At 53.4% G+C, this 57,671-nt stretch carries 51 protein-coding genes, 1 pseudogene and 1 other annotated feature; of the genes and pseudogenes, 44 read left to right on the top strand and 8 right to left on the bottom strand.

The genetic code is table 11. The annotated features are described in order from the left end of the window. Window positions 1-166: 166 nt before the first annotated feature. From PRECH8_RS03040 to bioB, 3 genes are all read left to right on the top strand, one after another. The gene (locus PRECH8_RS03040) at window positions 167-904 is read left to right on the top strand and encodes an NAD-dependent protein deacylase (protein WP_200965617.1); all 738 of its coding nucleotides are present in this window, start codon (window positions 167-169) and stop codon (window positions 902-904) included. Window positions 905-1,102: 198 nt separating this feature from the next. Beyond that, complete coding sequence (locus PRECH8_RS03045) at window positions 1,103-1,519, top strand: rhs-associated protein (RefSeq protein ID WP_242457409.1); 417 nt, start codon at window positions 1,103-1,105, stop codon at window positions 1,517-1,519. A 506-nt stretch (window positions 1,520-2,025) separates the two neighbouring features. Then, window positions 2,026-3,015 carry a biotin synthase BioB gene (gene bioB, locus PRECH8_RS03050; protein WP_200965618.1) on the top strand — a complete coding sequence of 330 codons (990 nt, stop codon included), beginning with the start codon at window positions 2,026-2,028 and terminating at the stop codon, window positions 3,013-3,015. 258 nt (window positions 3,016-3,273) lie between these two features. Here bioB and PRECH8_RS03055 read toward each other — a convergent pair. Beyond that, window positions 3,274-3,627, bottom strand: a pseudogene (locus PRECH8_RS03055) (MBL fold metallo-hydrolase); the annotation flags it as partial. Between the two features lie 251 nt (window positions 3,628-3,878). On the opposite strand from PRECH8_RS03055, the gene PRECH8_RS03060 reads away from it, so the two are divergent. The 3 genes from PRECH8_RS03060 to PRECH8_RS03070 all read left to right on the top strand — a co-directional run bounded on the left by PRECH8_RS03060 (window position 3,879) and on the right by PRECH8_RS03070 (window position 7,251). Beyond that, a complete protein-coding gene (locus PRECH8_RS03060; RefSeq protein WP_200965619.1) occupies window positions 3,879-4,640 on the top strand; it encodes an AAC(3) family N-acetyltransferase in 762 nt (253 codons plus the stop codon). 98 nt (window positions 4,641-4,738) lie between these two features. After that, window positions 4,739-5,224: a free L-methionine (R)-S-oxide reductase MsrC gene (gene msrC / locus PRECH8_RS03065; RefSeq protein ID WP_276569085.1), complete on the top strand. Its 486-nt coding sequence runs from the start codon at window positions 4,739-4,741 to the stop codon at window positions 5,222-5,224. 173 nt (window positions 5,225-5,397) lie between these two features. After that, window positions 5,398-7,251: a sialate O-acetylesterase gene (locus PRECH8_RS03070; protein ID WP_200965620.1), complete on the top strand. Its 1,854-nt coding sequence runs from the start codon at window positions 5,398-5,400 to the stop codon at window positions 7,249-7,251. 120 nt (window positions 7,252-7,371) lie between these two features. Here the strand turns inward: PRECH8_RS03070 and PRECH8_RS03075 are convergent, their stop codons facing one another. Further along, a complete protein-coding gene (locus PRECH8_RS03075) occupies window positions 7,372-8,469 on the bottom strand; it encodes a glycosyltransferase (protein WP_200965849.1) in 1,098 nt (365 codons plus the stop codon). Window positions 8,470-8,711: 242 nt separating this feature from the next. On the opposite strand from PRECH8_RS03075, the gene PRECH8_RS03080 reads away from it, so the two are divergent. Beyond that, window positions 8,712-9,887, top strand: coding sequence for a phosphotransferase (locus PRECH8_RS03080; protein WP_200965621.1), 1,176 nt, complete (start codon window positions 8,712-8,714; stop codon window positions 9,885-9,887). A 452-nt stretch (window positions 9,888-10,339) separates the two neighbouring features. Here the strand turns inward: PRECH8_RS03080 and PRECH8_RS03085 are convergent, their stop codons facing one another. Continuing rightward, window positions 10,340-11,089, bottom strand: a complete 750-nt coding sequence (locus PRECH8_RS03085; protein WP_200965622.1) for a glycoside hydrolase family 16 protein — start codon at window positions 11,087-11,089, stop codon at window positions 10,340-10,342. Between the two features lie 201 nt (window positions 11,090-11,290). Between PRECH8_RS03085 and PRECH8_RS03090 the strand changes: the two genes are divergently transcribed. From PRECH8_RS03090 to PRECH8_RS03115, 7 genes are all read left to right on the top strand, one after another. Further along, window positions 11,291-12,208: an ABC transporter permease gene (locus tag PRECH8_RS03090; RefSeq protein ID WP_200965623.1), complete on the top strand. Its 918-nt coding sequence runs from the start codon at window positions 11,291-11,293 to the stop codon at window positions 12,206-12,208. 16 nt (window positions 12,209-12,224) lie between these two features. Continuing rightward, window positions 12,225-13,109 carry a carbohydrate ABC transporter permease gene (locus PRECH8_RS03095; RefSeq protein ID WP_200965624.1) on the top strand — a complete coding sequence of 295 codons (885 nt, stop codon included), beginning with the start codon at window positions 12,225-12,227 and terminating at the stop codon, window positions 13,107-13,109. 128 nt (window positions 13,110-13,237) lie between these two features. Next, the gene (locus PRECH8_RS03100) at window positions 13,238-14,902 is read left to right on the top strand and encodes an extracellular solute-binding protein (RefSeq protein WP_200965625.1); all 1,665 of its coding nucleotides are present in this window, start codon (window positions 13,238-13,240) and stop codon (window positions 14,900-14,902) included. 197 nt (window positions 14,903-15,099) lie between these two features. Continuing rightward, window positions 15,100-16,932, top strand: a complete 1,833-nt coding sequence (locus tag PRECH8_RS03105) for a sensor histidine kinase (protein WP_200965626.1) — start codon at window positions 15,100-15,102, stop codon at window positions 16,930-16,932. A 2-nt stretch (window positions 16,933-16,934) separates the two neighbouring features. Beyond that, window positions 16,935-18,506 carry a response regulator transcription factor gene (locus PRECH8_RS03110; protein ID WP_200965627.1) on the top strand — a complete coding sequence of 524 codons (1,572 nt, stop codon included), beginning with the start codon at window positions 16,935-16,937 and terminating at the stop codon, window positions 18,504-18,506. 136 nt (window positions 18,507-18,642) lie between these two features. Beyond that, window positions 18,643-18,873, top strand: coding sequence for a hypothetical protein (locus PRECH8_RS14465; RefSeq protein WP_242457410.1), 231 nt, complete (start codon window positions 18,643-18,645; stop codon window positions 18,871-18,873). Next, on the top strand, window positions 18,827-20,443 hold the full coding sequence (locus PRECH8_RS03115) for a glycoside hydrolase family 16 protein (RefSeq protein WP_242457411.1): 1,617 nt from the start codon (window positions 18,827-18,829) through the stop codon (window positions 20,441-20,443). The genes PRECH8_RS14465 and PRECH8_RS03115 overlap by 47 nt, the downstream gene beginning before the upstream one ends. An 86-nt stretch (window positions 20,444-20,529) precedes the next feature. Here PRECH8_RS03115 and PRECH8_RS03120 read toward each other — a convergent pair whose 3' ends face one another. Continuing rightward, the gene (locus PRECH8_RS03120; RefSeq protein WP_200965628.1) at window positions 20,530-21,003 is read right to left on the bottom strand and encodes a nucleoside deaminase; all 474 of its coding nucleotides are present in this window, start codon (window positions 21,001-21,003) and stop codon (window positions 20,530-20,532) included. 14 nt (window positions 21,004-21,017) lie between these two features. After that, window positions 21,018-21,785, bottom strand: coding sequence for an alpha/beta fold hydrolase (locus PRECH8_RS03125; protein ID WP_200965629.1), 768 nt, complete (start codon window positions 21,783-21,785; stop codon window positions 21,018-21,020). Window positions 21,786-21,874: 89 nt separating this feature from the next. On the opposite strand from PRECH8_RS03125, the gene sigK reads away from it, so the two are divergent. The 6 genes from sigK (at window position 21,875) to glpK (ending at window position 30,239) form a co-directional block, all read left to right on the top strand. Next, the gene (gene sigK / locus PRECH8_RS03130; RefSeq protein ID WP_200965630.1) at window positions 21,875-22,576 is read left to right on the top strand and encodes an RNA polymerase sporulation sigma factor SigK; all 702 of its coding nucleotides are present in this window, start codon (window positions 21,875-21,877) and stop codon (window positions 22,574-22,576) included. Window positions 22,577-22,666: 90 nt separating this feature from the next. Next, complete coding sequence (locus PRECH8_RS03135; protein WP_200965631.1) at window positions 22,667-23,011, top strand: hypothetical protein; 345 nt, start codon at window positions 22,667-22,669, stop codon at window positions 23,009-23,011. A gap of 142 nt (window positions 23,012-23,153) precedes the next feature. Beyond that, the gene (gene dinB, locus PRECH8_RS03140) at window positions 23,154-24,245 is read left to right on the top strand and encodes a DNA polymerase IV (RefSeq protein WP_242457412.1); all 1,092 of its coding nucleotides are present in this window, start codon (window positions 23,154-23,156) and stop codon (window positions 24,243-24,245) included. A 693-nt stretch (window positions 24,246-24,938) separates the two neighbouring features. Continuing rightward, complete coding sequence (locus tag PRECH8_RS03145) at window positions 24,939-27,251, top strand: glycoside hydrolase family 127 protein (RefSeq protein ID WP_200965632.1); 2,313 nt, start codon at window positions 24,939-24,941, stop codon at window positions 27,249-27,251. A gap of 337 nt (window positions 27,252-27,588) precedes the next feature. Further along, window positions 27,589-28,443 carry an aminoglycoside 6-adenylyltransferase gene (ant(6), locus tag PRECH8_RS03150; protein WP_200965633.1) on the top strand — a complete coding sequence of 285 codons (855 nt, stop codon included), beginning with the start codon at window positions 27,589-27,591 and terminating at the stop codon, window positions 28,441-28,443. 284 nt (window positions 28,444-28,727) lie between these two features. Next, window positions 28,728-30,239 (top strand): glycerol kinase GlpK, encoded by a 1,512-nt coding sequence (glpK, locus tag PRECH8_RS03155; RefSeq protein ID WP_200965634.1) that lies wholly within the window; start codon window positions 28,728-28,730, stop codon window positions 30,237-30,239. A gap of 129 nt (window positions 30,240-30,368) precedes the next feature. On the opposite strand, the gene PRECH8_RS03160 is transcribed toward glpK, so the two are convergent. Continuing rightward, window positions 30,369-30,575 (bottom strand): DUF1657 domain-containing protein, encoded by a 207-nt coding sequence (locus PRECH8_RS03160; protein ID WP_200965635.1) that lies wholly within the window; start codon window positions 30,573-30,575, stop codon window positions 30,369-30,371. Window positions 30,576-30,824: 249 nt separating this feature from the next. On the opposite strand from PRECH8_RS03160, the gene PRECH8_RS03165 reads away from it, so the two are divergent. The 17 genes from PRECH8_RS03165 (at window position 30,825) to leuS (ending at window position 48,180) form a co-directional block, all read left to right on the top strand. Next, window positions 30,825-31,688 carry a DUF421 domain-containing protein gene (locus tag PRECH8_RS03165; protein ID WP_200965636.1) on the top strand — a complete coding sequence of 288 codons (864 nt, stop codon included), beginning with the start codon at window positions 30,825-30,827 and terminating at the stop codon, window positions 31,686-31,688. An 85-nt stretch (window positions 31,689-31,773) separates the two neighbouring features. Next, on the top strand, window positions 31,774-32,247 hold the full coding sequence (gene spoVAC / locus PRECH8_RS03170; RefSeq protein WP_200965637.1) for a stage V sporulation protein AC: 474 nt from the start codon (window positions 31,774-31,776) through the stop codon (window positions 32,245-32,247). 7 nt (window positions 32,248-32,254) lie between these two features. Next, on the top strand, window positions 32,255-33,292 hold the full coding sequence (gene spoVAD / locus PRECH8_RS03175) for a stage V sporulation protein AD (protein ID WP_200965638.1): 1,038 nt from the start codon (window positions 32,255-32,257) through the stop codon (window positions 33,290-33,292). After that, a complete protein-coding gene (gene spoVAE, locus PRECH8_RS03180; protein ID WP_200965639.1) occupies window positions 33,289-33,639 on the top strand; it encodes a stage V sporulation protein AE in 351 nt (116 codons plus the stop codon). Before spoVAD ends, spoVAE begins: the two co-directional genes overlap by 4 nt. Window positions 33,640-33,939: 300 nt before the next feature. Beyond that, window positions 33,940-34,896 (top strand): AAA family ATPase, encoded by a 957-nt coding sequence (locus PRECH8_RS03185; RefSeq protein ID WP_200965640.1) that lies wholly within the window; start codon window positions 33,940-33,942, stop codon window positions 34,894-34,896. Between the two features lie 36 nt (window positions 34,897-34,932). Continuing rightward, window positions 34,933-36,114 carry a DUF58 domain-containing protein gene (locus tag PRECH8_RS03190; RefSeq protein ID WP_200965641.1) on the top strand — a complete coding sequence of 394 codons (1,182 nt, stop codon included), beginning with the start codon at window positions 34,933-34,935 and terminating at the stop codon, window positions 36,112-36,114. Further along, window positions 36,111-38,360, top strand: coding sequence for a transglutaminase domain-containing protein (locus PRECH8_RS03195; RefSeq protein ID WP_200965642.1), 2,250 nt, complete (start codon window positions 36,111-36,113; stop codon window positions 38,358-38,360). The genes PRECH8_RS03190 and PRECH8_RS03195 overlap by 4 nt, the downstream gene beginning before the upstream one ends. A gap of 161 nt (window positions 38,361-38,521) precedes the next feature. Further along, complete coding sequence (locus tag PRECH8_RS03200; RefSeq protein ID WP_200965643.1) at window positions 38,522-38,986, top strand: Fur family transcriptional regulator; 465 nt, start codon at window positions 38,522-38,524, stop codon at window positions 38,984-38,986. Window positions 38,987-39,098: 112 nt separating this feature from the next. Beyond that, window positions 39,099-39,593, top strand: coding sequence for a YqeG family HAD IIIA-type phosphatase (locus PRECH8_RS03205; RefSeq protein WP_200965644.1), 495 nt, complete (start codon window positions 39,099-39,101; stop codon window positions 39,591-39,593). 246 nt (window positions 39,594-39,839) lie between these two features. Beyond that, window positions 39,840-40,952, top strand: coding sequence for a ribosome biogenesis GTPase YqeH (yqeH, locus tag PRECH8_RS03210; protein WP_242457414.1), 1,113 nt, complete (start codon window positions 39,840-39,842; stop codon window positions 40,950-40,952). A 93-nt stretch (window positions 40,953-41,045) separates the two neighbouring features. Further along, window positions 41,046-41,897 (top strand): shikimate dehydrogenase, encoded by an 852-nt coding sequence (gene aroE, locus PRECH8_RS03215; protein ID WP_242457415.1) that lies wholly within the window; start codon window positions 41,046-41,048, stop codon window positions 41,895-41,897. A 132-nt stretch (window positions 41,898-42,029) separates the two neighbouring features. After that, window positions 42,030-42,617 (top strand): nicotinate-nucleotide adenylyltransferase, encoded by a 588-nt coding sequence (gene nadD / locus PRECH8_RS03220; protein WP_200965647.1) that lies wholly within the window; start codon window positions 42,030-42,032, stop codon window positions 42,615-42,617. Then, window positions 42,607-43,176: a bis(5'-nucleosyl)-tetraphosphatase (symmetrical) YqeK gene (gene yqeK, locus PRECH8_RS03225; protein ID WP_200965648.1), complete on the top strand. Its 570-nt coding sequence runs from the start codon at window positions 42,607-42,609 to the stop codon at window positions 43,174-43,176. Before nadD ends, yqeK begins: the two co-directional genes overlap by 11 nt. Window positions 43,177-43,181: 5 nt before the next feature. Further along, window positions 43,182-43,529 (top strand): ribosome silencing factor, encoded by a 348-nt coding sequence (rsfS, locus tag PRECH8_RS03230; RefSeq protein ID WP_200965649.1) that lies wholly within the window; start codon window positions 43,182-43,184, stop codon window positions 43,527-43,529. Beyond that, window positions 43,526-44,452, top strand: a complete 927-nt coding sequence (locus PRECH8_RS03235; protein ID WP_200965650.1) for a CvfB family protein — start codon at window positions 43,526-43,528, stop codon at window positions 44,450-44,452. The genes rsfS and PRECH8_RS03235 overlap by 4 nt, the downstream gene beginning before the upstream one ends. Further along, window positions 44,430-45,227 carry a class I SAM-dependent DNA methyltransferase gene (locus PRECH8_RS03240; RefSeq protein ID WP_242457416.1) on the top strand — a complete coding sequence of 266 codons (798 nt, stop codon included), beginning with the start codon at window positions 44,430-44,432 and terminating at the stop codon, window positions 45,225-45,227. The genes PRECH8_RS03235 and PRECH8_RS03240 overlap by 23 nt, the downstream gene beginning before the upstream one ends. Before the next feature lie 95 nt (window positions 45,228-45,322). Continuing rightward, window positions 45,323-45,617: a binding site (T-box leader), on the top strand. Between the two features lie 121 nt (window positions 45,618-45,738). Beyond that, window positions 45,739-48,180 (top strand): leucine--tRNA ligase, encoded by a 2,442-nt coding sequence (leuS, locus tag PRECH8_RS03245; protein WP_200965651.1) that lies wholly within the window; start codon window positions 45,739-45,741, stop codon window positions 48,178-48,180. A gap of 41 nt (window positions 48,181-48,221) precedes the next feature. Here leuS and comER read toward each other — a convergent pair whose 3' ends face one another. Next, window positions 48,222-49,052, bottom strand: a complete 831-nt coding sequence (comER, locus tag PRECH8_RS03250; protein ID WP_200965652.1) for a late competence protein ComER — start codon at window positions 49,050-49,052, stop codon at window positions 48,222-48,224. A 120-nt stretch (window positions 49,053-49,172) separates the two neighbouring features. On the opposite strand from comER, the gene PRECH8_RS03255 reads away from it, so the two are divergent. The 7 genes from PRECH8_RS03255 (at window position 49,173) to holA (ending at window position 57,157) form a co-directional block, all read left to right on the top strand. After that, window positions 49,173-49,724: a ComEA family DNA-binding protein gene (locus PRECH8_RS03255; RefSeq protein WP_200965653.1), complete on the top strand. Its 552-nt coding sequence runs from the start codon at window positions 49,173-49,175 to the stop codon at window positions 49,722-49,724. A 96-nt stretch (window positions 49,725-49,820) separates the two neighbouring features. Continuing rightward, complete coding sequence (locus PRECH8_RS03260; protein ID WP_200965654.1) at window positions 49,821-51,113, top strand: homocysteine synthase; 1,293 nt, start codon at window positions 49,821-49,823, stop codon at window positions 51,111-51,113. Window positions 51,114-51,131: 18 nt separating this feature from the next. Then, window positions 51,132-51,635, top strand: coding sequence for a deoxycytidylate deaminase (locus PRECH8_RS03265; protein ID WP_200965655.1), 504 nt, complete (start codon window positions 51,132-51,134; stop codon window positions 51,633-51,635). Between the two features lie 120 nt (window positions 51,636-51,755). Then, the gene (locus tag PRECH8_RS03270; protein WP_200965656.1) at window positions 51,756-54,314 is read left to right on the top strand and encodes a DNA internalization-related competence protein ComEC/Rec2; all 2,559 of its coding nucleotides are present in this window, start codon (window positions 51,756-51,758) and stop codon (window positions 54,312-54,314) included. Between the two features lie 265 nt (window positions 54,315-54,579). Continuing rightward, entirely contained in the window at window positions 54,580-55,128 is a 549-nt protein-coding gene (locus PRECH8_RS03275) for an RNA polymerase sigma factor (protein ID WP_200965657.1), read from the top strand. Further along, a complete protein-coding gene (locus PRECH8_RS03280; protein ID WP_200965658.1) occupies window positions 55,125-56,126 on the top strand; it encodes an anti-sigma factor in 1,002 nt (333 codons plus the stop codon). The genes PRECH8_RS03275 and PRECH8_RS03280 overlap by 4 nt, the downstream gene beginning before the upstream one ends. Continuing rightward, window positions 56,123-57,157, top strand: coding sequence for a DNA polymerase III subunit delta (gene holA / locus PRECH8_RS03285; RefSeq protein WP_200965659.1), 1,035 nt, complete (start codon window positions 56,123-56,125; stop codon window positions 57,155-57,157). The genes PRECH8_RS03280 and holA overlap by 4 nt, the downstream gene beginning before the upstream one ends. 94 nt (window positions 57,158-57,251) lie before the next feature. Here the strand turns inward: holA and rpsT are convergent, their stop codons facing one another. Continuing rightward, window positions 57,252-57,524 carry a 30S ribosomal protein S20 gene (gene rpsT, locus PRECH8_RS03290; RefSeq protein ID WP_200965660.1) on the bottom strand — a complete coding sequence of 91 codons (273 nt, stop codon included), beginning with the start codon at window positions 57,522-57,524 and terminating at the stop codon, window positions 57,252-57,254. Between the last annotated feature and the right edge of the window lie 147 nt (window positions 57,525-57,671).

The following is a 57,671-nucleotide window of genomic DNA, read 5'->3' on the forward strand; positions in this document are numbered from 1 at the left end:
TGGACTTTCGAAATCTAGGTTAAAATAATGTAAGTTTGGCTTCCGTTATTTTGGGGAATGATGATCACTTACCCTGCTTGGCAACTTGCTTTAAGCCATGCCGCGGTTCGGCGGAGGATGATCTGATATAATAGGAAGCATCAATGCCCGAGATTGGAGGAGTGCGATGATGGATTATCAAGCATTGGGCGAGTTGATCAGAAACAGTGACAATATCGTGTTCTTCGGCGGAGCGGGGACATCAACGGAAAGCGGGATTCCAGACTTCCGTTCTGCTGATGGATTGTACAATGCCGATACCGGCGTGAATGTTCCGCCGGAGGAGATTTTGTCGCGGGACTTTTTCTTTGCGCATACGGAGGACTTCTATAAGTTCTACAAGGAACACCTAATCCATCCACATGCGAAGCCGCATCCAGGTCATGAGGCGCTGGTGCATCTCGAACGTCAAGGTAAATTGAAGGCGATCATCACTCAAAATATCGACGGCTTGCATCAGATGGCCGGCAGCACGAATGTCCTGGAACTGCACGGGTCGGTGCACCGCAACTACTGCTTGGATTGCCGGCGTTTCCACAGCTTGGATGAGGTGATGGCTTCTGAAGGCTTGGTTCCGCGCTGCGAGTGCGGCGGAATGGTGAAGCCCGACGTCGTCTTGTATCAGGAAGGATTGGACATGCAGCTGTTGGATCGCGCGGTGAATTACATCCGTGAGGCCGATGTGCTCATCGTCGCCGGTACATCCCTGACGGTACAGCCTGCGGCCAGCTTGGTTCGTTACTATCTGGGCGGCCGTTTCTTCCTGATCAACAAGAGTTCTACGCCATATGACAGCTTCGCTGATTATGTGATTACCGACAGCTTTGCCAAGGTCATGCCGATCCTCGCCGGTGTTTCTGACTGAGCGGCTTGATGTAGAGTTGGGTGCTGGATGGAGTGCGGAAATGAATACGGAAAAGTTTCTACATTAATATAGAAGAGACAGATCGGGAAATTTAACATAGGATGCTGGGAACGACCTGACTGGAAGTTGGGTCGTTTTTTTATTTTTAATATGAATTATTTTATTTGATATGACGAGGAACTAATTGAATATATAATAATGAGAAATCTATATGAATCAGTAAAAGTATTAAAAGATATAGATAAATTAATAAAATTGATCGAACACCATTTTCCTTTTAATGGATCAAGAATTAACTGGTGTCAAACAGAAATGCACTATCACAAGAAATCAAATAAAGAGTCTTTATTTGCAGATACAAAGGAATTCATTGTTGAATTAAGAGAGAAATATTTAAAAGATAACGTAAACGTGATTTACCTGGGAGACAATCTCACCGAGTATGGATATCAATTTGACTTAGGAGACATAGATCAGCATATTGATTATTTATTAGGAATTCCACAACACCACTATTTTGTTCTGAAAGACGTTAATTGGTGCATATGCATTTCTTTTGAGTCATATCTAGATTTTGGATTTAGTGTATTAAGTGAACCTAAAATAGGAGGATAATTTAATAAAGAATTGCAGAGATATCTTGCAATTAGTCAAGTCTTCTTTATAATGATTGGCTCCCCTTGTATTTGGATCAAGGAGGAGCTTTATTTTCTGGTGTGCCCAGCTAAGCAAGCATCTTCTAGCGAGTCCAATCGTGGGAGGAGCAAAGTCCCTATGTAGCTAGGATACTTGCGTATAGAGAAATCGGTGCGTTATCCGACGAAAGTATTTGTCAGAGACAGGGCGAGCAACATACCAGGCCGTATTAAGTGAATTCTGGCGCTAAGTTAATAGAACATGTTTGAGAGACATTCTATAATCTTATGGGCAAATGCTATTAACGAAAATCTTCAAGAAAGTCTTAACCTCTATTAAGCTAACAAAAATCACACAAAAGGATTGAATAACGTGGGAAGATCCGGTATGCTGATGCATAAATAAATGCAGATATTCTCTTGATACAGAAAGTGGAAGAAAGTCTGCAGAACTTCATCGTGCTTAGAGCTAGGCGGGAGGGAAACATGGAACGAACGATCACTAATTATTGGGAGCAGTTGGCGGATCAAGTATTGCAAGGACATAAGCTGACCAAAGAGGAAGGCTTGCGCGTATTACAGGCAGATCAGGATGAGTTGCTGCCTTTGATGCAAGCCGTTTATCGGATACGCAAACATTACTACGGCAACAAGGTAAAGCTCAACTTAATCGTTAATGCAAAGAGCGGCCTGTGCCCGGAGGACTGCGGTTATTGCTCGCAATCGATCATCTCGAAGGCACCGATTCAAAAATATCCCTTGCTGGATAAGGACACACTCGTTGACGGGGCGAGAAAAGCGATGGAATTACAAGCGGGCACGTATTGCATCGTCGCAAGCGGGAGAGGTCCTACAGATCGGGAATTGGATCAAGTGATCAGTGCGGTGAAAGAGATTAAGGAGACGATGCCGCTTAAGATTTGTGCATGTCTAGGCATTCTGAGAGATGATCAAGCGAAGCGCTTGAAGGAAGCAGGCGTGGACCGTTACAACCATAATCTAAATACGAGCCAGTCCCATTATGCCAATATTACGACGACTCATACATACGAGGATCGGGTGGATACGGTGAACCAAGTTAAGGCGTCGGGGATGTCTCCTTGTTCCGGGGTCATCGTGGGCATGGGCGAAACCGATGAGGAAATCGTCGAGATGGCCTATGCGCTCCGCGAACTTGATGCGGATTCGATTCCGGTCAACTTCCTTAACCCGATCCCAGGAACCCCGTTGGAAGATAAGCGAGAACTGACACCGCAGAAATGTTTGAAAGTGCTGGCTTTGATGCGATATATTAATCCGTCAAAGGAAATCCGAATCTCAGGCGGCCGCGAGGTCAACTTGCGTTCACTGCAGGCACTGGGTCTCTATGCGGCGAATTCGATCTTCATCGGGGACTATCTGACAACCGATGGTCAGGAAGCATCGGTGGATCATCAGATGATCGAAGATCTTGGATTCGAGGTGGAACGAGTTTAGCTGGCCGACTGAAAAAGACTAAGAACAAATATCAACAAATATCAACAAATATCAACAAATATCACTTCATCCTCGCCTTGATTGGTTTTATGCCAACCAAGGTTTTTCTTATAGGAGCGTAATGTTGTCCTTTCCTACCCTTGTATCCTTGTATACAAGGATACAAGGATGCAAGGATGCAAGGGGGGACAAGAGAGGAATAAGCGTCACCGTCGGTATATAAGTTTATCCATGAACATATTGCTGGTGTGGCTCTTTTTAATGCTTCACATATCTCCCATAGTCTGGAATGGCGATGCGGTCGAACTCCCTGACTAAGCGGATGAGGCCGCTCTCTAATTCTTCTCCTTACATAGGCGGGCCGTGACCCATGACCGCATAAGCCGGCTTCAAGGCGGCCAGGCGCTTCACAGATTCCTTGGCGGCCTGCCAGTCCGTCGTCAGGTACCGCGGCGGCCCGTTGATCTCCTTCTGCTGCGTCAGCACCTTGTATAGCGAGTCTTGTCTGACGGTGACGAAGGCATCGCCGGCGATGAGAGTGCGGTCCGATTCCCGGAAGAGGGACACATGCCCCGGAGAATGCCCCGGCGTGTGCATCCAGCGATAACTCGGCAGACTGGGGATATATTTGTAATCCCTTCCGTATTCCATCTCATTCTTCTGATCCATTATCTTGCAGATCCCTCCATATCAGGATTAATCGTAACGAACCATTCAATAAACAGATTAGGAATAGTTTGCCGCAAAATCTGGAAAAGTATCGCCTTACTTTCCATTCACTATCTATCCATGGACGTTCGTTGTGAAGACAGGCTATAATGGATTTGGCTAATCACTCATCATCACAATAGTGGAGGGGAAAAATGTATACCAAAGAAGATCTCATCAAGCATCTTGAAGAAGCGAAGATCAATCCCAAGGGAACGATCAAGGTGCATTCCTCTATGAAAAGTATCGGACCAGTGGAGGGGGGAGCAGATACGGTGCTCGATGCGCTGTCCGAATACATGAAGGATGGTCTGCTCGTACTGCCTACCCATACCTGGTCTTATATTAATGCCAAGAATCCGAAATTCTACGTTGAAACTTCGGAAGTCTGTGTCGGCATCCTGCCGGAACTGTTCCGCAAGCGTCCGGGCGTTATCCGTTCCTGGCATCCGACGCACTCGGTTGCCGCGCTGGGTAAGGATGCTGCCGAGTTCACGGCCGGTGCTGAGCTATGGGATACGCCTTGCCATCGCAACTCCGCCTACGGCAAGCTGCTGGATCGCAAGGCGCAGATTCTCCTGATCGGCGTCGATCTGCGGCGCAATACCTTCATCCACGGCATCGAGGAATGGGTTGATATCCCTGGACGTCTCACCGATGACCACGAGATGCTGTATACTGTACTGCCTGATGGTACGGAGATACCGGTTCCTTCGCGCAGACATACGGCAACGCCTTGGTCCGAGCACTTCTGGAAGGTTGAAGGTGTGCTGGAAGAAGGAGGCGCCCTGTATCGCGCTCGTTTCGGGGATGCGAAGATGCTCGTCTGTGATGCGGTTAAGACAACGGAGATTCTGACGGAGATGCTGAAGGAAGATCCGGACCTCTTCTCGGATAACGAGCCGTTGAAGAGATAATGACGGATTGATATAAGATGAAGAGATTCTAACTTTCCTATAGATCCTATCAGATCAGAAGATCCTATGAGAAGATCCTATCAGAGGAGTGAGCGGGAGTGACCGCCTTCGAGAGAGTTGAATACAACCGAACAAGAGAGGAAAACTACGAGCTGCTGTTTCGTCAGCTGGAAGCTCTTCTGGAGGGGGAGACGAATCGGATCGCCAATCTGGCGAATGCTTCCGCCCTCCTCTATCAATTTCTGGATGAGGTGAACTGGGCAGGGTTTTACCTGATGGAAGGAGAGGAACTCGTCCTCGGTCCCTTCCAAGGGCTGCCTGCCTGTGTTCGTATTCCACTGGGCAAAGGCGTCTGCGGAACTTCTGCAGAGCGCAAGGAGACCATCCTCGTCGATGATGTAGACCAGTTCCCCGGGCATATCGCTTGCGATGCGGCTTCCCGCTCCGAGATTGTCGTGCCGATGATCCATCAGGGTGAGGTCGTTGGGGTGCTGGATATTGACAGTCCGGTATTATCGCGTTTTGACCAGGTAGATCGCGTCCATCTGGAACGTTATGTTGAGATCCTTATGAAGCATTGGTAAACAAAAAACTATACAACCACGGGTAGCTCCGCTGCAGCATTCGCGATACGATGAAGATATGACGGTTGAGGTAACGATGACGCGAAAGCGATAAACTGTGATGAACTGATTCGAAGATTCTTACTCGATGAGCGAAGAAGCAGACGGAGAACAGGTACCAGGGGGAATCGAACATGATCTTATCGAGTTTACTCAGCGACGGGATGGTCCTGCAGCGCCATGCTGAGGTGCCGATATGGGGACGGACGGAAGCGAATCGCGAAGTCCGAGTGAGTTTCATGGGAGAGGAATACCGCACGCAGGCGGATGAACACGGCTGGTGGCGGATCACCCTGAAGGATCTGCCCGCCGGCGGACCGCATGAGATGGTCATCACGGCAGATGAAGAGCGCGTGATACGAGATATTCTCATAGGCGACGTGTGGGTCTTGGGCGGTCAATCGAATATGGAACTGCCGGTTAATCGCACGCTGGATCTTCTGGCCGATGATGTGCGTACGATTGATCTGCCGCAAGTGCGACATTTTACGGTGCCGATGGTGTATAACTTCCATGGGCCTCAAGAGGAAGTTACCGACGGCAAGTGGTATGCAGCCACGCCGGATCAGCTGTTGGACTTCAGCGCAGTCGGCATGTTCTTCGCCCGCGCGTTGTATCAGCAGTATCAGGTGCCGATCGGTCTGATCCGCACAGCCATCGGAGGGACGCCGATCGAAGCGTGGATGAGCGAGCAGTCGCTGCTGGCGCATGATCTTAGATATGCATCGGAAATTCAGAAATGTCGGGATGACAATTATATCGCTTCCGTACAGAAGCGTGATCAAGAACGAAATCATGAATGGTATATGGCTTTGAATCAAGGCGATATAGGGCGAGCCGAAGGCTGGCACGAAGCTGAACTCGATACGAGCGAATGGCAGCGCTTCATCGTTCCGAATCGCTGGGAAGGCGAGCTGGAGCACGTGCGCGGCGCGGTATGGTTCCGCAAGGAATTTGAACTGCCTGCCTCGATGGCGGGTTCTGAGGCGAAGCTCAAGCTGGGTACCATCGTGGATGCCGATGATACCTATGTGAACGGAGTACATGTTGGCAGCACGGCTTACCAATACCCGCCGCGGCGTTATACGATCCCTGAAGGGGTGTTGAAAGAGGGCAAGAACACGATTGCCGTTCGCGTGATCAGCACCCACAACAGGGGCGAGTTTATCAAGGATATGCCGTACAAGATCATCGCCAATGGACAGGAGCTGGAGCTGACGGGAGAATGGCGCTGGCGCATCGGCAAGGTGATGCCGCAGCTTGAGCCGCAAACCTTCTTCCAATACAAACCGACAGGCTTGTTTAACGGCATGATCGCGCCGCTGCGTCATTATCGCATCAGAGGCGTTCTGTGGTATCAAGGTGAATCCAATACCCATACACCCGAAGGGTATCGCGATCTGTTCGCGGCGATGGTGCAGGATTGGCGGGGCAATTGGCAGATCGAGGATCTGCCTGTGATCTATGCACAGCTCCCGAACTTCGGGTATTCCGCAGTCATCCAGCCGGACAGCCTGTGGGCTCGTTTTAGACAAGAACAGCTAAAATGCTTGTCCGTACCGCACACAGCGATGGCGATCACGATCGATGCCGGCGAATACAATGATATCCACCCGCAGGATAAACGAACCGTCGGCGAGCGCATGGCCCTGTGCGCGCGGAAGCTCGTGTACGGCGAAGATCTCGTCTACAGCGGGCCGATCTATGCCGGCATGGTGCGGGAAGGTTCAGCCCTGCGCATCAAGTTCGATCACGTCGGCAGCGGCCTGACAGCGCGCGGCGGCAAGCTGGGGGGCTTTGCGGTCTGCGGAACGGACGGCGTTTTCCATCCTGCTGAAGCAGTAATCGATGGGGATACCGTTGTCGTGACTCATGACGAGATCAAGGAGCCGGTTCACGTGAGATACGCATGGGCGGACAATCCGCTGAAGGCCAATCTGTATAACCGGGAAGGTCTTCCGGCTTCCCCATTTACAACGGAAGAGTAAGTGAAGATTGAACCCTGTACGCTTAGCGGTGCCGCCCCTGAAGGGGCTTCCGCTGCAGGTACAGGGTCTTTTTGTTGATGTTGCGCTTGGATTTTGATTCGCTCTGTTGTGTTGTACTTGTTAGGGCTGCTGCTCTGAGTCGCTCTTCAGCTGCAGTTTTTCCTCTAAGAGGGATTTGTTTTGCAGGATATGGCGGTCGTTGGGGCGGTATTTTCTCGCTTCTTCATTGTGGTAATAAGCTTTTTTGTAATCTCCGAGTCGGTAGTAACAGATGCACATATGCAGATGGGGATACCATGTCCAATAGGCGGGGAAGCTGAAGCTCCATTGCTCGCTCTCTGCCGGCAAGCGGGTCGCCAGATCATACCAGAAAATCGCCGTTCGATAATCCTGTTTCCGGAAATAGCAGTAACCGATGCGGCTGACTGCCTCTGCTCTGGGTTTGCCGTACTCGAAGGAGCGATATAAGGAGGTGAGTTCTTTCTGCATATTGCCCAAATGCCTGTAGCAATCCGCCATGTAGATGCAGGCATAGATCTTATCTTCGATCCAGCCTTCGGTGAGTTTTAAATTGTTCTCGTAGGCTTCGATCGCTTCTTGGTAGCGGCCGTTTTCCCTCAGCTCATTGCCGTAATAAAAATAATCCCTGGGTGTGAAGACATCGCCGCGGGCGATTTTTTTCTCGTAGATCTGCAGGTTCCGTCCGACTTTGTGCCGGGTTTTCATATGGCTGATCGCGACGTCGGAATTGATGATGTAGCCGCTGACTTCCAGATAATTGTGCACGTCGCCGCGCCATTGGAAGCGCCGGGATGTCTTAACAAGACGGTTTCGCCGGTAGCGAAGGGTGACATTGCCGTGATCGTCCAGGCCGGCATTGTAATACATCGAGACAGAATCTACGGCGGGGTCTAAGGTTTTTTTGAGTTCCAGAAACTTCTTCCGATCTTCCTCCAAGATCACATCATCGGCATCTAGATACAGCGTGTACTGCATCGTGGCATAAGAAAAAGCATGGTTTCGCGCTTCAGAGAAACTACCCGTCCACGGGAAATGATAGATACGGTCCGTGTAACGCTTAGCGATCTCCACGGTGCGGTCCGTTGACCCCGTATCGACGATGATGATCTCGTCGACGATATCTTTCACACTGTCCAAGCAGCGGGCAAGCACTTCTTCTTCATCTTTGACGATCATGCACAGGCTGATCGTGATCATAGCAGCGGTCATCCTCTCTGGAGTGGTTTCGTTCAGGATGGTTCCTGCGGTGCGGAACCTGGTTTATTCCTATGCTGCTGATCAGCGCGATGACTCGGCAAGCGGGACAACTTTACCGCACATTTCGCCGCAGGATGACTTGTAGTATAATCGCACATAAGGTTCAAGCAGCGTAAGGATATCGAAGGCAGCAGAATGTTTTGGTTTAGAGTAAAGAAGGATCTATTAAAGGAGAGTCCAAGGTGAGTCAGATCGAACAAGAAAACGATAAGTCAGCATTCAGCGAACAAGAGAAACGAGCATATACGGAGCGAGAACATGATCAGAGAAATAGCATAGCAGATGAAACATATATCGAAGGAGAAAAGGATCAGGAGGAAAGAAGAGACGACAAAACCATTGAGCATGAAATGTTAAGTGTTGTCGAAGCTTTTTTTCCGGAAGGAGATTGGCGAGAACTTCATCTGCGGGGCAGCGGCGTGAATAATACAACGAGGTTTATCGAACGAGCAGGGAGACGATATGTCCTGCGAATCTATGAAACCCACCGTGAGATCTCAAAAGTCACGTATGAACATCAAGTGCTGCTGGCTTTGGCGAAGCAGGATCTGTCCTTTCGCGTGCCGCTGCCGTTGACGGCTGCAAATGGGGAAACGGTGGTACGCACTTCAGAAGGAAAATTGGCAGCGATGTTCCATTACATGGAAGGACGGCCGCCTCAGCTGCAAGATGCTGCTCAGATCACGCAGTTCGGCGAGACGACGGCGCTGTTATCGCAGGCACTCAGCAAGGTGAACCCGGACCAGCCGCCGGTGTATCCGCCTTATTACGAGATCGAGCAGGCCCATCCGAAGTGTGATCTTCAGACATTCATCAAGTTCTGTCATCAACCTTCGGAATCATTTGCTGCGCCGGATCTTAGACAAGCTCTCGCCTCGATCGTGAAGGTGGTTGAGCCTTTGCAACGCCGGCTGGAGCTGATGAAACAGCTGCCGCATCAGTTGATCCACGGTGATCTCAATGCTTCCAACGCATTGGCAGATGATACCGGTTCGATTACCGCTGTCCTGGATTTTGAATTCGTTACGGTCGATTTAAGGGTTATGGAGCCGGCGGTTTTCATCTCCGATCTGATCCGCCGCGGTCAGGACGTCAGTCGGGAGGGAAGAAGTCTGCAACAGATCGAAGCCTATCTCGCGGGATATCGCCGTTATATCGAACTGACTCCTGAAGAGATTGCCTGCATTCCAGATCTGCTGCTGCTTCGCCGTTTGGATGTGGTCATGCATTTTCTGGGGCGTTATTGGGAAGGCATCGACGATGAACAGATTGTCATTGATCAGATCCATTATCTCTATGCGATGACGATGTGGCTGGATCTGTATGCGGATCGATTAGTACGGCTTCTGCGGGGATAGAATTGAGACTTGGCACGGCGCTGGAAGAAGCAGATTTGGGCTTGAGTCGGCCGTGAGATGATAGAAGGTCGGCTCAACTTAGTACGACTCAGGATGTGGAGAGGCTAATTCGGCATCTGAGACGATATAAAGTGTTGATTCGGCAGGCGTAAGGGTGGAATGGCGCGTGAGTCGATATAAAGTGTTGATTCGGCATGCGAAGAAGGGAAGTCGCATGTGAGCCGACAAAAAGTGTCGTTTCAGCCCGCGAAGCAGTGAAATCGCACGTGAATCAACAAATAGTGTCGTCTCAGCGAATGAAGGAGGCGGATCGGCCGGTAAGTCGACAAAAAATATCGTCTCAGTTTGTAAAGAGGCCGATCCACATGTGAGCCGACAAATAATATCGTCTCAGCACAAAGAAGCGAATTCAGCCCGTGTGTCGGCGCCGTATGCCGTCCTCACGGGACCGATTACTGGTACAGCCAGATTCCGCTGACGGTCATGACCGCGGGCAGGGCGGTATCATCCACGGGAACGGGATCAAGCCAACCGCCAACAGCCAGATTGAGCACGAGATAGAAGGGCTTGTCAAAGGGCATCCCGGGTTCGAGAGGGCGTTCAGCATAGCAGTGACCATCGACGAGCCAGCGGATGGACTTCTCATCCCATTCCAGCGCATAATCGTGGAAGGTCTCAATCGTTCCTTCGGAAAACTCATAGGCATGCTCATCAACGACTTTGTGCTCCCAGTCCTTCCCGTAATGCAGTGTGCCTAATACGACCTTGGGCAGGCGGCCGCGCGCCTCCATGATATCGATCTCGCCGGAAGCCGGCCAAGGGCCGTAGGCTTGATCCTGCGGGAGCAGCCAAATCGCCGGCCATAGCCCTTGCCCCGCCGGCAGCTTAGCTCGGACGATCAGCCGGCCGTAGCAGAAGGCCATGTGATCTTTCGTATCGATGCGGGCAGATGTATATTGGAATTGCCGGCCATCCTGCTCGACAAGCTCGCGCTGCGCGCGCAGGTTCAATCCTTGGTCATCAATATATAAGTTCGCCGTTTCTCCTGTGTAGTATTGCAACTCACCATTTCCCCAGCCCGGCATGACGGGATTGCCGTCCTGATCAAGCAAGTCATTGCCGAGGCGAATATTCCATTCCCTAAGATCTTTGGTCCCCTTTGTAAATTCCTGCTTCCACACGAGTTTGTCCATCTTGATCATTCCTTTCACTCCCCAGCCCCAACATATCCAGTTCCAACATATCCAGTTCCAACATATTCAATGCCAGCATATTCAACTTCAGCATAATGCATCTTCCGCCGCGGTCAACAGGGATCCAAAATTTTGGGATAAGGTCAAAAATCATGCCCTTTTTTTCCCGGCTCCAGATCGACTACGATGGGAGTGAGGAGGGCGCAAAAGATGTCGAAAACCACGGGACGCTTGAAAGCCTTTTTAAAACAGTGGCAGCTTCAGAGTATGGTGATCCCGGGCATCGTGTGGATGTTCATCTTCTGTTATATCCCGATGTTTTGGTTGATCATCGCATTTATGGACTACAACATTGCCAAACCGTTGTTTGAATCTCCTTTTGTAGGTTTTAAGCACTTTGAGGAATTTCTAACGGATGAACGCTTCTGGCGCTCGCTCCGCAACACCTTAGGGATGAGCACGATCAAGCTGGTGCTGGGCTTCCCGATCCCGATCCTATTCGCACTGCTGTTGAACGAGATCCAGAGCATCCGGTTTAAACGCACCGTGCAGACGATCTCGTATCTGCCGCACTTTATCGCCTGGACGATCTTCGGCGGGATCACGCTGAACTGGCTCGGCGAAGGCGGTGTGGTCAACCAGATTATGATGGGCTTGGGGCTGCAGGATCGAGAGATTTTGTATATCAGTGAGCCGAAGTATTTTTGGTGGATTACCTATTTCTCCGATACGCTGAAAGAGACCGGATGGAATGCGATTATCTACATCGCGGCCATCTCCGGCATCGATCCGGCCTTGTATGAGGCAGCAGAGCTGGATGGGGCGAACCGCTGGCAGAAGATGTGGCACATCACCCTTCAAAGCATTCGGCCGACGATCGCCATCTTGTTCATCCTGGCCGTCAGCGGCCTGCTCGGCAGCAACTTCGATCAGATCTTCATGCTGAAGAACAATATGAACCTGAGAATGGCGGAGAGCATCGACCTGTTTATCTACAACATGGGGCTTGTCTCCGGAAGGCATTCCTTCTCCACGGCGGTTCTCTTCGCGAGATCGATCGTTGCGCTGGGACTGCTCTTGCTGGCGAATCAGGTGTCGAAGCGTTTGACCGGCGAGGGGATTTTCTGATGGGAGGGAGACGTTGATGAACAAGGTGAAGCGTCTGAGACGAATTGGAATCTTCGAGATCTTCAACACGCTGCTGATGCTGGCGGTTTGTTTCGTCACGCTGTACCCGATGTGGTTCGTCTTCGTGAACTCCTTGAACGCACCTGAACAGGCTTTGCTCGGTACGGTGAATTGGTGGCCGAAGGAATTCTCGCTGGCGAGTTACAGCGTCGTCTTCAATGACAACAATCTCATGAATGGATTCTTCATCACCACGATGCGCACATTGATCGGTACGACAACCCATGTGCTGTTTACCGCGATTGTCGCCTACGGCATGAGCAAAACCTATCTGATCGGCCGCAAGGTGTATATGAAGATCGCATTGATAACGATGTTATTCTCGGGCGGGCTCATCCCGACCTTTATACTGATGGTGAAACTGGGTCTTTACAATAATTTTCTAGTGTTCATCATCCCGGGGCTCTACACTTTTTTCAATATGGTCATCTTCATGAGTTTCTTCCGTACGATTCCCGCTGAACTGGAAGAGTCGGCGAAGGTCGACGGCGCTTCGGACTACGGGGTGCTGTTTCGAATCGTCTTCCCGAACAGCAAGGCGGTGATCGCGACCATCGCCCTGTTCTCGGCGGTCTATCACTGGAACGATTACTATCAGGGAGTAATCTACATCCGTTCACCGGAACTGCTGCCGCTGCAGACTCTGCTGTATAAAATCATCGCGGAGAATTCCATGACCTTCATGCAGCAGCAAGCGATGGCGCAGTTCGGCGCGCGGCTTCCGGGCAATTCGATCAAGTTCGCTTCGATGATGGTAGCCACGCTTCCGATCTTATTGGTCTATCCGTTCATCCAGCGCTATCTGGTGAAAGGTGTGATGATCGGGGCGATCAAAGGGTAAGCTCATCGTTCATCAGCTTTCATATGCGGAAGCCTTGATGAGCTCGGAGAGCCAGGCAGAAGCATATGAGTCTCTATATCAGAACTTTATAGAAAGTATGATAGCTATGAAGAAAGGATGGTCTTAACATGAAGCGACAACACTTACAGCGAAGCGCATCAGTCCTCATGGCTCTGATCCTGGTCTTGAGCCTCGCTGCCTGCATGTCCAACAATCAGAAGAACACTCGGTCGCAAGACTCCGGTCCAGGTTCACAGAATGACACACCGGCAGTGGTGGAACTGAATCCTGATGAACCGGCGTGGAAGCTGGATACAAGTCCGGTGGAACTCACCTGGTTCGTAGGTGCATCCTGGTATGGCCACACTTGGGGGGATAACCTGGTCTCCCAGTACATCACAGAGAAAACAGGCGTGCATGTGAACATCGAAGTGCCGTCTGGTGATGCCAACGAATTCATCACATTGATGATGACGACGGGGCAGCTGCCGGACATCATCACGCTTGGCTCCTGGGAGAATGCCGTTAAGAAGTTATGGGAAGGCGGCCATGTCTATGCTCTGAATGAACTGGCCGAACAATATGATCCTTATTTCTTCAAAGTAGCAGGGGACGGCACGCTGAAGTGGTACCGTCAGCCCGACGGCAACACCTATGCGATCCCGAACGATTCCTACAGCCCGAACTTAATGCGCGAAACGGGCATGACCGCAGCGAACCAGACGTTCCTCGTGCGCAAGGACCTGTACGAAGATATGGGGCGCCCGGACCTGACGACGCCGGAAGGCTTCCTCAATGCGTTGCAGCTGCTTAAGGACGAATACTCCGAGTACAAAGGCCAGCCGATCAGCCCATTCTTCGCACAGGGCAATGTCCCATACGGCATGACGGAGTACCTGCAGAACCTGTTAGCCGTGCCGCATGAGAAGGACGGCAAAGTCTATGACCGGCTCACTGATCCGGACTATATCACTTGGCTGAAGACTTTCCGCACCGCTTATGAGCGCGGTCTCATTAACGTGGACTTCCTCGTCGACTCCGATACCCAAGTCGAAGAGAAGACGAACAACGCCCGCTACTTCATGATGATCCGGGAATGGACAGGAATGACGGCGGTGAACCCGATGCTGGCAGCCAGCGAACATCCGGATTCCTACTATATCGCTGTTGATGGTCCGCGGAACAGCAAGGGCGAACCGGCGAAACTGTTCCCCGGCAACATGGACGGCTGGATGGTGACGATGGTCAGCAAGTCCACCAAACATCCTGAGCGAGCCATTCGCTTCCTGACCTATCTGGTGAGCGAGGAAGGGCAGCGGGATCTGTTCCTGGGCAAGGAAGGCGTGACCTGGGATATGGTAGACGGCAAGCCGCAGTTGAAGCCCGAATTAGTAGAACTGTTGGAGAACGATATTGAGAAGTTGGAAAAAGAATACGGCGTTATGGATACTTATTGGATGCTGCGTAATCCCGTCATCGTCAACCAATGGCGTCCGGAGAAGGCGCCCGTCATCAAACAGATGGAAGACTTCGCGAACCAGTATGCTGATATCGACGGCGGCATCTACAAGAACCTGGATCCGACAGGGGATTCGGATATCGCTGTCGCTTGGATGCGCATCTCTCAGAATTGGGAAGAAGTCATGCCGGAGCTGATTACGGCGAAGGATGAAGCGACCTTCGATAAGATCTTCCAAGACTTCCTCGATCGCCGGGATGCATACGGCTTCCAGGAGATCATGGAGTACCGGCAAGCAGAACTGGATCTGCGCAAAGCGAAAATGGCGGATTAAGCGGTTGAAGCTGATCCGATGAGAAGCCTATGAAACCGATGAAGCAAATTCCAGCCATTCACGAAAACCGGCTGCCTGTATAGGCGGCCGGTATCCCTCGTTCTGCAGCGGCTGCGGCTTTCCTAATAGCGAGTGCGAAGCAGGATATGGTATATTACAGGTGAAGGGGAGGCAGAAGGCAACGAGGAGGCATAGCCATGAGGGGACTGGCGGTTCTGAAGAAACTGTATCGCAGATCACCGATCTCACAGAAGCTGTTCATTGCCTTCAGCGGGTTGATCGTCATACCTGCGATCCTGGTATCGTTCCTGTTCATTCGCACCCAAGAGATGCAGATCTACAAGGATGCGATGACTGCTGCCAACAGCCATGTTTCCCGCTTGAACGAACAGATACGAAGCAGGATGAACATGATTGAAAGCGTTTCCTCAATGGCGCTGGCGCAGAAAGCCTTCCTCGATTTCATCCACTCGAATATGCGTGAGGACGGTCTCCGTTTGGTGAGATTCAGGCAGAATGAATATGAACATATGCATAATATCATTCGCAGTCTTGAGATGATCGAAGCGCTCAGCTTCTACGTGGATAATCCCGATCTCCATGAGATCTGGCCGGAGATCTATCATTATGAGCGGTTCGAGCCGCAGGATTTCTGGCAGGTACTGCGGGAAGAAGGAGGGGCGGCGTACCGGCTGTTTGCCCTCCAAGACGGCGAACAGACGATGGCCTACTATCGCTTAGTGCGTCTGAGAGGGACGGAGCACCATCCGACGATGATGGAGATTCGTATTCCGCACAGCAAACTGTTCTACGATCTGCTCGAGGCAAACGGCGGGAATTGGTTCACTGTGGTGCTCGACGGTGTAAATCCTGAGCGAGCGATCTACGACCCCGCCCATCCGTTTGTCCAACATGCTGACCGTGATCTTGGCAATATTCTGAAGGCGCTCCACAAGGAGATGGATGTACTGCAGACAGAAGATCCGGTGAAAGCGGAAGTGGCAGACCAGATCTATTATGCCGTCTATCGCTATATAGCGCCGCTGAATGCCTATGTCGCCGATATCGCTTCCCACCAGGTGCTGATGCAAGGCCCGCGGAATATGTATGCGCTTGTTATCGCGATCACCTGTACGGTGCTGTTGTTGATGCTGCTGCTCGTCTCCCATACGATGCGCCGGATCTTCCGCCGCCTCGACGGCGTTCTCGCTTCGATGCGCCGCGTGCGGGAAGGGGATCTGAATGCGAAGATCGCCATCGATCTGGATGAGCAGGAGAGCGGGGATGAGATCGATGAAGTAGCAGTCAGTTACAATGCGATGCTGGATGAGATCCAGCGGCTGATGACGCAAGTGATCGACAAGCAGCTCGTCGCCAAAAACGCCCAACTGCACTCCCTGCACTCCCAGATTAACTCCCATTTCCTCTACAATGCCCTGGAGTCGATTCGCATGCTGGCCGAAGTGGAACGCCAGCCCGTGATTGCCGATGCCTTGGTCTCCTTGGGATCGCTGATGCGCTACAGCATGAAATGGCGGAGTGATACCGTCGCCTTGCATGAAGAGCTGACGAACATTCGGAACTATATCAAGTTCATGAACTTCATGGAGGGCGGGCAGATTCGCCTCCAGGAGAATATTCCGCAGGAACTCATGACCTATGCGATCCCCAAGATGTGCATGCAGCCGATCGTTGAGAATGCCGTTCATCATGCCGCACCCAAAGGCGGCAGCGTGCAGATCGAGATCACGGCTTGGGTAGAGAAGGGCAGCGTGCTGCTCATTGAGATCCGCGATGACGGAAGGGGGATCGATCCGCCGCTGCTGGCGAATATACAAGCAGCGCTGGCAGGTTCCGCCGAAGCGCCGATCATCGCGAGCAAGAACGGATTGGGACTGGAGAACGTACATAAGCGTCTGCAGCTTCATTATGGACCGGACAGCGGTCTGACGATCGACAGCGTGAAGGACGCTTATACCTGCGTGACCATACGCCTGCCTTGGGAAAATGTAAACTTAGGGGGTTGGTAAGGGTGTTCAACCTGTTGATCGTGGACGATCAAGCCCATATTCGTGAAGGTCTGAAGACGATGCTGCGCCGGTTCCCGCTGCCCTTGGATCATATCTATGATGCTGCAAGCGGTGTTGAGGCCCTGCAGATCTTGCGGGAAAGGGATATCCAGCTCGTTCTCACCGATATCAAGATGCCGGATATGGACGGGCTGGAGCTGATGGCTCGCAGCAGGGAAGCACGGCTCGAGGTCGATTTCCTGATCATCAGCGGGTACGGCGAGTTTGCCTATGCTCAGCGGGCGATCGAGCTCGGCGCTAAGGGCTATCTGCTCAAACCCGTGAAGCGGGAGGACCTTCAGACTTCGATCGAGCATGTGTTGCAGGAAGTGATGACGCGGCGCGAACTTTCGCGGAATATGCAGGATCTCACGCAGCGGGCGATGGATACGGAGCGGAAGGAACTGCGTCTGTTCATGCAAGGAGCAGCTTATGATGAAGCTTGGATGCAGACGGCTGAATCCTGGTATCCCCAGCTTTGGCGGCATTACCGCTTGGTGTTGCTGCGCGAAGAGCGCTGGATTAATCAGCCGGGCTCGCTCAGCATCCATGGCATGGAATCGATCGCTTATCGTGTCTACGGCAGACAGCGCTGTCTCTGCCTGCAGCACCATCCTCATCTGATCCTGGTCGTTGCCGGAGACCAGGTGCCGGAGGCACTGCCTTCTGCACTGCACCATGATCAGATTCGAGCGGTTGCGATCATGACGGATCCCGTGCAGGGATTGAAACAGCTGCCCAAGGCTTACGAGCAATTGATGGACCTATACCAACACAGCTATTTGTTTCCGGAGCAGCGCTGCCTTCTGCCGCAGCATATCGCGGGGCTCGCGCAGCAGTGGGAGCTTCCCTATGAGGAGATCTATGCTCTGTTTCAGCTGATGGGGACGGATAACAACGGGCTGATCGCTGAGAAGATCTCCAAGATTTTCTATAAGAAAAGCCTTCAACGCTATCACATTCACTATACCTTGCAGGTCTGCCGTGCCGTCGTTGAGCTGATCGAAGAGTATGAACGGGTGATTCGGCCCTATATGGGAGAAGAGACGATCGATGTCGACTGCTTGCGGAATCTGTTCGATTATCCGGGGATGCGTGACTATATCCAAGCGCTGCAGCAGCAGCTGCTTAGGTTGAACCAGTATTATTACGAATTAAAATGCAGCTACCGCAACAGTCAAGATCTGAACGCGGCGATCCGCTATATCCATGAGAACTACCACAAACCCTTGGATCTCGCGATGGTCTCTAATCATGTGTCGCTGAACTATGCCTATTTTTCCAATCTCTTCAAGAAAAATGTCGGCAAGGGTTTCACGGAATATCTGCGCGATGTGCGCATGGACAAAGCCCGCAAACTCCTGATCGAAACGGATTATAAAATCAGCGATATAGCGGCGATGGTCGGGTATGAGAGCTACAAGAGTTTCACCCGGGTGTTTCGCGACGTCATGGGCATGCAGCCCACCGAGTATCGACAGCGGATGCGCCAAAGGGGTAACGGCGCCGGCCGTTGGAAGGGAACGGCGCTATGAGGCGTAAAGGCGTAATCGCGGAAGCAAGCAACATAACAAAATATTGGGGTAGATCCTAAAGGATTGCACCTTACGGACCCTTTCCTCTTTCCGCTAGAATGGGGGTGAATCAACCAATCAAAGGGGGAGGGGCAACATGACACGGGATCAGAAGAAGGGTCTGCGCGGCCTGCGCAGCATCTTAAGTTTCTTCATCGCGGTGCTGCTGGCGTTCAGCGTCATCCTCATCCCGCAAAGCGATGTTCAGGCAGCACCTGCAACGATCACTTCGATGTCCTACTTCTCGCCGGCCGATGGCCCGGTGATCACGAGATCAGGCGTTGGTCAAGCCAGCTTCGGTTTCGTCATGCCGATTTCACTACCATGAGCCGACGCGAAATTCGTATGCGCTTACACCCTATGATGGTACGACTTATGCAGCGGATGAACTCGGAGCGATCGGCTTGCCGCTGCCGCGTATCGACGGACAGCCGGCGATCGCAAGTGATCTGGGGAACTTCGTCTATGAGATCTATGTGGACGGCGCTTGGGTGGATCTGGCGAACACGAGCTTGAGCGGTTTTATCTACTCTCCTAACGGCTATAATCAGATGTCCGATGCCAACCAGTGGGGATATTGGGCGGATTATATCTATGGTCTCTGGTTCCGGCCGATCCAAGTGGATATGCAGATTCGCATCGGTTATCCGCTGAACGGCCAGCAGGGAGGAGAGATCGGGAATAATTATGTGTACTATACGTTCATCGGCAATCCCAATGCACCAAGGCCAGATGTGAGCGACCAGGAGGACATCGCCATCGGTACGCCCGATGATCCGACGATCGAAGGGTTCCATCTGATCTGGCAGGATGAATTCACTGGCACATCGCTTAATCTGAACCATTGGAATTATGAACTGGGGTACTATCTGAATGATGATCCGAACACCTGGGGCTGGGGCAACGCGGAGATGCAGCACTATACGGACAGCGAAGAGAATGTCTATGTTCGGGACGGCATGCTCCATATCCGGGCCTTGCACGATCGCAAGTCCTTTCCGCAGGACCCGAATCGGTTCGCAGAATATTCATCCGGGAAGATCAATACGAAGAACCATTTCTCGCTTCAGTACGGCAGAATCGATATTCGCGCCAAGCTGCCCACAGGTGATGGACTGTGGCCGGCGTTCTGGATGCTCCCAGTAGAAGATGTGTACGGACCTTGGGCGGCATCCGGTGAGATCGATATTATGGAAGCGAAGGGGCGTCTGCCGGGATCAACCAGCGGCGCTGTACATTTCGGAGGTCAATGGCCGACGAACCGCTATATCGCTGGAGAGTATCATTTCCCTGCGGGACAGACCTTCGCCGATGACTTCCATGTATACACGATCATCTGGGAAGAAGATAATATCAAATGGTACGTCGATGGGCATTTCTTCCTCAAAGTTACGCGGGAGGAGTGGTATTCCGCAGCAGCGCCGAACAATCCCAACGCCCCCTTCGACCAGCCTTTCTACCTCATCCTGAATCTGGCTGTAGGCGGCCACTTCGACGGCGGAAGGACACCTGCACCGGAGGATATCCCGGCTGTGATGCAGGTGGACTATGTGCGGGTGTATAAGCAAGGGGAAGGGGAGCCGCCCGGTAATCCCGGCGGTGGCGGCCCCGCTGATCCTTCCGATCCCGATGAGATCATCATCGGTGATGAAGTGCGCGGCTTGAAGAAGATCGGCGATGATCTCCTGTTCTATGTCAACGGGGCGGTCTTCGCAGATCTGCACTACAGGATCAATGGCGGTACCCAGATGAATGTGGCAATGCACCATGACGGCGGAGGGAATTTCACTTATCCGGTGAATGGCTTGCAGCAGGGGGATGTCGTGGAATATTTCTTCACCTATGACCCGGGCAAGGAGCGCTTGATACCCCATGGTTCACTTATATCCATGGCGTGAGCCAGTAATTGATTAACAGTAACTTCTCAATATAAATAAGGCATTGTGTACTCTGCTGGCCGCAAGTACACAATGCCTTTGTTTTATTAGTACTCTAACTTGTTGGGAATTTGCTTCCAGACTTCAAAGGGCTTCGTATGACCGTCTGTCGTCAACTGCTGCATCTTAATCGAACGTTCTTCCAGAGGAAGAGCGATCTGTTCGTAGATGAATTGGTCATCAAATCCAGCATCTGCTGCATCGTGTTTCGTTGCTGCGAAGTAGACCGCCTTCGGCCGCGACCAGTAGATCGCACCGATGCACATCGGGCACGGTTCGCAGCTCGAATAGATGATGCAGTCGGTCAGTTGATACGTATTGAGATTGCGGCAGGCATCGCGGATCGCTTGTACTTCCGCATGGGCGGTAGGATCGTTCAGAGACGTCACTTGATTCCGCCCTCTGCCGACGATCTGTCCGTCTTTGACGACGATCGCCCCGAAGGGCCCGCCGGTGCCTGCATGAACGTTTTTTATGGCTAATTCAATCGTTTCTTGGATCCATTTCTCATGTGCTGTCATCTCTCCACCATCCCTCATTTAGAGATTCCTTCTATATCATAGTCGATTCGATAGGGATTTTCCACTGGTAAGCATGCAATCGCTGGTTCGGCTATGCGACGGATCGCATCAGCGACGAGTTCTGGATGGAGCTGCGGGATCATGTGAGCGATACGAGGAATGATCTGAAGCTCTGCATGGGGAATGTCCCGCTGCAGGCGCAAGGCCTGTTCCTTCGTTCCGAAGGGATCCTCTTCGCCGACGAGGACGATGACGGGTTGCTTAATCTCGGGATAACGCTTGCTGGCTTCCATGGCAGCAGGAGGGAAGGCTAGTACATCCTCGCGATTCGCCCTTAATGACGATGGACGAAGCCATGAAGCCCGTACTCGCTCTTGATATCCACCGGGGACGGCTTCTGGAGCGAAGGTCTGCTGCAACATGTTATCAGCCATCGCCTTTGCGAGCGGCGTCATCAGAAACAGGCGAAGGAAGAGATCGCCGATCAGCGGCGCAGTCATCAGCTTCGATAAGGGGTCGCCGTGTTCCGCTGGATAGCCTTCTTTGTACATCGCTGGAGCTAACAAGATGAGACCGGAAGTTTCTTGCGGATATAAGAGAGCATAGATCAGCGTCAACAGTCCGCTCCAGGAATGGCCGACAAGGATGGGCTTGTTTACCTCCAACTCTTGCAGCGCTGTGTGCAGTATGCGCGCTTGATCGAAGGGGGTCATCTTCTTGTGCGGCCGCTCGCTTCGTCCATAACCTGGTCTCTGCTTACAAAAGGGCGGTGGATTTTTCATCTTTTGCTGTTCGTTTTCGTCGTACAGGCACGAGTAGGTACCCGCCTACATATACATGGAAGTAATCGCTTCTTGGAGGTGTGCCTTGCGTGTCTGGCCTGTTATCGGCAATTGCGTTATTTTTCAAACAGCTTTCGCTTCTTGTATCTTATGTGAAGAACAATGCCTTTCCCCAACCGCTGAGCGAACAGGAAGAAGAGAAGCATCTGCGCCAGATGGCGGAGGGCAACATGCATTCGCGCAATATGCTCATCGAGCACAATCTCCGGCTGGTCGCCCATATCGTGAAGAAATTCGATAACACAGGAGAAGATATCGAGGACCTGATCTCCATCGGCACCATCGGTCTGATCAAAGCCATCGAGAGTTTCCAGCCGGATAAGGGAACGAAGCTGGCGACTTTTGCGGCGAGATGTATCGAAAACGAAATCCTCATGCACTTACGCTCCCTCAAAAAAACGCGCAAAGATGTCTCCCTGCATGATCCGATCGGCACCGACAAGGAAGGAAATGAAATTACCTTGATCGATATCCTGGGCACCGATACCGATGATGTCGTGGATAAAGTGCAGCTTAAGATCGAGAAGAAGAAAATCTACGGCCATCTTCATATCCTAGATCCCAGGGAGCAGGAGGTGATTCGCGGCCGCTTCGGACTGGAGGACGGCGGGGAGGAGCGAACGCAGCGCGAGATCGCGAAGGAACTCGGCATCAGCCGCAGTTATGTCTCACGGATCGAGAAACGCGCATTGATGAAGTTGTATCATGAATTTTATAAGAGTAAAAAATAGACGGTAACGCAGAATGCCGGAATCTTGAAAAATACGGATAAATATGATATAATTTAACAAAGTAGTATACAGTTGTATGGAGGAAAGGTTATGGAACGCGATCCCAAGGAACCCGGATTTTTTAATCGTTATCGTACGGCAATATTCATTTCTTCGTTAAGTGCATCCTCCATCGGGTTCTTGACTGGCTTATGGACATCGACCTATATGCTGTCAAATCTCAAAGCCGGCGAGTATCCGGAGATGCCGAAGGAGCTCATAGCACAGCAATATCAAGAGGCATTGCCTTCCGTCATCACTCAATCGATTATTTTTGGTTTAGGTGCAGGCATTTTGTTTTTGATTATGAAGCTATATCTCGAATTTAAATATAGACACGACGTGAATTTTTTTACTGAGTTTAGGCGATTCATTACCAAAGAAACTAAGGAATAATCGTTCCTGAGGGATTTAAGCTGCCGTGCACAGGGACTGTCCAAAAAGTCAGCGATGACTGACTGAGGGACAGTCCTTTTTTATCGTGAATGAATAGATCTGATATAATCATCGTAGACCCAAAGAACAAGGGGGTGCCGGCGTGGACGAACCGATTCGCAAGATCATTCATATCGATATGGATGCTTTCTATGCCTCTGTTGAACAGCGGGATAACCCATCCCTGCGCGGCAAACCCGTGATCGTCGGCGGAGCGCCGAATTCGCGCGGGGTCGTAGCGACCTGTTCTTATGAAGCAAGAGCATACGGCATTCATTCCGCCATGCCCTCATCTGCTGCCTATAAACGATGTCCGCATGCCGTCTTTATCAAACCGGATATGGAGAAATACAAACGCGTATCCAGACAGGTCATGGCGATCTTCCGCTCTTGTACGGATCTCGTCGAGCCTTTATCACTGGACGAGGCTTACCTTGATGTGACCAACAACAAATGGGGCATGACCTACGCCACGGAGATCGCGAAGGAGATCAAGCGGCGAATCGCATCCGAGCTCCAGCTCACCGCATCGGCCGGCGTATCATACAATAAATTTCTCGCGAAAGTCGGCTCCGGCTATCGGAAACCGAATGGCCTGGTTGTCATTCCGCCAAGCAGGGCGCAGCAGTTTATCGACCGGCTGCCCATAGGCAAGTTCTTCGGAGTAGGAGAAGTGACGGAGAAGAAATTCCTCAGCCTAGGCATTGAGACGGGAAGGCAGCTTAGGGAACTGAGTCGGGAGGAATTGGTTCAAATCTGCGGCAAAAAAGGCCTCACCCTCTACGAGAATGCCCGGGGGATCGATCGTCGGCCGGTGGTTCCTAACCGCCCCCGCAAATCCGTGGGCAAAGAGACCACTCTGGCTTCCGACCTGTATGCGATCGAAGATATGCTGTCGGTGATTGAGTCGCTGTGCGAGAAAGTCAGCCGCACGTTGACTGCCAACGATCGCGCCGCTCAGACGATCACTTTGAAGGTGAAGTTCAGCGACTTCCAGCAGATCACCCGAAGCATGACCGTCGAAGAGCCCATACAAGAGGCGGAAGCCATGTATGCCATTGCACGAGAATTGATGGACAAAGTTCAATTTGAGGGGAGACCCGTGCGTCTGCTCGGAGTCTATGCATCGAAATTACGTCATATCGACGAATTAACGAAGGATGCTCCGCAAGTGGTGCAGTTGACGCTGTTCTAAGCGGTGGATGATGCGGAGTGTCCCCGTGCTGCTGCGACTCCAGTGATGTTTGCGATTCCTGTGCTGTCTGCGATTCCAGTGATGTTCGCGATTCTTGTGCTGTCAGAGATTTTTGTCCCCAAAATAGGATAAAACCAGCGGACGCATGGGGTGTTTCGCTGATTTTATCGGAAATATCGTACAAAATCTGGCATGCGTGCGCTGAATTTTCCTGTTTTGTCCTAATAGTCGTATAAAATCAGTCGATCGGCCGTCTCCTGAGCACGTTTTGACCTCGTATAAAATACGCTTGGCGTGCACATCCCGCATGAGCCTTGACCTGCATCGCACAAGGTTTATCCGAAAAATCGTACAAAATCCTTGAGCAGCGCAGGAGAATGCCTGCGCTCGTCGAAATAGCATATGGGAGCGTGTGCCGGGCATGACGGATGGTCATGATCTGTGCTGCAGCGTTAAGCGGGTGAACTTTGTTAAGTGGGTGAACTTTATAGAGTGCGTCTTTGCAAGCGTTTCCTCATGAACAATCGCACCCATAGACAAAGGCTTCTTTGAACGTGTGCGCACACGATCGGTAAGTCTGCCAATGACAAGTGCGCTCAAGTGCGTCCAAGATCATTCTTCAGATCATGTAAGATCAAGCATGCTATCGTCAGCTGATTATGATCAGCGAACAACGGAGAAAGGAGCTGCAGAATGACACAGACTTTTGAACAACCACGCGCTGTTTTGTTGGACGGGATCTTCAAGTCTTCACAAGAAGTTGGAAAGGGCTTTCTTCATACGCTCGATGTCGATCGTTTGATCGCTCCTTGTTATGAAGCGGCGTCGCTTACGCCGAAGAAACCGCGCTACGGCGGGTGGGAAGCGACGCAGATCGCCGGGCATTCGATCGGTCACTGGCTGTCCGCGGCAGCAGCGATGGTGGAAGCGACGGGGGATGAAGAACTTCGCGCCAAACTCGCTTATGCGGTGGATGAGCTGGCCTATGTTCAGTCCCATGATCCCGATGGTTATGTAAGCGGATTCTCGCGGGAATGCTTCGACAAGACGTTCACCGGCGATTTCGAAGTCCACAACTTTAACCTTGCAGGATCCTGGGTGCCTTGGTACAGCATTCACAAGATCTATGCAGGACTGATCGACGCTTACCGCTATGCGAAGATCGACAAAGCCTTAGAAGTGGTGACCAAACTGGCCGACTGGGCGAAACGCGGCACCGATCGTCTGACGGACGAGCAGTTCCAGCGCATGCTCATCTGCGAGCATGGCGGGATGAACGAGGCGATGGCGGATCTATACTTGATAACCGGTAACAAAGATTACCTCGATCTGGCGATTCGCTTCTGCCATCGGGCGATCCTGGACCCGTTAGCTCAGGGCATCGATGAGCTGGAAGGGAAGCATGCGAATACGCAGATCCCCAAAGTCATCGGTGCGGCCAAACTTTACGAGATCACCGGGGACGAATCCTATCGCAGGATGGCCGAGTTCTTCTGGGATGTGGTGACGAAGACGCGATCTTATATCATCGGCGGCAACAGCATCAATGAACACTTCCGCCCGCCCTACAGCGAGAAGCTCGGCGTGGAAACCCTCGAAACATGCAACACCTACAACATGCTCAAGCTGACAAGCATCTTGTACCGCTGGGAGCAGAAGGCGGAGTATATGGATTTCTACGAGCGGGCGCTGTACAACCACATCTTGGCCTCGCAGGATCCGGACACCGGGATGAAGATGTATTTTGTGTCGACGGAGCCGGGGCATTTTAAGGTGTACTGTACCCATGACGATTCCTTCTGGTGCTGCGTCGGCACGGGAATGGAGAACCCGGCTCGCTATACGCATCAGATCTATTATCCGACGGAAGACGCCGTCTATGTGAATCTGTTCATCGCATCGCAGGCGGAGTTCCCGGAGCTGCAGTTTAAACTGCGCCAGGAGACGGAGTTCCCGAAGTCGGACAGAATGAAGCTTGTCATCGAGGAAGCGGGACAGAAGCCCGTGTCCCTGCGCATTCGCGTTCCGTATTGGCTCGCGGGCAAGGCCAGCGTGACGCAGAACGGCACCGCATGCAGCGTGCAAGAAGCCCATGGCTATATTGAGATCAGAGAAGCATGGCAACCCGGGGATCTCATCGAAGTTCATCTGCCGATGGATCTGCATCTCTATCGGGCGAAGGATGATGAGAGCAAAGTCGGAGTCATGTACGGTCCGATCGTGCTCGCCGGTGCGCTGGGCCGGGAGAATTTCCCGGAGAGCGATATCGTCGCCAACCACATGAGCCTGCATCATCATCCGCGCATCGAAGTGCCGATCCTGGTGACCGATGAACAGGATGTGAAGAAGTGGGTGAAACCGGTTGCGGGCGAGCCGCTGACATTCATAACTGAACCGATCGGTCAGCCGGGGGATGTAGAGGTGAAGCTCATTCCATTCTACGAGCTGCATCACGAGCGGTATACGATCTACTGGCAATTGCTGAGCCCGGAAGAGTATGCCCGTTATGAGGATCATGAACGAAAGGAAAGGGAAAAATTAGCCGCCGTCACCATCGACGAAGTCAGACCGCATGAGCAGCAGTCGGAGGTGGAGCATCAGATCGACTCGCAGCAATCCTTCTCCGGCTATAATGCCCATGCTCAGGCGAGCTTCCGCGAGGCTTCGCAAGGCGGATACTTCAGCTACCGCATGGCGGTGAAGCCGGATGTGCCGAATCTCCTGCAGGTTACCTACTACGGCAGCGACGGACCGAAGTGGATGGACGGCAAGCGGTATGAACGGGACTTTGAGATCCTCATCGACTCCACCGTCATTGCTCGTCAGCAGCTCAAGCCGGATCGGCCGGATGAATTATATGTGGTGAACTATGAGATTCCGCTCGAGCTGACCAGGGGCAAAGATCGAGTTGAGGTCAAGTTCGCTTCGTTCCCGGACACTGCAGCGGGCAGTGTCTACGGTATACGGACCATTGACAAGCCGATTTGGGATCGTTATGAAGCTTGACGCACGGAAGGAAGTTGTGGAGGAGTGAAGGCAGTGAAGGGAAGCGCTCATCCTCTTGGAAGGGTGGGCGCTATCCAAGTTTTCGCTCCGCTCTATGAAATAAGGATAGCCCGATTTCCTCTATTTCTCGTTTTTCTTGAAAGATCGCGAAATAAGGGAAGTGAAACTTCCGTTATTTTTGAAAAACCGCCTCAAAACCTGTGGTTATCGTGCGAATCCATAAAATAAGGTAAATTTCACTTCCCTTATTCTCTGTAAAACCGCGTTTTGAGTGAAATAGTGTCAATTTGACTTCCGTTATTCGGGAGAGTTTGTTGTTTATCGGGGGAATTTGACCATGAGAAATGAGCAAGAGATGATGGCGTTGATCCTGGATCTGGCAAAGCGCGATGAACGAATTCGCCTTGTTACGCTGGAAGGATCGCGGACGAATAAGCATATTTCGCCGGATGAATTCCAGGATTACGATGTTTCTTACTTCGTAACGGACATGGCTTCATTCCAAAGAGATGAGCGCTGGCTTGACGTGTTCGGCCGCCGCCTGATGATGCAGAAGCCGGAGGACATGGAATTGTTCCCTCCGGAACTGGGCAGCGGTTTCTCGTATCTCATGCTCTTCGAGGACGGAAATAAAATCGATCTGACCTTGTATCCAATCGAAGATTTGTCCGGATACTTCGCAGCCAGCGATGGACTGGTTGAGGTGCTGCTGGACAAGGACGGGCGGGTGCAGCATGAGGTGATCGCAAGCGACCGGCAATATTGGATCCGGAAGCCTACGGCCCGGGAATACGATGATTGCTGCAATGAATTCTGGTTTGTATCAACCTACGTTGTAAAGGGATTGGCCAGGCGGGAGATTTTGTTTGCAATCGATCATCTCAGCGGCGGCGCCAGACCGAATCTGCTCCGGATGATGGCATGGTACATCGGCTCCCAACGGGGATATACTTTCAGTATCGGGAAAAATTACAAATTTATCGACCGCGTTCTCCCTGAGGAAGATTGGGAAGCGCTGCTGTCCACGTACTCCATGCACAGTTATCCAGCGATGTGGCAATCTCTCTTCACCTGCTATGAGCTGTTTCGCAAATATTCACGGGCATTAGCAGTGGAACTGAGTTATCCCTATCCGGATTATGATGCCGCGATTACGAAGTATACGGAGAAGATCTATCGTTCATATGCTTGATTGGCGCCATAGCCGCTGGCAGTTTCTTTTCATCATCTTAACTGGTGAATCAGCAGTATAATGGTGAAAAGTGGATCAACCTGTTGGAGCAGCGGTGGGCTGTGCTGAGATAAGATTCGCAGCGTAAGCGTTATACAGCATAAGCACATGCGGCATAAAACATAAGCGTATACAGCATAGACACATGCTGCATTAACGGCGCAAGCGGCATACATCACAAGCGGTATACAGCTAAGCGGCACCGAATTAAGGGATATGCTGAAAGTCGAAAGGAGATGGGGATGATGAGCGGAGGGGAAGTTGTGAAGCAGAGTTATATATTGGCACTGGACCAGGGAACGACGAGCTCGCGGGCGATTCTGTTTGATCACGATGGACGGATCGTGCATCTTGCTCAGAAGGAGTTTACCCAGCGCTTTCCGAAGCCGGGCTGGGTCGAACATGATGCGAATGAGATCTGGATGTCCGTTCAAAGCGTGATCGCCCAGGTATTCTCCGAGACGGGCATCGATCCGTCGCAGATCGCAGCGATCGGGATCACCAATCAGCGTGAGACGACGGTCGTCTGGGAGAAGGATACAGGGCGGCCCATCTACCATGCCATCGTCTGGCAGTCGAGGCAGACTGCGGATCTGTGCGAGAAGTGGAAGCAGGAAGGGCGTGAACCCTGGTTCCAGGAGAAGACGGGACTGCTTATCGATGCTTATTTCTCGGCATCGAAGCTGGCCTGGCTGCTGGATCATATCGACGGAGCACGTGCCAGAGCGAAGCGCGGAGAACTGCTCTTCGGGACCATCGATACTTGGCTCGTCTGGAAACTAACCGGCGGGAAGGTGCATGTCACCGATTATACCAATGCGTCCCGCACTATGATGTACAATATTCACGAGCTGCGCTGGGATCCCGAGATTCTGAATCTTCTGGATGTACCGGCTTCAATGCTGCCCGAGGTCAGGGATTGCTCGGAGGTATACGGCTATGCCCAAGGCGATCTGTTCTTCGGCAGCCGCATCCCAATCGCCGGCATCGCCGGTGATCAGCAGGCAGCGCTGTTCGGGCAGGCGTGCAACAGCCCGGGCATGGTCAAAAATACATACGGCACAGGTTGCTTCATGCTGATGAACACTGGAGACAAGGCGGTTCGATCCGCAAACGGCCTTCTCACCACGATCGCTTGGGGCCTCTCCGGCAAAGTGGAATATGCGCTGGAAGGCAGCGTCTTCGTGGCCGGTTCAGCCATCCAATGGCTTCGCGACGGCCTGCGTATGTTTAAACATGCCGCGGACAGTGAACAGTATGCAGCCAGAGTGGATTCCACAGAAGGGGTGTATGTGGTGCCGGCTTTTGTCGGCTTGGGCACGCCATACTGGAACAGCGATGTTCGCGGTACGGTCTTCGGTTTGACGAGGGGAACCACGAAGGAACATTTCATACGCGCTGTGCTGGAATCCATCGCCTATCAGACGAGGGATGTGCTGCAAGCGATGGAGGAGGACTCGGGGATTATCTGCACGACCTTGCGCGTAGACGGCGGAGCATCGAATAACGAGATGTTGATGCAGTTTCAGAGTGATCTGTTGAATTGTCGGGTGGAGCGTCCGGTCATCTATGAGACGACGGCTTTAGGTGCGGCATATCTAGCCGGGCTGGGTGTCGGGTATTGGCAGGATCAGCAGGAGATAGCGGCAAAATGGCAAAGTGACAAGATCTGGCATCCATTAATGACGGATGAGCAGCGCGAGCATCTGTACAGCGGTTGGCGTCGTGCTGTGCAGGCATCTATGGCCTTTGTATAAGGGTTCAGGAGGGGCAACGGACTGCAGCAGTATCCGGATTTTAATTTCATATTTGAATAATTCCATAGGCAATGAACTAGGATGGACAGGCGCCCATCCTAGTTCATTTTTTGAAAGTCCATCCATGTCTTAAAACCCCTTGTACTGCGGCTCTTCGTTTTCAAGTTCCTGTACGCGCTTGCTGATCTGATCGATGATTTGCTGTGTGGCCTCGGCAGCGGAGGCGAAGGTATTCTTGGCTTCCTGGTTCTGCGTGCTCAAAGCAAATTGTTCCAAACTGGCTTGCGCGCTCTTGAGAGAAGCAAGGCATGTTTTCACCTGGGTTGCAACGGTCATGGCTTCATGTCACCTCCTGTATGGTGGAACTCTTCCTGCGTAGGTTTCCACGGGAAGAATCCCATTATGAATCCCACATCATGCTAGGCACGGCAAACTGACGATGTCCGCGAATTTGAGACGTCAGTCAACTGTTGGAAGCAGGGATAAACGATGGATGCAATGCGTAGGATATCAAGGGACAGGATCTTTCAGCTGTGATTCGAGCTGTGCAAAGGTTGGGATTGGAAAGGAAAGGATGTGACAGATGTGCCGCTTTGGCTGGAGGTGGTCCTGCGAACGCTGCTTGTGATCATCGTGCTGCTGTTCTATACGCGCCTGCTCGGCAAGAAGCAGATCTCGCAACTGACCTACTTTGAATATGTGACAGGAATTACGATCGGTAATCTGGCTGGTTATGCGACTCTTGAAGATTCGATGCATTGGATGATTCCGATACTGGCGATCACCGTCTGGGTAGCGGTATCGCTCGGAGTCGACTATCTTCTGCTCAAGAGCAAAATCATCCGCAATGTCGTGGAGGGCAAAGGGACCGTATTGATCAAAGACGGCAAGATCCTCGAGGACAATCTGAAGAAGGAGCGCTATTCAGCGGATGAATTGCTGTATCAACTTCGTCAGAAAAACGCCTTCCGCGCAGCGGATGTGGAATTTGCAGTATTGGAATCCTCCGGTGAACTGTCCGTGCTCCTTAAGCCGGAGCATCAGCCGCTGACGCCTGCAAAACTCGGCTTAAAAGTGCCGAACACACCTGAACCGCAGACGGTGATCATGGACGGCAAGATCATGGATGAGCCGCTGGCGACAGCTGGCTTGAGCCGTGCATGGTTACATACGGAACTGGAGAAAATAGGGGTTGCTGTCGAGAACGTCTTCCTCGCGCAAGTGGATGGATACGGCCAATTGTACGTGGATCTATATGATGATCAACTCAAGGTTCCCGCGCCGTCGAATCTCTCCCTGCTGTGGGCCGTGCTCAAGAAATGCGCAGCCGATCTCGAACTGTTCGCTCTGTCTACACAGAACGACAACGCCAAACAGATGTACGAACAGGCTGCGAAGACGCTGAATGAACATCTGGAGCGGCTCAGGCCCTATCTGGCTCGATCTTAGCAGCAGACTGATCAGGCGGTTCTACAGTCTTACACCTCTTGCTTCACTCGACGGCATATCAACAGACAGAGAAAGGAGTTCCGTCATGGCTAACGAGAAATTGAAAAACGTCACCCCTGTACAGAAGATGTATCAAGAACTAGCAAAGAGAAAGGAGCCGAAGCGGCCCGTCTTCAAAAATTGTGTCAAAGCATTTTTCGTCGGCGGTGCCATCTGTCTGCTCGGTCAAGGGCTGCAGGAGTTCTTCATGCACTTTTTCGGCTTTGACCAAACGAAGGCCGGTGACCCGACGGTGGCATGTCTCATCTTTATCTCCGTCGTGCTTACAAGTCTCGGCGTCTACGACAAGTTCGGCCAATGGGCAGGAGCAGGTTCTGCCGTGCCGGTGACCGGCTTTGCCAATTCGATGGTCTCAGCGGCGATTGAGCATCGCAGTGAGGGACTCGTACACGGCGTCGGCGGCAACATGTTTAAATTAGCGGGTTCCGTGATCGTCTTTGGCACCTTTACCGCTTTTGTCGTGGGGATCATCTATTTGATCTTCGGGATAGGGGGATGAACGATCGATGCTAGTTGGACATCGGACATGGGTGTTTGAGAACAGACCGATCATCAGCGGTGCAGCTGCCGTGGTCGGTCCTGAGGAGGGCAACGGCCCGCTGGCGAATGATTACGATATTATTCATGAAGATATGATGCTAGGTCAGAAAAGCTGGGAGAAGGCAGAGCACATGCTGCTTGAAGAAGCCGTCAAACTCGCCTGCGAACATGCCAAGATCACCAAGGAACAGCTGCAATTCTACATCGGCGGCGATCTCCTGAACCAGATCACAAGCAGCAGCTTTACGGCTCGTACCTTAGGCGTCCCCTATATCGGCATCTTCGGGGCTTGTTCCACGTCGATGGAGTCCTTGGCGCTGGCGGCTTACATCGTCAACTCCGGCGGCGCGAAATATATCATGTCGGCGACTTCCAGCCATAACAGCACTGCTGAACGGCAGTTCCGCTATCCCACGGAATATGGTGCGCAGAAGCCGCCGACGGCTCAATATACGGTTACCGGAGCTGGGGCCGCCGTTGTCGCCAGCCGCGAAGCGAGGAAGGGGCAGGGGCCTGCGCCGGCCATCACTTCTGCGACCCTCGGCCGCGTCGTTGATATGGGAATTAAGGATCCATTCAACATGGGTGCAGCGATGGCGCCTGCTGCCGTCGATACGATTCAAGCCCATCTGAAGGATCTGAACCGCGCGCCTGCGGACTATGACCTCATCGTGACGGGTGATCTAGCCAAGGTCGGGTATGAGATCGCACAGGAGCTGTTTGTCAAACACGGAGTGCCGATCGAGGACACCCATTACGATGACTGCGGGCTGATGGTCTATGATCTGGAGAAACAGCCGGTGCAAGCGGGAGGGAGCGGCTGCGCTTGTTCTGCCGTCGTCACCTATGGACATCTGCTGAAGAGAATGGCGAAGGGGGAACTAAACCGCATCTTGATCGTCGCCACCGGCGCGCTGCTCTCGCCGATGACGGCGCTGCAGGGGGAGAGCATTCCCTGTATCGCTCATGCGGTTTGTCTCGAAAACGAGGAGGCGGGATTATGATCTACCTTTGGGCTTTTGTTGTCGGGGGATTGATCTGCGTGGTCGGTCAGATCCTGCTCGATGTCTTCAAGATGACACCGGGACAAGCGATGAGCACCCTTGTCGTCTGCGGTGCGATCCTCGACGGCTTCCAACTGTACGAGCCGCTGATCAAGTTCGCGGGAGCGGGCGCAACGGTGCCGATCACCAGTTTCGGCAATGCCCTTGTACACGGCGCGCTCTCCGAGCTGGAGAGGGACGGCTGGATCGGCGTGATCACCGGCATCTTCGAAGTGACCAGTGCCGGTATCTCCTCGGCCATCATCTTCTCCTTCTTAGCCGCGCTGCTCGTGAGACCTAAGGGATGACGAAGCGCGGAAATTGTTGGCGGATGGTGCTGCGGCATCTGAGCCGACAAGAAATGTTGTCTCAGCATGGCAAGCGTGCGCAGCGTCGCCAGAAACAACAGCAATAAACGATAAATGCTGCAATAGACGAGAGACACCAGCCGATGGTGTCTCTCTTTTTTCCTGTGAGAATGTACAAACCGTTTTAGAGCAAATGTGACTATACGGTGACAGGGATTTATTGATACAATTTGATATATATATAACGGGGTCTTATATCGACTAATATTGACAAATCCATCCACGCAGAGGAGGTACTTTATGGCATCCGCTATGCAAGAAGTCGAAATCATGCACCGCCTGGCGGCAAACTTGGAAACTTGCATCCTGGGCAAGCGCAAGGAGATTCGGCTGCTTCTCACTGCCTTGCTCGCCGAAGGGCATGTGCTGTTAGAAGATGTGCCAGGCACCGGCAAGACCGTGCTGATCAAAGCGCTGGCCCAATCGATCCAAGGCGAGTTTCGCCGCATCCAGTGCAACCCGGATCTCCTGCCGACGGATATCACGGGAGTCTCCATCTACCATCCGAAAACCGAAACCTTCGTCTATCGACCGGGTCCGGTCATGTCCAATATCCTGCTCGTCGATGAAGTGAATCGCGCGACGACTAAGACCCAATCCGCACTCCTCGAGGCGATGGAGGAACACCATGTGACCGTGGACGGCGACCGCTATGAATTGCCGAAGCCCTTTATGCTGCTCGCTACTCAGAACCCCATCGATTTCGAAGGAACGTACCGCCTGCCGGAGGCGCAGTTGGACCGCTTCATGTTGAAATTCTCCCTCGGTTATCCCAGCCCGGATTCAGAGAAAGCGATGATCACCGGTCAGAGCACGAGAAGTCCCTTGGACGACCTTAAGCCGGTGGCGGATATCAACGAACTCATGCGCATCCAGCAGAAGGTCAAAGAGGTCTATCTGGACGAGGCAATCGTGGAATATATCGTCGAGATCGTATCGCAGACGCGCCGTCATCCCGCCCTCCTCTTGGGCGCAAGTCCACGCGCTTCGCTTGCCTTGACGAAGGCGCTTAGAGCTTATGCCTTCCTGAATGACAGAGACTATGTGATTCCTGATGATGTTAAGGAACTGGCACCGTATGTCCTGTGCCACCGTCTGATCCTGCGCCCGGAAGCGTCGATGGACGGATTGACCCAGGCCTCGGTGTTGGATCAGGTACTGCAGAGCGTGAAAGTTCCCGTACAGATGGAGAAGTGATAGGCAATGGAATTGCTGCAGACTTCTCGTTTTCGGTTGATTGCGTTGATCTGGTTTTGCTCCCTGTTGTTCCTGCTTTTCCAAGGCGGCAGGTTGTCGTTCATGCTGTTCACCGGTTTCTCGGCGATCGTCCTGTATCTATACTTGGTCAGCAAGAGCGGCATCAGCGGCACGCAGATGACGCGGAGCATGCCGCTTGCGGCCGGGGAGCGGATTACCGCGGGCACTTCAGCGGAGGTGCACCTGAAGTTCCGCATCCCCGGCTTCATGCCGATCCCTTATGTACTCGTGACCGAGCGGCTGCGGCGCCGCCGAGGTTCGGAAACCACCTATGAAGTGTCTTTCGTCCCCGATTGGCGGCGGCGGGGAGAAGTGCGCATCACCACCCCTCCTCTGCAGAGAGGGAGGTATTCCTTCGGCGTTACGAGCTGTTCCGTAGAAGATATCTTTGGCTTGTACCGGTATACGAAGAACATCGAAGTGCCGATGTCCTTCACCGTCTTTCCTCAGAAGGTGCGCATCAAGGAGTGGCAGGATTTTAATCAAATGTATCTGGGTCGCCACCTGAATTCGATCAGCAGTGAAGTCCAGAGGGAGACGACCCAATTCAACGGGGTGCGCGAATATATCTACGGCGATCCTTTGTCGCGCATTCACTGGAACGCCTCCGCCCGCACCGGTACATGGAAATCCAAAGAATATGAGAAAGAAGCTCTGCCGCGCATGCTGGTCGTTTTGGATTGTGCGGCGGAGTATAAAGGGAGGGCGCATTTTGAAACGGCGGTTTCAACGGCTGCCTCCGTGCTGGATTATGGTTTGCATTCCGATCTGCCCGTCGGCCTGATGACGAATGAGGCAGCGGTCTACTGGGCAGCCCCGAAGCGGGGGAAAGTGCATTATGAACAGCTGCTGGACCGTTTGATCGATGTGGAAGCCGATAGCGGGATTCCCTTGGAACAGGTGATGCAGACGCGCAAATTGGAACTGGACAGCCGCTTGTTCCTCGTCTTCATCACCCCGCGGGAGGATGCTTCCTTCCTGCAATTCCTTCGCTGGTGCAAGATGAAGGGGATGCAGAGCAGCGTGCTCCAGATCACGCCCGAGCCCGGCCGGCAAGCGGCGAATTGGCAGAAGGAGCTTATCACCAGCGGGATTCTGTCCTACCGGATCGGCGCTCTGCATGAACTGCCTGCAGCGTTGGGAGGCGGTAAGGCATGAGGCGTGTGCTGCGCTGGCTGAATCTCTCCCATCTGATCAAGCAAACGGCCCTGTTCGTTTTTCTCCTGCAGTTTGTCCGTTGGTTCTCTAATTACTGGTTATCCGAGACGACGGAACTGGTCTATACAGTTGTTGCGGCGGTTTATGTGAGCGAACTACTCTTCGCCAGGTTGAAGCTCTGGCTTCGCAGCAGTTTGCAGCTGGCAGCGGTGATCGCGGTCCATTTCTATGTGCTGGATTGGGTGCCGCAGCCGATCCTGTGGGAGAATTGGGAGTGGTTCATCCTCAGTTTGGAATGGTTTATCCAGCCCTTCCTTCCCTATTGCTGGTTCGGATTGGCGGCTTGGCTCATCTATTCCGTCGTGAATCTGCTGCTGAATACGCGTGAGAAGGTGTTCTTCACGACGGTGCTCAGCGTGATCGCTTTAGCCATCGCGGATTCCTATACGAGCGTCTACCTGTGGGATGAGACGATGCTTGTCGTTGTAAGCGGACTGATCCTGATGATCAATTGTCATTTTGCCGCATTCCGCACGAAATATCCCCACACCTGGAAGTATATCGCCGAATATCCTTGGGGGATTGCGCTGACAGCGGGAACTCTGGCGTCTTTCATCGCTCTGATGGGATATATCGCTCCCAATGTTCGGCCGCTTCTCGTTGACCCATACACCGCTTGGAATCAGATGCAGGGCCGATCCGTCAACTTCAGCATGAAGGAGGATACCCAGACGGCGCTGACCTCCTTCCGCTTGAACCTTATGAGCAGCTCCGGGTACGGCCGCGATGACTCCCAGTTGGGCGGGGGGTTCAATTACAACTACACTCCAGTCTTCCGAGTGACGACGCCTGTTCGCAGCTATTGGCGCGGGGAGTCCAAATCAATCTATACCGGGACCGGCTGGATCGAACCGGAAGAGTCGAGGAATGTGGACGTGTATCATGTCGGGGAAACCATTGCTCCAGAGCTTGCGCTTACTGCGTCGGTGCCGGTTCGCGAGTTCAGCCAGCACATCACGATGATCAGCGGGGACCCTCCGCCGAAGATCTTTGGCGCCTATCCGATCACGCGGATCGATGCGGTCAACGGCAGCCAGGAGAGCAGCGAGATCTTCGTGAAGAACATGGATACCGGAGCTATCGAAGCAGTGACGGATGCATCCATCCGGTCTTACCGGGTGACCTCTGCGGTACCCGTCATCAGCGAGGCGGCGTTGAACGATGCACCGACACCGCCTCTGGATGCTTATCTCCAACGCTATGTACAGCTGCCTGACACCCTGCCTGAACGGGTATATGAGTTAACCCGCGAGATTACGGCAGAGGCGGATACGCCCTATGAGAAAGTCAAAGCGATCGAATCCTACCTTCGCACAAATTATACCTATACGAATACGCCGGATGAATCCGAGGCGTCGAGCGAGGACTTCGTTGATCGGTTCTTGTTCGAGGTGATGGAAGGGTATTGCGATTACTTCTCCACGGCGATGACGGTCATGGTGCGCACGCTGGATCTGCCGGCGCGTTGGGCCAAGGGATATTCGACGGGCGTGCTGGATGAGGAATCCTCCATGATGTATGAGCAGAGGATCAGGTTCGGAGATGCAGCGAATGCCGGGTTGGAGCTATCTTATATCGTACGCAATGCCGATGCCCATTCGTGGGTAGAGGTGTACTTTGAAGGGTACGGCTGGGTGATGTTCGAGCCGACGCCGGGCTTTGCGGCACCCGCAGTCCAAGCGCCGAGCGAGCCGGCAGTGGAAGCCGTCGAGTCGATCGCTGTAGAGGAGAAGGCTGAAGAGAAACCGGCAGCTCCGGCTGCAGAAGAGAAACGGCCGTTGTTCTGGCCGCTGCTTGCCGGGATCCTCATCCTCAGCATCGCGATCGCCGCTGTCTGGATTTTGCTGAAGAGACGCCCAGAGCTGCAGGAGCGGCTGCACCGCTGGCTGATGCAGCTCGGTTTGATGCGGGAGCCTCTTGCGCCGAACGATCTGATCGTAGCGGAATTTAACCGGCTGCTCCGCGATCTCAAGCGGCGCGGACTCGACCGGGAAGAGCATCAGACGGTGAGAGAAGCGATCACCATCTGGGGCAGCCGTTATCCGAGTCTCGATGGACCGCTGAAGGATGCGGCTTACAGTTTCGAATTGGCGAAGTACAGCCGGCGCCAATTCAGTGAGCAGGAGGCGGAGCATTATCAGCAGAGGCTGAAAGAACTGCGGCAGCAGGTGAAGCGGATCGCTTGACGACTACAGCTGTCAGATCAGCAGGCTGAAACCATCGGACAGCCGGAGGCATCTAAGGCGCAGGCGGGAGGAAGGACCTTCTGTCCGCGCCTTCCGGCTGTTCATATTGACTTCGCATACTCTGTGCTGCATCATGTTGTTAAGGGATTGACGTGAGGAGAATGCCTATGGCTGAACATTATACCGATACGCAGATGTTGGAGATGATGGCTAAGCATGGCTGGCGCATCACGGATCAGCGGCGGACACTGGCGCAGCTGTTCGCCGAGAGCGATGCTTACCTTTCTCCGAAGGATGTTTATGAATATATGAAGACCAAATATCCGGGAGTCAGCTTCGATACGGTATACCGCAACCTTCGCATCATGTCGGAGATGGGCGTGTTAGAGCAGTTTTATTTTCTCGACGGAGGGCTGAAGTTCCGCGGCGGCTGCTTGACAAGGCATCATCATCATGTGATCTGCACCGGCTGTGAGAAGACCTTATCCCTTGACTACTGTCCGATGGAGCAGTCGATCGAGCTCCCGGATGATTTTCAGGTGATGAATCATCGCTTTGAGATCTATGGGTTGTGCAGAGACTGCCAGTCGGATTCCGATGCTGCCAGGGAGCAGTCTGAAGGTTGAGGGAACGTCTGCTAAGCGCTGTAAGACACGGCTTGGCGGCGTTCTTTATTTTTTGCCTGCTATGGTCGGTTATGGTATAGTTTGAGGATGAGAACGTGGAGGTTGTATAATCTTGCTGAAGCTGTTCGTACCGAAGATGAAAGTCGATTCGATCTATGAGATCGATCTGGCGGCGCTTCTGGATCAAGGATTCCGAGGCATCATCACCGATCTGGACAACACCTTGGTCGGGGCCCGGGAACCCGAAGCAACGCCGCAGTTGCTGGAGTGGTTGAAGGTCTTGGACAAACATGGATTTCGAGTCGTGATCGTCTCCAATAACCGTCAGCCGAGAGTGGAGCGATTTGCGAAACCGCTGGGCATGCCATTCGTATATAAGGCGAAGAAACCGCTCAGGACATCTTTTAAGAAGGCCCTGCAGCTGCTGGATCTGCCGCCGGAGCAAGTCGTTGTTATCGGAGATCAGATGATGACGGATGTATTCGGGGGCAACCGCATGGGCTTGTTCACCATTCTCGTCCAGCCGATCGCTCCCCAGGATGAAGGGTTCGGGACAAGGATTAACCGAACGCTGGAGCGGGTTCTGCTGACCTTCATGAACCAATAGGCGGTTTGCAGCGGGGAATGCGGAGCAGAAGATGGATGGATCGAGCCCGTGCGCGTTTATTTTTGCTGTCGCGGCGCTGTATACGTTATATATAAGTTATATATTAATTATAGATCTAGTTAATTAGATGCTCTGCAATTGGGGCATTCTGTAGTTGCGGCATATTATTCGGTATTTTTGATCTTATAGATGAGCAGCATCACGTTGTACACATGACTAAACACACGGAGGTAGATGGGTGAAGACATGAATGAGCGACTGACATGCCAAGGCTGCGGAGTAGAACTTCAGACGGAGGATCCCAGTCAGATCGGATACATACCGGAGAAGGCGCTGCAACGGACACCGACCGTTTGTCAGCGCTGTTTCCGCATTAAGCACTATAACGAAGCGGCTTCAGTGACGATGGATCAGGGTGCATTCCTCCGCATCTTAAGCGGAATCGGCGAGACGAAGGCGCTCGTCGTTCACATCGTCGATGTGTTTGACTTCGAGGGGAGCTTGATCGGCGGTTTGCACCGCTTCGTCGGCGCGAATCCCGTGCTCATCGCTGTGAACAAGCTGGATCTGCTGCCGGCTTCTCTGAATTGGAACCGCGTGAAAAACTGGGTGCAGAAACAGGCTAAGGAGCAGGGGCTGAAACCCGTTGATGTCATCCCGATCAGCGCGAAGCGAGGCCGGGGCTTCGATGAAATGGTACGGGCCCTTGATCGATACCGCGGCGGCCAGGATATCTATATCGTAGGCGCGACGAATACCGGCAAGTCCACGCTGATCAATCAATTGATCCGCCGCTACAGCGACCTTGATTTGGAGTTGACCGTTTCACGCTATCCCGGCACGACGCTGGATACCATCCACATCCCGCTCGTCGAAGGACAGTCGATCATCGACACGCCGGGGATCGTCTATCCTTATCGCCTGACGGAAATCGTGGATGCGAAGACGGTGAACGCCCTGCTGCCGGAGAAGCCGATCAAGCCGATCGTCTACCAGCTTGATCCGGAGCAAACCCTGTTCTTTGGCGGTTTGGCGCGGATGGATTTCGTTCAAGGCGATCACCAATCCTTCACCTGCTATGTTTCCAATGCGATCAAAATCCACCGCACGAAGCTGGAGCGGGCCGATGAAGTGTATGAGAAGCATCGCGGCGGACTGCTGTCGCCGCCGTCGGCGGAAGAAGCGGCGAAACTTGAGCCTTTCCTGAAACATACCTTCCGTATTCCGCGCGGTGCGCGGCACGACATATCCATCTCCGGGCTTGGCTGGATCCAGGTGAACGGCATGGACGGCGCATTGATCGAGCTGCATGCGCCGAAGAGCGTCCGCGTGACGCTGCGGCCTTCGCTATTGGGATGATGCGCATGCTGCTCATGAGCTGCATGTATGCTTTGCGTATGCTGCTCATGAGCTGCATGTATGCTTAATATATTGGCGAGAGGAGTCAGTACGATGAAGATCGATCATCGCACGTTACGTTTCGGTGTTATCGGCGATCCCATCGCCCAGTCGAAGTCCCCCGTCATGATGAATCGGGCCTTCGAAGCCGTCGGCATCAACGGCATCTATATGGCTTTCCATGTACGGCCGGAGATGCTGAAAGCGGCCGTCGACGGGATTCGCGGTCTGGGTCTGCGCGGCGTGAACGTGACGATCCCGCATAAGCTGGCGGTCATGGCTTATCTTGACGAGATCGATGAAGCCGCACAAGTGATCGGCGCGGTGAACACGATCGTCAATGACGACGGCAAGCTCACCGGCTATAACACGGATGGCATCGGATATGTACGTTCCTTGAAGGAAGAAACCGGTGTGCAGATTCGGGGCAAACGCATCCTCCTGCTCGGTGCGGGCGGTGCTGCAAGAGGGGTTGCCTATGCCTTGGCGAAGGAGCAGCCCGAACAGATCTGGATTGCCAACCGGACCGCAGAGCGGGCGGCGCAGCTGGCGCAAGCCCTGCGTCCTTACGGCAGTGTCGACGGAATGGGATTAGAGGGTTTGGATGATATTAAACATAAAGTTGACATCGTCATCAACACCACCTCCGTCGGGATGCATCCCCAGATCGATGAGCGGCCGGCGGATCCGAGGATGTTCCCGCAAGGGGCGGTGCTCAGCGATCTGATCTACAATCCGCTTAAGACCCGTTGGCTGCTGGAAGCTGAAGAATCGGGATACCGCATCCACGGCGGGTTGGGGATGTTCGTCTACCAAGGGGCCTATGCATTTGAATATTGGACGGGCAAGCAGGCGCCCGTGGATGTGATGCGGGAAGCGGTGGAGCAAGCTTTAAGGTCTGAATAATATGATGGCAGTAGCAAATGAATATTCATACGGAAGTTCATACGAATGCTCATACGAATGCTGATAGGATTAGCAGGATATCAAAACATCAACACCGAGAAGGACAGAGCGATAGATGGGAGGACGGAGCGGATGAAGATCGGCATCATGGGCGGGTCCTTCGATCCGATTCATCATGGTCACCTGCTGGCGGCGGAGCATGCGGCGGAGGCGGCGGATCTCGATGAGGTCTGGTTCATCCCCTCGCATGCTGCACCCCATAAGGATCAACGGCCGCGGGCGTCGGATGAGGACCGCCTGCACATGGTGAAACTGGCGATCGCCTCCAACCGCCGGTTTCGTCTGCTGGATTGGGAGATCCTGCGCGGCGGAGTATCTTATTCGATCGAGACGGCAGAGATGCTGAGACAAACCTACGCATCCGATGAATTTTACTGGCTCATCGGTGCGGATATGGTGCAGTATCTGCCCCATTGGCACCGCATCGAAGAGCTGTGCCGGCTGCTCCGCTTCATCGGTTTTGCCAGACCCGGCACAACGATCGACTTGGATGAACTTAAGCCGGAGATTAGAGACAGTGTGCAGATCGTGCAGATCCCGCTTATCGAGATCTCTTCGACGGAGATCCGCAGGCGCATCGCTGCGGGACGTTCGATTCGTTATATGGTGCCGGAGCCCGTCCTGGAATATATAGAGGAGAGGCGACTGTATGGATCGTGAACAATTGATGGGATATGTACGGAATCAGATGCCCGAACGGCGGTGGCTGCATACCCAGGGTGTGATGGAAACAGCTGTTCGTTTGGCCAAGCAGTATGGCGCGGATCCAGAGAAGGCGGAACTTGCTGCATTGCTGCATGATCTGGCGAAGTACTGGCCGATCGACAAACAGCGGGAGATGGTCAGAGTGCATGGGCTGTATCCGGATATGTTGGATTATGACGATGTGCTGCTGCATGCCCATGTCGGCGCGTACGTCGCGAAGACCGAGCTGGGGATCGAAGATGAGGAAGTGCTGGATGCCATCCGCTTCCATACCTCCGGCAGAGAGGAGATGACCCTGCTTGACAAGGTGATCTGCTTGGCGGATTATATCGAGCCGGGGAGGGAATTCCCCGGGGTGGATGGGATTCGCAGGCTGGCCGAGCGGAGCCTTGAAGAAGCGCTGATTGCGGGTTTTGATTCGACGATTCGATATCTGATCGCTCAGGGCAAGAAGATCTATCCGCTGACGGTCTTAACCAGGAACAGTCTGATCGACCAATTAAGGGGGCAGTGATAACGATGAGTATTTCTTCGAACGAGTTGTTGAAGATCGTAATTGGAGCATTGGAGGACAAAAAGGCGCTGGACATCGTCACGCTGAACTTGCATCAGATCTCATTGGTGACGGACTATTTCGTGATCTGCCACGGCAATTCTGAACGGCAAGTGCAGGCGCTGGCTGATGAGGTTGTGGAGCAAGCGGAGAAGGCCGGCTGCGCAGTGCATGGCATCGAGGGATTGGATTCGTCGCGCTGGGTGCTGATTGACCTTGGGGATGTGGTCGTTCACGTGTTCCATCGGGACGACCGGGAATATTATAATCTGGAACGGCTTTGGTCGGATGCTGAAGTGGTCGAGAGCGTATGAACCGAACGTTAGAAGCGGGATCCTTCTATGAACTGACGGTGGAGCGCGAAGTGTCCCCAAACGGGTACTTCCTGTCCGACGGCCGGCAGGAGGTCCTGCTTCCTTACGGGGAAGCGGCGGGGGAAGTCAAGACCGGCAGCCGCCTGCGGGTGTTTCTCTTCCATGACAACAAAGGAAGGATGACGGCGACGATGCGCGAGCCCCTGATTGCGATGGGAGCGATCGCGTCCTTGGAGGTGGCCGATATCCAGCCGCGGCTCGGCTGTTTCCTCGAGATGGGCATCGGTCGCCAGCTGCTTCTGCCCTATACGGAACTGCCCAGGATGCAAGAGCTTTGGCCTAAGGTCGGCGACGAAGTCTATGTGAAGCTGGACCATGACAAGCAAGGGCGCATGCTGGCGAAGCTGGCGGACGAGGAGGATCTTGCGAAGCTTGTCGTACGCGCGCCGATGGCATGGCGCAATACTTGGGTGGAAGCACGGGTATATAAGCCCCTCAAACACATGGATTTCCTCCTTATCCCCGGCGGCGTGCTCGGCTGGGGCGTGATGGCGATGCTGCATCAGACAGAACGGACGCGGCTGCTCCGTCTCGGCGAGCGGGTGAACGTTCGCGTGACCTATGTACGTGAAGACGGCCGGGTGAACGTCTCGATGCGGCAGCCGAAGGAGATTAGCCGCGAGGAAGATGCGGCGCTGCTGTTTCGCTTTCTCAAGGAGCGGCCTAACGGCTCCATGCCCTATTCCGATGAGACGCCGGCGGATATCATCCTGAGACGGTTCAACATCAGCAAAGGGGCCTTCAAGCGGGCGCTGGGGAAACTGATGAAGGAAGGGCTCATCGAACAAGAGGGCAGCTGGACGCACTTGACGGAGAAGGGGCGTAATACAGCATCAGTTGATGAAGGGGAAGAGCATCAGTAAGGAGCGGTTGGATATGAACGAAGCCTATCAACACCACTTCGCGCAAGTGTATGACCGGCTGATGGACGAGATGCCCTTGGACAAGTGGCAGCAGTTCATCCGCGAGGCATGGGCGAAGTATGGATGTGGCCCGAGAATCGTTGTCGATCTCGGCTGCGGAACAGGACGGCATACGCTGGCGCTGGCAGAGGATGTTCATAGGATGTACGGCATCGACCTGTCCGAATCCATGCTGGCTATCGCTCAGGAACAGGCCGCGCGCACTTCTGGCGGGAGGAACATCACCTGGCTGCTGCAGGATATGCGCGAATGGCAGATCCCAAGCCAGGCGGACGGTGTTCTCTGTTTGTGCGACGGCATCAACTATTTGCTTGCGGACGAGGATGTGAAAGCGGCCTTCTCTTCCACTTATGATGGACTGCGTGAGGGAGGGCTGTTCCTGTTCGATGTGTTGACGCAGCACCAATACGAACTCTATGCGGCGGGTCAGCCTTATACCTATGATGTGGAGGATCTGGCTTATATATGGTATGCGGATTGGGATGAGCATAACCGAGTGATCTCCCATGATCTTACCATCTTCTCGCGGGTTGATGCGGAGTCGGAGATGTTTCTCCGCTTCCATGAATTCCATCAGCAGAGAGCCTACGATTTGCAGCAGCTGACCGTCTGGCTTAAGGAGATCGGTTTTCGCAGGATTGAAACCTTTGCTGATTACACCTGGCAGCCGATCCGTGAAGATACGGCGAGGGTCTGCTTCTGTGCCGTAAAATAGCGGCGAGCTGGGGATACTTGACATCGCAAGCGCAGGGAACGTATAATGGCAACAAGAATAAACGATATTTGATATCGAATCAGACAATCGATAGGCTAACAGCGAGGAAGAGGAGCAGTAGCATCTGTATGCAGGCTCTCAGAGAGTCGGCGGTTTGGTGCGAGCCGACAGCTGCTGGATGTGAACTCGCCTCTGAGCTGGTGAAAGATCGGTTATGCGGGCCGCTGCGGACGGAGCGTCATGGAAGGCAAGACGACGGCTTGGGCGGCTGACGGATCATCGATTATACCTTCATCCGTAACCCCTGCGTTAAAGGGCAGAGTGAGTACGAACGAAGCACGTTCGTGCTAACTAGGGTGGTACCACGGGAATCGACCTCTCGTCCCTAGCTGTGATCGGTGATCGGCTAGCGATGAGAGGTTTTTTGATCAGATCAAGCAGCATGGGAAGCACTGATTAAGTCAGATTTATTGGTAAATCAGCTTCTTTAATACAATTGGAGGTTTAGAGGATGACACAGGATCAGAATCAATCAGCCAAGTACAATCACCGGGTAATCGAACCGAAATGGCAGCGTTACTGGGAAGAGAACAAGACGTTTAAGACCTTGGATGATGACAGCAAGCCGAAGTTCTATGCCCTTGACATGTTCCCTTATCCATCGGGAGCAGGGCTGCACGTCGGCCATCCGGAAGGGTATACGGCTACGGATATCATCGCGCGCCTCAAGCGGGCACAAGGTTATAACGTCCTCCACCCGATGGGCTGGGATGCCTTTGGCCTGCCGGCTGAGCAGCACGCCCTCGAGACCGGACAGCATCCGCGCGATATCACGGTGAAGAATATCAACAATTTCCGCCGTCAGATCAAATCCCTCGGCTTCTCCTACGATTGGGACCGGGAGATCAGCACGACGGATCCGGACTACTACAAATGGACGCAGTGGATCTTCCTGCAGCTCTATAAGCGGGGGCTGGCTTATGTCGCTGAAGTACCGGTGAACTGGTGCCCGGCGCTGGGTACAGTGCTCGCCAACGAAGAGGTCATCGACGGCAAGAGCGAGCGCGGCGGACATCCGGTGATCCGCAAGCCGATGCGCCAGTGGATGCTGAAGATCACTGAGTATGCAGAGCGCTTGCTGGAGGATCTGGAGGAACTGGATTGGCCGGAGAGCATCAAGGAGATGCAGCGCAACTGGATCGGCAAGTCCGAAGGGGCGGAGGTGGACTTTGTCATCGATGGAACGGACAAGGTCCTGAAGGTATTCACGACCAGACCGGATACGCTGTTCGGGGCGACTTACTGTGTCATGGCGCCGGAACACAAGTGGGTGGATGAGATCACCTCTCCGGAGCAGAAGGAAGCGGTGCAAGCCTACAAGGAACAAGCAGCCCGCAAATCCGACCTGGAGCGGACGGATCTTGCCAAGGAGAAGACAGGCGTCTTCACGGGAGCTTATGCGATCAATCCGGTCAACGGCAAGAAAGTTCCGATCTGGATCGCCGACTATGTCCTGGCTGGATACGGGACGGGAGCGATCATGGCGGTGCCAGGCCACGATCAGCGCGACTGGGAATTTGCGACGAAGTACAACCTGCCGATCATCGAGGTCGTAGAGGGCGGGGATCTGTCCAAGGAAGCCTATACCGGCGATGGCATCCACGTCAACTCCGACTTCTTGAACGGCCTTAACAATGAGCAAGCGATTAAGAAGATGATCGAATGGCTGGAAGAGAACGGGAAGGGACGGGCGAAGGTTACTTATAAGCTACGCGACTGGCTGTTCAGCCGCCAGCGCTATTGGGGTGAGCCGATCCCGATCCTGCACCTTGAGGACGGCACGATGAAGCCGCTCGATGAGAGCGAACTGCCTCTGCTCCTGCCGGATGTGGATGAGATCCATCCGTCGGGTACAGGAGAGTCTCCGCTGGCGAATGTGGAGGAATGGGTCAACACCGTCGACCCGGAGACGGGGATGAAGGCTCGGCGCGAGACCAATACGATGCCGCAATGGGCGGGAAGCTGCTGGTACTATATCCGTTTCATCGATCCGCATAACAAGGAGCAGCTCATCGATCCGGAGTTGGCGAAGAAATGGCTGCCTGTCGACCTGTATATCGGCGGTGCAGAGCATGCGGTGCTGCACCTGCTCTATGCGAGGTTCTGGCACAAGGTGCTGTACGACATCGGCGTGGTGCCTACGAAGGAACCGTTCCAGAAGCTCGTGAACCAAGGCATGATCCTCGGCACGAACAATGAGAAGATGAGCAAATCCCGCGGCAACGTCATCAACCCGGATGATATCGTCGAACAATACGGTGCGGATACCCTCCGCATGTACGAGATGTTCATGGGCCCGCTGGAGGCGACGAAGCCGTGGAACGAGAGCGGTGTCGAAGGAACTTACCGCTTCCTGAACCGGGTATGGAGACTTTATGTCGGTGACGACGGTCAGTTGAACCCGAAGATCGGTGATGTGCCGACAGACGAATCCTTCCTGCGCGTATGGCACAAGACGATCAAGAAGGTTACGGAGGATTACGAGAACCTTCGCTTCAACACCGCGATCAGCCAGCTGATGATCTTCGTCAATGAAGCTTACAAAGCCGAGCGTCTGCCGCGCAAAGCGATGGAGGATTTCGTGCAGCTCATCGCACCGGTCACCCCGCATATCGCGGAAGAACTCTGGGAGCGGCTTGGCCACACCGGCGGCATCTCCTATGTACCGTGGCCGCAATACGATGAGAAGTACACCGTTGACGATGAAGTCGAGATCGCGATCCAAGTGAAGGGCAAGATCGTCGACCGCATCAAGATCCCTGCCGACCTTGATGAGCAGGGCATGGAACAAGCAGCCCTGTCCAGCGAAGCGGTGCAGCAAGCGATCAGCGGCAAGACGATCCGCAAGGTCATCGCCGTCAAAGGACGCCTCGTGAACATCGTCACCAATTGACATATGAATATGTAATCTTCACAGCGACCTCACAGGACGGGTTAAGCTTTTTGTCCGTAAAAAAGCGACTCAACTTTGCTGAGGTCGCTGTTGTATTTGGCGTGGGTGGTATGAATCAACTGCTGGAACATCCCATCCAGATACGATTGCATGAGCAGAATCCCCTCGGCGGTGATGCCCCCGGGCACGCAGACTCTCTCCTGCAGGGAAGCAGGCGTGAACCCCTTCTCGGTCAAGAGCTTGGCGGTACCGAGCATCATATCGCTGACGAGGCGGGTGGCCTCCTCCCGCTCGATTCCGGTGATCTCCACGGCAGCATGGACGAATTGCTCAGCAAAAAAACACAGAAAAGCAGGACCGCAGCTGGACAGGTCCGAAGTGATGCGTGTGTGCTGTTCCTCGATGTGATGAGGCGTGCTGATCTTGGAAAACAATGATTCCAGCCATTCGCGGTCACTCGGCAGCATCCGCTCGCTGTACATGCATAAGGCAGCGCCGCTTAATGCGTAGTTTGTGATGCTCGGGATGACCTTCGCGATCTTGCAGGGCAGGAGATCTTCCAGATGTTTGATCAGAACGGGACTGGTAATCGAGACGACGATCTTCTCCGGCGTTGCCCAGGGGGCCAGATCTTCAATGACATGCTTATATTCATGGGGCTTGACGCAGATGAAGATGGTCTTGCACAGGCGGGCGATCTGCCCGTTATCCGCTGCCGCGCGCAGACCGGGGAAACGATCGGCCAAGCGGAGCACCTTATCCAGCGATCGGTTGCCGGCGATGATCTGCTCAGGATCCAAAGCCCCTGATTCGATGAATGCCTCGATGAGGATACTGCCCATGCTGCCGGTTCCGATGAATCCGATCTTCATGTTGAACCCTCCCAGTTAGAGAACTCACATACTTTTACTAAATATATGTACATATAGCTCGGACCTATGAATGATTCTATAATGGTGCAACCAATACAGTCCGTCTCAGGAGTGATGTGATTGATCAGATCAAGCCGAATCCCGTCGTTCCTCTTCTCTCTCTGCCTGCTGCTGGTGCTGGCAGCCGTCGGCTATTGGCTGCTGTCGGAGCTTCTGCCGCCGCCGGCCGGCTGGTCGGATGAAGCCGTATGGCTGCCCGTTGAACGGCGTTTGGCCGAGGAAGAGGTGCAAGAGGAGGACGGCGGCCAGACGACGTTTGCTGAAGGTGAACAGTCAATACCGGAGGTCAGCAGGCGGCAGCCGGCAGGCAAGAGTCCTTCGCCGATCTTGCAGGATGAGCCGCTGGATGAGCAGAAGGATGAGAGGCCGCTTGGCGCTGATCTAGAAGCATGGGCTGACGACGCATCCGATGATTCCACGCTGATTCCGCTCAACACAGCGGACGCGGAGATGCTTCAGCTTCTTCCCGGCATCGGTCCGGCCAAGGCGCAGGCGATCATCGAGCACCGCGATCAGCACGGCGTCTTTACAAGCTTGGATCAGCTGTTGGAAGTGAAGGGTATCGGCGAGAAAACCCTTGCCAATATCAAGCCTTTGCTTAAATTGGATTAAACTCATCGGAATAGTGAGTTACCTCTTTTCAAGCCATGAAGTTTATGAGACAATAGATGCGATATATTCACTTATCCTTTCCTGGAGGGATCATGCATGACTGAGGAACGTAAGCTTCAACTTGAAACCTTGGCTGTTCATGCCGGACAGCAGCTGGATCCGACAACCATGTCTCGTGCGGTTCCGATCTATCAGACGACATCTTATGGTTTTCGGGATACAGATCACGCAGCTAACCTGTTCTCTTTGGCTGAAAGCGGCAACATCTATACGCGGATTATGAATCCGACGACGGACGTCTTCGAGCAGCGTATGGCCGCATTGGAAGGAGGGGTAGGTGCACTTGCGCTGTCCTCGGGACAAGCAGCGATCACCTATGCGATCTTGAATATTGCGGAAGCGGGGGATGAGATCGTATCTTCTTCCAGTTTGTACGGCGGTACATACAACTTGTTTGCGATTACGCTGAAGAAGTTCGGGATCAATGTGATCTTCGTCGATCCCGATGATCTGGACAACTTCCGCAAGGCGATCACACCGAAGACGAAGGCCATCTTCGCAGAGACGATCGGCAACCCGCGCGGGGATGTCCTGGACATCGAAGCGGTGGCGAAGATCGCCCATGAGAACGGCATTCCGCTGATCGTGGACAATACGTTCCCGAGCCCATACCTGCTCAGACCGATTGAGCATGGGGCGGATATTGTCGTGCATTCGGCGACGAAATTCATCGGTGGACACGGCACGTCGATCGGGGGAGTCATCATCGACGGCGGCAAGTTCGACTGGAAGGCCAGCGGCAAGTTCCCGGGACTGACGGAGCCGGATCCAAGCTACAACGGCCTGGTGTATGCCGATGCCCTTGGACCGCTCGCCTACATCATCAAAGCCCGCGTGCAGCTTCTGCGCGATATCGGTGCATCCTTGTCGCCGTTTAACGCCTTCCTGCTCCTGCAAGGATTGGAGACGCTGCACCTGCGCATGGAACGCCACAGCGCCAATGCGCTGAAGGTCGCTCAGTATCTCGAACAGCATGATGCTGTTACGAGCGTCAGCTATCCTGGCTTAAGCTCACATCCTTCCTATGAGCTGGCGAAGAAATATCTGCCGAAGGGGGCGGGCGCGATTCTGACCTTCGAGATCAAGGGAGGCATCGAGGCAGGCAAGAAGCTGATCAACAGTGTGAAACTGTTTAGTCATCTCGCCAACGTCGGGGACAGCAAGTCCTTGATCATCCACCCTGCCAGTACGACGCATTCGCAGTTGAATGAGGAGGAGCTTGCTGCTGCAGGAGTTACGCCGGGTATGGTGCGCCTGTCCGTAGGTACGGAGCACATCGATGATATCATCTACGACCTCGAGCAAGCGATTGCAGCCAGCCAGCGTTAAGGAAGGGAAGATCTTCGCATGACATCGCTTCGTAAGGATTGGGATACGTACTTCATGGACATCGCCTTCATGGCTTCGACGAGGTCCCGCTGCAGCCGGCGCCGTGTCGGCGCCGTGCTGGTGCAGGGCAAGAAGCTGCTCGGAACGGCCTATAACGGTGCGCCGTCGGGCGTTCCGGACTGCGAAGAAGCGGGTTGCATGCTGGTCGAAGAATATGAGCTGCAAGTTCAGGACAACGGGGAAGAACAAGTGGTGAAGAAACAGCGCTGCGTACGCACGATCCATGCGGAGCAGAACCTGCTTTTGTTCACCGACCGCAGCGACCGGGAGGGGGCGACGGTGTATGTGACGGACCAGCCTTGTTGGACCTGTGCGAATATGCTCGCGAACAGCGGCGTCACAGAGATCGTCTACTGCCGTGAGTATAAGAAGGACCAGGACAAGGTCAGCAAGCTGATGAAACAGAAAGGCATCCATTTCCGGCAGCTCGTCGGTTATGAGCCGCCGGCAGGTACCGCCTAATTGTTGCATGTGATAGGACGCTGAATATTGATTTAAGAGGAAGCACCTCGATTCCGGATGAAGGAATGGGGTGTTTTTTATTGCTTTAATTGCTGGGAACCATGGAACGGGAGGGCGAATATGCGGTCACAGGCGGGATTTTACGGCACTTGCGCTTGTATGATCGGCGGGCTCGCAGCGGGACTTGCAGGGCGAAGCTGGGCGATCGGTTGCGTGCTGCTCTTTTGCATCGCTTCCCTATATTATACGAAGCGTTCCTTCGATGACCTAAGCATTCGTCATCGCTTGTTCATCCTCTCCTTAACGCTTCTATCCATCGTGTATGGACTGGCATGTGAACAGATGAACCGCACGTCGCTGCCTGATGCCATGAACGGGAGGATCGTTGAGGCGGAAGGGACGATCGTGTCCGGCATCAAGCTGGACGGTGACAGATTGTCCTTCCAATACCGTGTCAGCAAGCTGAGAACGCCTGATGCGCGAAGCGCCTACAGTCATGCAGCTGGCAGAGGTACAGCGGAAGAGGATGTTGAAGAGATCCGGGATCTTCATGAGAAGATGCAGGTGACGATCTATCTGGAATCGCAAGCGGAACAACAGGAAGCTGCGTCCTGGATCCGCGGCATGGAGATCCGGCTAACGGGGGAGCTTCAGATTCCGAGTTCAGCACGGAATTTTGGCGATTTTGATTATCGTTCATATCTTAAGAAACAGCGCATCCACTGGCAGATCCGGATGGAGGGGATGTCCTCCATCGTGATCAAGTCAAGACCCGGGCTGAGCGGTCAACTGTTGCTCGGTTCGATCGACCGCTTCCGGAATCATCTTACGGATCTTGTGTGGTCATTATATGATGAACGCTATGCGGGCTTTATGCAGGGGCTGTTAATCGGGGATCAGCAGAGGCTGCCGCAGGACCTGTATGATCAATTCTCCGATATCGGGATGACCCATGTGCTGGCGATCTCCGGACTGCACGTCGGCGTATTCACCGCGGGCTGCTTCTGGATGCTTAAGCTGCTCCGGCTGACCCGTGAGAAGATCTACGCCGTCAGCTTCGCCCTTGTCCCGATGTACGTGCTGGGCACAGGTGCATCTCCATCGGCGGTGCGCGCAGGCTTGATGGCGATGCTGGGCCTTGTTGCCCTGCGCCTCGGCCGCTGGAAGGATACGCTTCGTTTCTTGCTGATCGCAGCCGTTGGGATGTTAATGGTGAACCCTTATTTTCTCTACAATATCAGTTTCCAGCTGTCCTTCGTTGTCACCTTCGGTCTGATCTTGCTTGTACCGCGGATCGCTGGGATGATTCGCCTGCGCTCCGCTGCCATCTCCGGTTCTCTTGCCGTGACGGCCGCTGCCCAGATCTTCTCCTTCCCCATCGTGATCTATTATTTTCATCTCCTCCATCTCCTCTCCCCGGCGGCGAACCTGCTGCTGGTGCCGCTGGTAAGCGTGCTGATCCTGCCCCTCGGCATGCTTTCACTGCTGCTTGGAGTGGTGCATACCGCTCTCGGTGCATGGCCGGCAGCCATCGCTTCGCTGGCAGCGGAAGGGCTCTTTCGGGCCGTCGAATGGACCGCCGGCTGGCAAGGGCTGCTAACGATCTGGCCGAGAGTGCCCTTCTGGTGGATCGCGGCCTATTATCTTCTGATCCTCTTCCTGTTCATCGGTCTGCCCCGTCTCAAGGGCCTGATCAGCCGTCGTCTGTTGAAGATGCTGGTGCTGCTGACAGGTTCGCTGTTTATCTCCCTGCTTCTATATGCTCAAATCGGCGATCGCTGGAGGCAAGCGGGGATCGTCAGTGTCCTGGATGTGGGGCAGGGGGATGCCATCCTGATCCGCACCCCGCATGGGCGGCATCTATTAATCGACGGCGGCGGCACGTTCCGCTTCGGCGAGCAAGAAGCATGGCGAGCCCGCAGGGATCCCTATGAAGTAGGCAAGGATACGCTCGTGCCATTGCTCAGGCGGCGCGGCATCCAACGGCTCGATGCGGTGATCGCAACGCACTTGGATGCGGATCATATCGGCGGTCTGCATGCGGTTTTGGAGAACATCCCGACGGAACGAATCCTCTACAACGGCACGACCAAGGATTCCGCTTATGCAGATCGTCTGGTACACACAGCCAGAGAGAAGGGAATACCGCTGATCCGTGTATCCGCAGGAAGGACGTGGCAAGCGGATAAGGACACAAGACTCCAATTTCTCCATCCCATCGTGGATCAGGAGGGAAACGGTGAAGCAGTTCCAGAAGTAAGCGATCAGAATGGGGCTTCCGTCGTGTTCTTGCTGCAGATGCAGGATGCCTCCTTTCTCTTAACAGGGGATATCGGTTCGGCGGAGGAGCGCAAGGTGATCGACTATATTCAAGAAGCGGGAGCCAGGAATGTTCTCCTTCCGGACAAGCGGTTCATCGACGTGCTGAAAGTCGCACATCACGGCAGCCGCTACAGCACTTCCGATGATTGGCTCGGCTACTGGCAGCCGGCGGTTGCTGCGATCTCCGTGGGGCGCAACTCCTACGGACATCCATCGGAGGATGTATTGGGCCGGCTGATGGAGCATGGCGTGAAGATGTACCGCACTGATGAGCACGGAGAGATCCAATTCATGTCATCCGGCGGGAAGCTGTATCTACGAACCAAATACTGGGGAACAGAGGGCGAGCATCCATAGGATGAGCACCCATAGAGGATGACTGCAAGATCATGAATACAAAAAACTTTGAGAAGCATCCGAATCAATCCTTAACAACCTATGAATATATGACTCTCATAGCAGTGATCTTACCGAAACAGCCGCCGCCGCAGCACGAGTGAATTCTTGGCTGTATACGCCTAAGCAAATATTTGTTATTCTTATTACATGAAAATATCGCGAGCCGCGTGCAACTTATCAAGGGAAAGTACCGTCTATTAGGGTGCTAGGAAGGAGGATCCTGGTGGTAGAGCAAGAACTGATCAGGTCTGCTCAATCGGGTGATCGCGACGCTCTTATCCAGCTGCTTCGGGAGATCGAGTCGCATGTCTACCGGACAGCATACTATATACTAGGCAATGAGCAGGATGCCATGGATGCTGCTCAAGAAGCACTAATTCGCATATACACCAAGATTGATTCGTTCGAGGAGAAAGCGCGTTTTAAGACATGGGTTCAGAGGATTGTGACGAATATCTGTATCGACAAATTCCGCAGAAACAAACCAACGGTATCCATCGATGAACACAACCTCACCTTCACCTCCGATCACAGCGTGGAGGATGAGGTGGTTGCAGCTTATGTATCGCAAGACGTTCGCGATGCGATCAACAAGCTTTCTGATCATTATCGAGCGGTTGTGGTTTTGCGTTATCTGCAGGATTTTTCCTATAACGAGATATCAGAATCGTTAGGCTTGCCTTTGAACACCGTCAAATCTTACTTATTCCGAGCAAGACAACAGCTGCAAGTGCTGTTGCAAGACTATTTGAAGGGTGGTGTTGGGGGATGAATTGTCACGAGGTGATGGAATATATGCAGCGACAGCTGGACAACGACTTGTCAGAAGCCGAGCAAACCTTGTTCGAGTTGCATCTGCGCAGCTGTGCAAGCTGCCGCACTGCGATGGAACGATTACAGCGACTGGCTGACGAGCTGTCGCATCTGCCCGAGGTTCATCCGCCCGTAAGCCTGGTCGATGCGATCCTGCCCAAGCTTGCCGAGATCGATCGAGAGCGGGAGGCTGCGTCGGTCGTACCGCTGCCGCATGGAGCAGAAGAACGCGGACAAGATCGTAAGATGAGTAATGTCAGAAGGTCAAGGCGTAAGACATATGGAGTGATTGGCGGTGTGGCTGCGGCAAGCCTGCTGCTCGGCATCGTGATATCTAACTTCAACGGTGCATCCCAGCAGCTTGCTGATAACAGCCTCACCACTGATGTGATGAGTTATAACCGCGAGACGGCATCGGATATGGCAACATTGATGCAAGATACCGCTTATGACGACGGAGAACCGAGATTAAGGGCAGTTGAGGAGAAGCATGCTTCAACGACAGGGGAAGTCGAACCCTCGGTGTCGGGGGCGGCGCCGGATGCCGGCGGGGAAGCAGGTCCGAGACAGCCTGCAGGGGGCGATGGACTCGATATTCAACCGGCCTTGAATGCCGAGCTGCGAGGCGCCTCGGAAGAACCCGCATCACCGCCCGAGCCTCATGACGAGATGGGCTTCGGCTTTGAGATCATCGATGTGATCGACCAACATGGAAGCGTGGCCGGCGGTTTGGCTTCGCCGGACGGTTCTTATTCGGCCTATATCGAGAACGGCACCGTTGTTGTGCTCGATGCGGACCAAGAGCGCATCTATGTCTCACAATCCTATGCGGATGGGGAGATCATCGATCTGGAGTGGGCCGGCAATGAGCGCCTCACCTTTAAGATCCAAAGCGGTCAGACCGTAGAGACTTACTATATCGATGTGGCCAGCCGTGAGGAAGGGAAGGCATCATGATTGCGGCAGCTGATGCCAACCAACGATTGCAGGAAGCGGCCGCCGGCCGCGTACAACCGATCTATGTCTGTTACGGGACAGAGACCTACCGTTTGGAGCGTTTCGTCGAAGCGCTGATCGATGCCTTGCTGCCGTCGGAATCCAGGGAGTTCTCATTCAGTAAGTACGACTTGTCTCAGACGCCCCTGGCAGAAGTGCTCGATGATGCGGAGACCGGCTCCTTCTTCAGCGAGCGCAAGGTGATTCTTGCGGAAGAAGCTTTATTCTTAACCGGTGCCAAACCCGTCAGCAAGGTGGATCATGATACCGATCGGTTCGCGAAGTATCTGGATGCACCGTCGGATCAGTCCGTCATTATCTTCACGGTGCATCATGAGAAATTAGATGAACGCAAGAAAATTGTCAGAATGTTGAAAAATATGGGTTCCCTTGTTCGCTTCGCCGAGTTATCGGAAGTTGAGCTGGCAAATTGGGTCGAGCAGCAAGCAGCCAGCGGCGGATGCCGATTCTCGCCGCAAGCGGTAGAGCGCTTACTCGCTGCCGCGGGCACCGATATGCAGGTGCTGAGTAACGAGATCGAGAAACTGGTGCTCTACGCCGGCCGCGGCGGTGTTATCACTGCGGAGCTGATCGACGAGCTGGTCGTGAGGAATTCGGAACAGACGGTCTTCATGCTGGTCGATGAAGCGGTGAAGCGCAGGCCGGAACAAGCGCTGTCGATGCTGCATGAGCTGCTCAAGCAGCGGGAGGAACCGATCAAGATTCTGGCGCTCATCGCCAGACAGTTTCGCATCATGATCCAGGTCAAACAGCTGGCTGAGCAGGGGATGTCCTATTCCCAGATCGGCGGGATCATCGGCCTTCCCCCATACCCTGTGAAACTCGCCCATGGCATGAGCAGATCCTATAATATGAAGCAATTGATGACTTGTTTGCACAAGCTGGCCGATCTGGACTATCGCATGAAGCAAGGTCTGGTCGACAAGACGCTGGGCCTTGAGCTGTTCATCTTAGAATTGGCGGCGTCGTAAGACGCCGTACAATCGCCGTATAATCATAAAGGCTGCATGCTTAAAGTATCATTTACCTTAAGCATGCAGCCTTTTGATCTTGTGAACAGGCGAATTAAGCTTGCGCGGCCAGCGCGTTGACTTTCTTCGCAAGTCTCGATTTCTTGTTCGCTGCTGCGTTTTTATGAATCAAGCCCTTGGATGCGGCTTTGTCTAATTTCTTAGTAGCGATGATCAGAGCGGCTTGAGCCTTCTCCAGTTCATTGTTAGCAACAGCCGTCTCAACAGCTTTAATAGCAGTACGAAGTGCAGACTTCTGCGAAGCGTTGTGCGCACGGCGCTTCTCATTTTGTCTTGCGCGTTTGATTGCGGATTTGATGTTTGGCATGCTGATTCACCTCCAACCTTGCATCAACGATATCGTCTCTTCTCACAACTTTAAGTATTCTAACACGCTCATATTCAAAAAGCAACAGTTTCTAGCACCACGCAACATCCAGCGGAGCTTGTGATGCCGCAGCAATCCTAGTATAAT

The sequence above is a fragment of the Insulibacter thermoxylanivorax genome, from assembly GCF_015472005.1.
GTDB lineage: Bacteria > Bacillota > Bacilli > Paenibacillales > DA-C8 > Insulibacter > Insulibacter thermoxylanivorax.

Coding starts and splice junctions, on each gene's coding strand:
- PRECH8_RS03160 (WP_200965635.1), bottom strand. CDS start 30,575: ATGACCGTTGCAACCCAGGTGAAAACATGCCTTGCTTCTCTCAAGAGC.
- PRECH8_RS03145 (WP_200965632.1), top strand. CDS start 24,939: ATGACACAGACTTTTGAACAACCACGCGCTGTTTTGTTGGACGGGATC.
- PRECH8_RS03075 (WP_200965849.1), bottom strand. CDS start 8,469: ATGATCACGATCAGCCTGTGCATGATCGTCAAAGATGAAGAAGAAGTG.
- PRECH8_RS03195 (WP_200965642.1), top strand. CDS start 36,111: ATGAGGCGTGTGCTGCGCTGGCTGAATCTCTCCCATCTGATCAAGCAA.
- PRECH8_RS14465 (WP_242457410.1), top strand. CDS start 18,643: ATGACACGGGATCAGAAGAAGGGTCTGCGCGGCCTGCGCAGCATCTTA.
- yqeK (WP_200965648.1), top strand. CDS start 42,607: ATGGATCGTGAACAATTGATGGGATATGTACGGAATCAGATGCCCGAA.
- PRECH8_RS03265 (WP_200965655.1), top strand. CDS start 51,132: ATGACATCGCTTCGTAAGGATTGGGATACGTACTTCATGGACATCGCC.
- PRECH8_RS03040 (WP_200965617.1), top strand. CDS start 167: ATGATGGATTATCAAGCATTGGGCGAGTTGATCAGAAACAGTGACAAT.
- PRECH8_RS03060 (WP_200965619.1), top strand. CDS start 3,879: ATGTATACCAAAGAAGATCTCATCAAGCATCTTGAAGAAGCGAAGATC.
- PRECH8_RS03105 (WP_200965626.1), top strand. CDS start 15,100: ATGAGGGGACTGGCGGTTCTGAAGAAACTGTATCGCAGATCACCGATC.
- PRECH8_RS03095 (WP_200965624.1), top strand. CDS start 12,225: ATGAACAAGGTGAAGCGTCTGAGACGAATTGGAATCTTCGAGATCTTC.
- PRECH8_RS03185 (WP_200965640.1), top strand. CDS start 33,940: ATGGCATCCGCTATGCAAGAAGTCGAAATCATGCACCGCCTGGCGGCA.
- spoVAE (WP_200965639.1), top strand. CDS start 33,289: ATGATCTACCTTTGGGCTTTTGTTGTCGGGGGATTGATCTGCGTGGTC.
- PRECH8_RS03135 (WP_200965631.1), top strand. CDS start 22,667: ATGGAACGCGATCCCAAGGAACCCGGATTTTTTAATCGTTATCGTACG.
- spoVAC (WP_200965637.1), top strand. CDS start 31,774: ATGGCTAACGAGAAATTGAAAAACGTCACCCCTGTACAGAAGATGTAT.
- aroE (WP_242457415.1), top strand. CDS start 41,046: ATGAAGATCGATCATCGCACGTTACGTTTCGGTGTTATCGGCGATCCC.
- spoVAD (WP_200965638.1), top strand. CDS start 32,255: ATGCTAGTTGGACATCGGACATGGGTGTTTGAGAACAGACCGATCATC.
- PRECH8_RS03280 (WP_200965658.1), top strand. CDS start 55,125: ATGAATTGTCACGAGGTGATGGAATATATGCAGCGACAGCTGGACAAC.
- PRECH8_RS03045 (WP_242457409.1), top strand. CDS start 1,103: ATGAGAAATCTATATGAATCAGTAAAAGTATTAAAAGATATAGATAAA.
- PRECH8_RS03270 (WP_200965656.1), top strand. CDS start 51,756: ATGCGGTCACAGGCGGGATTTTACGGCACTTGCGCTTGTATGATCGGC.
- rpsT (WP_200965660.1), bottom strand. CDS start 57,524: ATGCCAAACATCAAATCCGCAATCAAACGCGCAAGACAAAATGAGAAG.
- glpK (WP_200965634.1), top strand. CDS start 28,728: ATGAGCGGAGGGGAAGTTGTGAAGCAGAGTTATATATTGGCACTGGAC.
- PRECH8_RS03085 (WP_200965622.1), bottom strand. CDS start 11,089: ATGATCAAGATGGACAAACTCGTGTGGAAGCAGGAATTTACAAAGGGG.
- PRECH8_RS03120 (WP_200965628.1), bottom strand. CDS start 21,003: ATGACAGCACATGAGAAATGGATCCAAGAAACGATTGAATTAGCCATA.
- bioB (WP_200965618.1), top strand. CDS start 2,026: ATGGAACGAACGATCACTAATTATTGGGAGCAGTTGGCGGATCAAGTA.
- leuS (WP_200965651.1), top strand. CDS start 45,739: ATGACACAGGATCAGAATCAATCAGCCAAGTACAATCACCGGGTAATC.
- yqeH (WP_242457414.1), top strand. CDS start 39,840: ATGAATGAGCGACTGACATGCCAAGGCTGCGGAGTAGAACTTCAGACG.
- comER (WP_200965652.1), bottom strand. CDS start 49,052: ATGAAGATCGGATTCATCGGAACCGGCAGCATGGGCAGTATCCTCATC.
- rsfS (WP_200965649.1), top strand. CDS start 43,182: ATGAGTATTTCTTCGAACGAGTTGTTGAAGATCGTAATTGGAGCATTG.
- PRECH8_RS03235 (WP_200965650.1), top strand. CDS start 43,526: ATGAACCGAACGTTAGAAGCGGGATCCTTCTATGAACTGACGGTGGAG.
- PRECH8_RS03200 (WP_200965643.1), top strand. CDS start 38,522: ATGCCTATGGCTGAACATTATACCGATACGCAGATGTTGGAGATGATG.
- PRECH8_RS03090 (WP_200965623.1), top strand. CDS start 11,291: ATGTCGAAAACCACGGGACGCTTGAAAGCCTTTTTAAAACAGTGGCAG.
- PRECH8_RS03070 (WP_200965620.1), top strand. CDS start 5,398: ATGATCTTATCGAGTTTACTCAGCGACGGGATGGTCCTGCAGCGCCAT.
- PRECH8_RS03125 (WP_200965629.1), bottom strand. CDS start 21,785: ATGAAAAATCCACCGCCCTTTTGTAAGCAGAGACCAGGTTATGGACGA.
- nadD (WP_200965647.1), top strand. CDS start 42,030: ATGAAGATCGGCATCATGGGCGGGTCCTTCGATCCGATTCATCATGGT.
- PRECH8_RS03260 (WP_200965654.1), top strand. CDS start 49,821: ATGACTGAGGAACGTAAGCTTCAACTTGAAACCTTGGCTGTTCATGCC.
- PRECH8_RS03240 (WP_242457416.1), top strand. CDS start 44,430: ATGAAGGGGAAGAGCATCAGTAAGGAGCGGTTGGATATGAACGAAGCC.
- holA (WP_200965659.1), top strand. CDS start 56,123: ATGATTGCGGCAGCTGATGCCAACCAACGATTGCAGGAAGCGGCCGCC.
- PRECH8_RS03100 (WP_200965625.1), top strand. CDS start 13,238: ATGAAGCGACAACACTTACAGCGAAGCGCATCAGTCCTCATGGCTCTG.